This window comes from Nocardia tenerifensis NBRC 101015, from assembly GCF_000308715.1.
GTDB lineage: Bacteria > Actinomycetota > Actinomycetes > Mycobacteriales > Mycobacteriaceae > Nocardia > Nocardia tenerifensis.
This window is the reverse complement of record NZ_BAGH01000598.1, coordinates 1-42,710: the sequence shown is the minus strand read 5'-3', so window position 1 is coordinate 42,710 and position 42,710 is coordinate 1. Positions and strand designations below refer to the sequence as shown.

The following is a 42,710-nucleotide window of genomic DNA, read 5'->3' as shown; positions in this document are numbered from 1 at the left end:
CGTATCCGTATGCTGCGGGCCATCCGAAGTAGTCCGCGAAGTGCGGGCGAAGCGTACGGAGGTTGAAATGGCGCGCGTACTTGCCGTGATGAATCAGAAGGGTGGCGTCGGGAAGTCGACGATCACCGTGAACCTGGCGGCAGTGACCGCCGACGTGTCCGGCACAGACGATGCCGACGGTTCCTCGCCCGTGACGGCGGTGTCGATCGACCCGCAGGGCTCGGCGCTGTGGTGGGCGGAGCGCCTGCACCAGCTGCCGTTCCACATCGCCCAGGCGCACGACGACCTCGACGGATTGCGCAAACTCCCCCACCTGCCAGGCATGAAGCACGTCTACGTCGATACCCCGGGCTGGATCGACCTGTCCGAGGACGACGAGGACGGTGATCCGCTGGGCACCGGTGCAGCCGCGGCCGCATTGCGGGCGATACTCGACGTCGTCGATTTCGTGGTGGTTCCGATCACGACCGAACCGCTGACGTTCGACCCGACCGCGCAGACAATCCGGAAAGTGCTGGAGCCACGCGACATCCCTTACGTGGTGGTGGTCAACAACTGGGACCCGCGCGACGGTGTCGCCGATCTGGAGCAGACGAAGGGTTTCGTCAAGGCGGGCGGGTGGCCCTTGGCCAAGACCGTGATCCGCCGGTACAAGATCCACGCCCGCGCATCCGCGGATGGCCTCACCGTCATCGACTATCCGGCTAACCGCGTCGCCATGCAGGCGCGCGAAGACTTCTACCGGCTCGCGCTGGAGCTGCAGGTCGGGGGGAAGTGACGATGCCAGCAGGATCACGGACGAATCTGTCGGACTTGGCAGGTGGCGTAGGCGCGAATTCCCCGGTCGCCCAGCGTGGCCGGCCGAGCGGGCCGCCGACGTCGGCGCCGCTGGAGAAGTTGGCCGGGAATCCGCGCAATCCGCGCGAGGATCTCGGCGACCTGAGCGACCTGGCCTCCATTGCCGAGCGCCAGCTTCAGCCTGTTCTAGTGGTCACCCGCAAGGCGTACCTGGAACTCTTCCCTGAAGACGCCGAGCTGATCGGTGACGCCAAGTGGGTCGTGGTCACCGGAAACCGTCGCCTCGCCGCGGCCCGTAAGTACGGGTGCACCGTCCTCGAGTTCGTCATCAAGGACGACGTCGCCAAGGACAAAGTTACCTTCCTGACTGCGGCCATCGACGAGAACATCGGGCGCCGGGACTTCGACGTGCTGGAAGAGGCCCGCGCCGTCGACCAGCTGGCCACCGAGTGCGGCAGTGCCGACGGAGCCGCAGCACAGCTGAAGCGGTCCAAGGGGTGGGTCTCGCAGCGACGAGCCGTTCTCCAGCTGCACCCCGAGCTGCAGGCCGCCCTGCGGGCCGGCGAACTCGCGTTCCGCGCGGCACGCAGTCTGGCCCGCGTCCCACTCGAAGAACAAGTCGCCGCATGGCAAGCGCAGCAAGAAAGAGCTGCGAACAAGACCAATGACGAGAGCCCCAAACCGGCGCCCGGGCCCAAGCCCGCGAGCGCACCCCGTATCGCGAAGGCGCTCCGGAGGTTCGAGCCAGAGCCTGCGGTGCTCGCGCAGGCACTTCGCGACTACCTTCCGGCGCCGATGCTCGCCGCCCTGGTCGAGGAGCTCCACGGCTCCCGCTGATCCTTGCGTCGAAGTCTTGGCGCCCGCGGCAGGGCGTATGTATTTCACCATCGTCGCGCTCGACGGCATCGACGTCCATGACCCTGCCGACGACAAGACGGGTGAGGGCCGGGCGCGGAGGTCGTGAAGATCTGTGTCGGAATGCGGGTCGAATTATGAGGCCCAACTTGGAGTGGCTCCACTGGTCCTGGATCAGCCCGTACCCGAGGAACCCCGCCCCCACCTGTTCGAAGGACTTAGACCACGTCGTGGTTCTACGAGCACAACCGATACGCGATGGCTGCAGCTGGTCGCGGACCGGCCGGTGGCCTCCCTTGTCATGACCAGCGACAACATTCCAGATGCGATGGCGTTGCATTGCGACAGTACAGCTGTGACACAGATCACAATCTGTTGCAAACTCGCTGGTAGGCGACAGGTGTCTCCCGCCAAAGACCTGTGGCAGCCATAGCAATCGCGCATGCACGTGTAGCCCGAGATTCGCTCGCGCGTGTTGAGGCGACCTTGTGTGATAGCTTCCTCGAAATTGGGTCTTAGTCCGGTGCTGATGCATCTGGACTTTTTTTATGCCCATTTCCGGAACCACCCCGCCGGCGCCTGGTCGACGGCGGCGCAGCCACCGAGGCGACCCCGCCGTTCCGCGTGCTGCCGGGCACGGCAGCACGCCCCCCGCAGCTGCCGCACGCGCGTCCCGGAACGGCCAGCGGGTACCCCAGCAACGCGCTGAGCCGCGTCCACCCGATCCGCCCACGCCGAATCCGCCGGCACCGCTAGATCCGCTCCAGCTCGCGGTCGACGGATCGCCGCTCACGCCGCGGATCACGCGGACACCCGAGAGCGTGGCCGATATCATCGACCGCCAGCTGACCCGCGCGACGAGCCCAGAGCACCACGGGCTCTATATGGCGGTGTTCAGGTTCTGGCGAACCACGCTGGTGCTGATGGTGCTGGCGTTCGTGGTGGCCGGTGGAATCGTGACCGCGGGCATCGTGGCGGCAGTACGCTTCACCGGCATGCCACCAGCGGCGGCGATAGGACTGGGCGCACTGAGCGGCGTCTCGAGCGTTGTCCTCGGGGCGGTATGGCTGCGCAAGCTTCTGAAGTCGGCGCTCGCGCGCCTCAGGTCTATCAGCGGCAGCTCGACGACGAATCCTCCAGCTCCCGACGCCGATCGTGCGCCATGAGTGCGCCACTGCGATGGAACCACGCGCCCACCACGACGGTCACCGCGACCGTCGCCACCACGGTGACCCTGGAGGCCGGGGTGCCCTGCCCGAAAAAGTACGCTCCGCTCACCGCACCGATCAGCATTCCCACGCCCGACATCGCCACACCAACAGCAAAACGTCCGGCAACAGAATGCAGCCACAGGTACGCGTCCGAATCCCGCATCCTCCAGACCCTACGCGGACCCTGTGTCCAGTTGGGACCACGATCCAGCCGACCGGGTATGCCTCGCCCCGGCCCGCAGCACCGTCCGGCCGCTGATCGAGCGAGTCATTAGTAGTGGTGAGACCTCCGCTCGCGCCACTACCAATGACTCGCTCGCACCGCGCCCTGTTGCGTAAACGGCAGGCCTTCCCCCGGGTCTACCAGCCCACCACGCCATACCCCGCCCGAAATCGGCCGCTACTACCGGTGACCCCACCATGTCTGCTCACCCGGTTCAGGAGCCGAGCCACGCCGTACAAACCCAAGGGGACGCCTGCAAGCACGGCACCAGGGCGGACCTGGTTTACCGCGGTAAACCAGGGATGGGCTCCGCCTCGGGCAGAGTCATACGAGCAGCACCGCGCCGAGCTGGTCGTGCAGTAGTTCGAGCGCCAGAGCGTCGGGGTCGTCAGGATCGGGCGGACTGTCGTCGAGGCCGGGATAGCGCGGCTCGGGTGGGCCTGTCGCGAGCTGGGAGGCCCAGATGAGTTCGTTCAGGGTGTGGTCGCTGTCCCAGGGCGCGGCCGGGATATCGGAGAGTTCGGTATCGGCGGTGGGGTCTTCGACCATGCCGAAGCGGATCTCGAGCCAGGTCCGCCACTCGGCCCGCTGTTGTTTAACTTCGCCGAGGCGTATGGCGCGCTCGGCGTGCAGGTTGTGGCGGTCGGCGATGTCATCGAGCGAGTGCGGGCCCGGGGCGACGGTGCCGCGGCCGCGCGTGATCAGCCCATCGCGAGCGAGGGCGGCGAGTACGTCGTGGCCGGTGCTGGAAGCGACGTGGGTGGCCGCGATGACGTCGGCGGCCGCGGTGAGCCCGGTGCGGGTGATGAGTTCGTAGATGGCGCGTTTGTGCAGGCCCAGGACCAGCCAGGCGTCATGGACCGGCCCGACGCTGATCCGGTCCAGCGGGACCGGGTCGGTGAGTTCGTCGAGGTTCTCGGCGCGGCGCGCGGTGACGAGGCTGTACTCGTCGGCGAGGGTGCCCGCGGCACGACGCGTGCGGAACACGGGGGAACCCGGGATCTCGCGGACCTCGGCCAGGACCGAGGCGACGGTCTCGTGCGCCATCAGGCCGGCGTGCAGGCCGAGCGAGCGCACCCCGACCTCGACACAGGGGGTACCGTCCGGCGCCATCCTCCCGGCGACGTAGGCGGCGTAGGCGAGGGCTTGGAGTACCGCGACGACTTGCCAGCGGCGGTTCTGGCCGGGCCAGGTGGCGTGCGTCCAGGCGGTTGCTCGGGCAAGCCAGTCAGCGTGTGGAGTCGCCGACAACGTCGGCGGCGATGCCGCCGATTTTTCGTGCCCTCCCGTTAAGGGGGGTGTGTGCTGTTCACGTTCACTGTGTGTAGCGCACCGGAAAAAGTCTCCGAGGTGTGATTGGACCCAGTCGCAGGCATGACTCCAGTCCCGGTTCAGGGCGCGGTCGATCTCGTAGTCGGCCTTGTAGCGGGCGTAGGTCTCGGCCATGCCGAGCCAGTCCGAGCCCATGCGGGTGCGGACCTCGGCAAGGGTCATACCGCGTAGCGCGGCTGCGATCAGCACGTTCTGGCGCCACTCCGAGGCTGAGTCGTAGCGGCCTGGGACCATCGCGCCCGTCGTCGCGAACGCCTCGGACGCGATAGGGAAGGCGCTTTTGCCGCGCCAGGACGGCCGTAGCCGCTGCTGCTCGCCCTCGCCCTCCCAGACGTCGATGGGGCGTTCTCCGCGCTCGTAGCGCTGTTCTGAGCCGGTTTCCGGCGTGCGGGAACGCGAGCGGCCAGCGGCGGATGCGTTCGAGTTGGTGAGGGAGTCGCCGAGTAGCAGGCGCAAGCGGGCGACGAGGCCGAATTCGACGCGGCGTTCGGTCAGGACCGCGACCGCGTCGGCAAGTGTGCCATCCAGAATGCGGTGTCCGCCTTGGCGAGTGCGGGAGCCGGGCGGGACGATCGATCCGATCGCGTCGTTGTCCATCGGGGCGCGGTCCAAGGTGGGCAGACGGGCCGCGAGCAGCAGCATCACCGATTCCAGGCCGGCCTTGTGCAGGGTCTCGCCCGGGGACAGTGGCACGATCAGGTGACGGCCGCCGGTGCCGGGATTGTGGTCGCTGACTATCTCGGCGCCGGCCTCGACGAGAAGCGCGTGCAGCCACACGAAATCACGCAATACCGCAGTCGGCCCCAGATCCTTCGCGTCAAGATCGAACACCAGCTTGTCGGTGGTGCGGGTCTGGCGAACCCAGAACGTCACGGCCGCAGGCAGATCCGGCAGTTTCTTCGACAAGGGCCGGGCGCGGCCCACCCGCTCGTTCGTAGCCGGATCGATCAACCACATCGACCCCGTCGCAGCGATCAGCGGGGCCAGACGCGCGAAAACCAGCTCGGGGGCATCAGTGGCCTGAGCTGGTAATTCCTTCGTTTCGGGTAGCTGGGCGGCTGTGTGCTCAAAATCGTGACCGGCTACACCGGCCCCAATGCTTTGTCGCGCACGTTCAGCCTTGCTACCCTGATTCACGCGTACCAAGCGTGTCCTATCAGGGACTTGAAGAAGAAGCCTTCCGGCGGCAACCGGGGGGCCTTCTTCGTTTATGGGGGGCATCCACCCTTACGGGTGGTTTTCCGGCCTAGGCCGGACGTTTCAGTCCTTCTCGGTCGTGGTGGGGGAGGTCGGGGTAAGCGGGTAGGTCCAGTTCGCGCCGGAGCGCGATCTCGAACAGCTGGCGTTTGTTGAGCCCACGCGTCTTGGCCGCCTCATCGAGTGCTGCGACAACTTCGCGTGACAGGGCTATGCCAACGGGTTTCGTCGGGGGCAACTTTGCGGGTCGGGCCATAGGTAACTTCTAGATCGAATCGGTAGCCGAGTGGGGGAGGCGCGCCGGGGCGAGTTTCACAAGGATTTTGTGTACGCGGTGCACGCATCCGCACCAGCCGTGTGGAATGACCTACGGCACTTCGTATTCCCTCGTGTGCCGCGCGTGGAGATAGTGACATCGCCAGGAAGGGTAAAGCATGAGTTTCACCCCTCCTGGCAAGAAGTGCGGCAGGAAGTTCTGTTGGGCGACAGGCACTCTCGAGGCAACCGGCGGCTACTCCGGCAGCACTCGGTCGGTGAACCCAGCGTCGACGAGTTGGTCGTATGCCGCACGGACCTCGTCCGGGACGTCTTGCTCGATGGCCCAGTCGTTCGCCGAGTAGACCCAAATCCGTTGTGTGTCACCGACAAGCATGGTGATTACACGTTCGATGTCCCCGATTTCGTGGATGTAGTAGTCCAGTGGCATGTCTTGCGAGGAACAGGTGACGTCGACCTCTGGCCAGGCTTTGCGGCATATGGCGTAGCTGCGTCGCTGTTGGTACGGACGAGAGATCAGCATTACCGATCGAATGCCGTCCAGCAGGCCGTGTTCGGCGAGAAGTTCTCGCGTGAAGTCGATGTTTTCCTTGGTGTTGGTGGCGCGGGGCTCCACCAGGATCGCTTCGGGAGGAACGCCGAGGTTGACGGCGTGCTCGCTGTAGTGCACGGCCTCACCGCGAGGAAACCGCTCGATCGTGGTCGGTGCGTTGGCGCCGGTGAAGACGATCCGCGGAAACATCTTCCGGCCATACAGCCGGGCAGCATGATTCGCGACGCCGAGATCGTGGCTTCCGAGCCCGATCGCGATGTCGACGGGGCGTATCTCGTGGCCCATTTGGTTGTAGTCCCAAAGGGTTTCGATGGCGGGCCGCAGGTCTTCGGGGATCTTGGTCAACGGCATGCTGCTGCGTCCTTTCAGTCGGGCAGTTTGAATTCGTACGTCCACGAGAACCTCGAGGCGGCGTGCACGCCGCGGGCGAACTCGACGATCTGGTCGTCGGCGGTGTAGGTCTGGCGTGTGAGCACCATGACCGGCTCGCCGCCGGGAAGGTTCAGTTGCTCGATTTCGTCGGGGGTGGGCATCCGAGCCGAGATCGTCTCAGTCATGTGGTCGGGCTCGTATCCCTGAAGGGTCAGGACCGCGAATCCTCCGCCTCGGCCGGCGGGCCCAGGCGTGGGGTCGACCAGTGGTGTTCCCTCGACATGTGCGGGCAGGTAGTAGCTCGTTAGCGAGTGGGTCGGCAGGCCGCCATCGCGGACCAGGCGTGCTCGCTCGTACACCGGGGATCCAGGCTCCAGCCCAAGGGCTGCCGCCACCTCGGCATCCGCTTCGACCAGACGAACGGTTTGTGTCTGGTCGCTCGGCGTCCAGGCTCGTCCGGATGCCTCGCGGTCTGCGGCGAAGGCCACGATGTCCCCGAATTTCCACTTCTTCTTGGAGTACCGGTCGGCACCCAGACGTCGCATCGGTGGTCGTTCGCGAACCACGGTGCCGCGCCGCCTGATCGGCGTCACCAGGCCTTCAGCCTCAAGCAGGCCGACAGCCTGGCGGACGGTCTTGACGTTGACGCCGTAGCGCTCGGCTAGCTCGGCCTGTTTGGGCAGCGTGGCGCCCGGAAGGTACTCGCCCTGCTCAATGGCGGTGCGAAGGCTGGCCGCTAGTTCGCGGTAGCCGCTGATGGTCATCAGCTGCCTCTCTCTCGTAGGTCTGGCCGGTCGCCACCCAGCGCATTAAGACTAGCCATACCCCATCAAGGTCGATGAAATCTCGATTAGAGCCGGTTCTATTGACGTACCACTCCTTTATTGGTGCAATAGAACCACCTCTATTAGAGATGGAAGGAACCGCGCGATGGCTGTTCACAGAGAAGGGGAGTGGCTGGTCGCGACGCGGTCCAGCCACGTCGCATACGAGGCTCGCCCGGGTTGGCACCGGTTGTCGTTCTGGCCGGAACGGCTGGTGTCGTCGAGTGCGGCGGTCGCTGGCCTCGTGCTGGCGGAGATCGCCAACGACTGGAACGAGCTGCTGTGGGCTGAGAGCCCGAACGTCGAGATGGTCTGGAAGTTGCTGGGGGGCCAGGCAAAAACGCTGGGCATGGACGCTTTCGAGGCGGTCGCCCGGTGTGAGCAGTACGAGGCCCCAGCTCGTGGCATCGACCGGGGGGTGCGGTCGTGACTATCGAGGTTCATGTCAGGGATTCGATGCTGGCGCGCCCGGTCGCCACGGTGCATGTGGGCCGGGCGTTCATGACGAGCGAGTCGACCTCGCATCACGCGCGCTATGTCGGGCAGGGCCAGTGGACGGTCGACTACCTGCCGGGTCGTCAGCTGACTGGTGATGAGGCGGTCGCCGCGATGAAGATCGCCGCCGCGCCGCAGCGTCCGGAGGTTATGTCCTGGGCCGCCAGGCTCGGGTTGACCAGTGCTGAAGCGGTTGGTTTGGCGGCAATGAAGACCGCCGCCACCGCCGAGCGGGCGATCGGAACCGAGCGGTGAGCGCGCCCAAGGGTGACGAGCCCGAGGTGGTCGGCGACGCACCAGCGCTCGTGGTCGTGTCCGCCGGCCTCGGCGGCGTCGGGTGCATGGCCTCCGTATTCCTGGCGGCGGTGGTAGCGGCGCTGGTCGTTCTGGTGTGGGTGGTCGTGGCGTTCCCGTCCCAGGTCGGTGACGGGTCGGCGGTGCCGACATCGCGGCCGTTGGGCCCGTGTGAGCCGTTCTGCAGCCTGCGCACCACCACTCCGATGGTGTCGGGAGGTGCGCGGTGACCGCTACCGAGTTGGTCGATCCCGTGGTGTTCGCCGATCGGATCTGCCGGGGCATCCCGCAGGCCATCTTCTTCCCGAGGGGGCGGCAGAGGCGGGCGATCGAGAAGGCGAAGGCGTACTGCCGGGTGTGCCCGCGGTTGACCCACTGCGCGGAATGGGCGCAGTCCCGGGCCCGTTCGGGTGCGCTGGCGAACTGCGTGATCGCGGCGGTTCATCTGCCGGGCACGCATAAGGGCCAGGCAGATCGTGACGCCGCTGCCGCGGAGCTGGCCGAGATCGCCGGCCGTGGCGTCCTGCTCGTCTCCGATGTCGAGGGGGCCGCGTGATGGAGCACTACGTCACCGACACGGGCACGGTCCGCGTCGGTCAGCTCTACCGCGAGGTGCGCGAGGGTGCGCGCACGCTGCGCGTCGAGTCGTTCACGACACCGCGGACCGATTGGAAGGGCCACAAGCACTGCCTGGTGATTTGCGTGGTGGCCGATGAGGAGCAGGGTCCGCAGGGCTCGCTGGCGGGACGCTCGCTCGTCGACGCCGACCGGCTGACCGGCCCGGATTTCGTGCGGATCGACGCCGAGGGCGGTGCGTGATGCCGATTCGTCCGGAGAACCGCGGCCGCTACCCGGCCGATTGGGCCGAGATCAGCAGGGCGATTCGGTTCGAGCGTGCTGGTGGCCGGTGTGAGTGCGCGGGGGAGTGCGGACGCCCGGTGTTCCCGATCTTTCACCTCGGCGAGGACGGCCGGTGCCGCAACCGCCACGGTGGGCGCGCGATCGGGACGGGGTCACAGGTGGTGCTGACCACCGCGCATCTCAACCACATTCCCGAGGACTGCCGCCCGGAGAACCTCAAGGCCATGTGCCAGGGCTGCCACCTCTTCTACGACGCCGCTCACCACGCCCAAACCCGTGCCGCGACAAGGCAAACCGAGCTTGCCGCGCTGATGGACCCGCTGTTCGACATCAAGGAGGTGGCGGCATGGATCGCCGAGTGAAGGATCCGGCCCAGCACGCCGATATCGACGCGTGGAAGCCGGTGATCGCGGTCGGCGCGATCGGCGGCGCTTCCTTCACCGTGTCGGCGTCGCTGCGGTTGGCGGAATTGTTCGGTGGCCCGGCCCAGGACGTGCCGTGGAACCCGGTCGCGCTGGCCACCCACCTGGGCGTCACCCAGGATCTCGTGTGGTCCGGGCATGCCTGGGCGGCAGCGGGAGCGCTGGCGTTTGGTTCGCTTGCAACGCTGCGCCTTTCGGCGTGGGGCTGGCAGTACGCCTGCGCCAAGCCATGGCAGCACACGGGCAAAGGCAAAGGCAAAGGCCGGCGCTCGAAGTTCGAGCGGCACCCGATCGATGAGCGGGCCCAGTACATGGGTCGCGGCAAGGCGCTCAAGCCGCTTCTGGCGTCCACGGTCGCCGAGTCCGCGCACCGGCTGGACGTGAAGTTCCCCAACGCGAAGATCGCCGCGAAACAGCATGTGCCCCAACGCAACGGCGTCTCGATCGGCATGCCGGTGCTCGGCGGGGATATGCTTTACGGCTCCTACGAGGACCTGCACGTCGACATCTGGGGCCCGCGCCAGGGCAAGTCGACCTCGCGCGTGATTCCGGCGGTGCTGGAAGCGGCCGGGTCGGTGCTGACCACCTCGAACAAGAGTGACGTGGTCGCGGCGACGTCGGTGATGCGCGCCGAAGTCGGGCCGTGTTTCGTGTTCGACCCCCAGCGCATTGCCGGGCAGAGCGAGCCGTGGAGCTGGGATCCGCTGTCGTATGTGATCGCCCCTGAACAGCGTCCGAAGCTGCCCCAACCGCAGACGCAGCTGCACGCGGTCGCCGACGAGATCACCGACGGGGTGTTCGTCGACGAGCCCGCCGGCATCGGTGATCGCGATGTCGAGGTGACGCTGGTGTGGGGTGCCGGTGACCGCGCCGCGAAGCTGGCTGCGCACTTCGCCGACAGCGACGACGGTCAGGACGCGAAGAAGGACGCGTTCTTCGACCCGGCCGGCGAGGAACTGCTGGCGATGCTGATGCTGGCGGCCGCGCTGGCGGATCGTCCGATCTCGCAGGTGTGGGAGTGGCTGACCAACGAGTCGAATACCGAACCGGCGCGGATTCTGGATCTGGCCGGGCACCACCTGGCCGCCAAAGGCCTGTTCGGCGAGTACAACTGCGATCCCAAGCAGCGCTCGGGCGTGTTCGGCACCGCCCGCAAGATGGGCCGCATCCTCAAGTCCCCGGAGCTGCGCCCGTGGATCGAGCACGGCGGCAACCGGCGCCGTTTCGACCATCGGGCCTTCGCCGCGAGTGACTCCTCGACGCTGTATCTGCTGTCCATGGAGGGCGCCGGGTCGGCCGGTCCAATCCTCAACGCGCTCACCGCCGCGGTGCTGGAGTCCTCGATTCAGCGCGCCGCCGCGCATGGCGGGCGGTTGCCGACGCCGTTGACGGCGGTGCTCGACGAGGCCGCCAACGTGGTGCGCTGGCGCGATCTTCCCGCGAAATACAGCCACTTCGGCTCACGCGGCATCGTCGTGATGACCGTGCTGCAGTCCTGGGCTCAGGGTGCACGCTGCTGGGGCGAGGCGGGCATGAAAGCGCTCTGGGGTGCGGCCAGTGTCCGTGTGCTCGGCTCGGGCCTGGACGATGTCGGGTTCCTGCGTGAGCGCGCCGAAGCGGTCGGCCAGCACAACGAGCTGACCGGATCGGTGTCGCACAGCGCCTCGGGGCGGTCGGTGTCGCGGTCGCTCGTCGAGCGCCAGACCTTGATGGTCTCGGAGATCCAGGCACTGCCACGCGGCCGAATGATCGTCTACGGCAGCGGTTTTCCCGCCGTGCTGTGTGCCTCGGTCCCGTACTGGGATCGCCCCTACGGCGCCCGCGTAAAGGAAGACATCGAGGCCGCCGCCAAGAAGGCGGCCGCGCTGGCGGCCGCGCAGTTCCCCGGCATCGACCCGTCACAGCACAGCGGTGATGAGCGAGCGGAGGGCGCGGCATGACCCAGTTTCCCGACGACGACCTGGACGACGACCTGTTCACCGAGCAGGTCCTCGCCGGTATCGACGCACTCGAAGCCGCAGAGGACGGCGCGGCCGGCGGTGCCGCCAGGGCCAAGCAGGGTGGCGAGGAGCCGCCCCCGCCGCACTATCCGAACCACATCGAGTGGGTCGTGCAGTGGTTTTCCAAGATGTACGCCCGCGAGGTCGGCGAGGGAACCACCGATATCGCCTGGTGCCCGTGGTGGCTGAACCACCCCGAGGCCTGCTCGACGTTCGAGTCGATGTGGCGGGCGTGGGAGCACCTGCGCCTGGACGGCAAGACCGGCATGAGCGTGTGGTGGCGCGATCACTGCAACCCGCACATGACCCGGCTGCTCGACCCCACCGGCACGTTCCGCTACTGCACCGTCAAAGGCCATTTCGCCAACGGCGTGCTGTCTCCGCTGCCGCTGGCCTCGCCCGGCGCGGTTCTGTCTTCCCCGGCCGTCGCAGGTGCCGGGGCTGTCTCCACAACCACCAATGGGAGGAAAAACCATGTCGGACGTCTCTTCGCCCGCATCACCGGAAACCACTGACGCGCTGCCGTTCACTCGCCGCGAATTGATCGAGGCCATCTACGAACTCAGCCGCCACACCACCGTGACGCACCCGCGCGATCCCCGCCCGATCACCATGGTCGACAGCTCCGCGCGCGAGCTGGGAGCCCAGATCCTGGGCAACATCCGCGCGCGCCAGGTGCTCGGCGGCGAGGAAGCCGCCCGCGCCGAGGTCGTGGTCACCGAGCTGCTCGACGGCGGGGAATCGCGCTACGCGTGGGAACGCGTCGCCGACCCGGAAATGTATGAGGCGTGGGTGAACACCCAGGCCGAGCACCCCGAGGCGGGCAACGACCTGTGGCTGAGTGCCGCGGGCATCGCCGATACCGGCCAGGAGTTCCCCGACGCGCTGTTCCTGTCACCCGTGCACGCCGATCCCCGCCGTGCCGTGCAGATGAGCCGTGACGAGCTGCGCACCACCGTGGAGGAGCTGGTCGAGCATGTGGGCACCGATCCGAAGGAGTACGAGACCGGCGCCCAGTACTGGGAGATCTGCTTGCGCGAACTCGCCGAAGCGGCCGTCTCCACCATCCGCGAAGGCGAGGTGGTCTCGGCCGGTGAGGCCGCCCGCCTCGAACGCCTGATCGCGTCGGCAACGAGTTTCGAGCAGGTCCGCGGCACCGCGGGCCAGGGCATGTGGGAGCTGGCCACCGACCCCGACGCCTACCAGACCTGGCTGCAGGTGCGGGCGGTGTCGATCCAGCACGCGATCAGCGCGGACCCCCTGGACTGGACCAACAGCGCCGGAGAGTTCGTCGACGCCATCCGGTTGCGCCCGTTCCGCGCCGACAGCCTGGCCCGCGCCGATCACCAGATCCTCGACCGTGCCGGTGTCGAGCGGGCCTTCGCCGAAATCGCCGCCGTCGCCGACCCGTTCATGGACACGACCCGCCTGAGCTCGGGCAGCCAGAACCTCGACGGCGTCGAGCAGCGCTTCGCCGTGCTGGCCGAGAACATCCTGGCCACCGCCCGCCACAGCGACACCCTCACCGCCTCGGAGGCCGGCCGCGCCGAACGCGTCATCGCCTCACTCGCCGCGGGGGAGTACAGCCCCGAGATCGCCACCGAGGGCCGCGTGTGGGAGCTGGTCACCAACACCGACGCCTACACGACGTGGATGACGGAACGAAACATGCGCCTGCACAACCTCTACGGCGCACACCGTGCGCCCGGCGTCGACCGCGACGGGCAGTTCCGCAACGCCCCCGGACTCAAGCGCATCGAGATCGACCCGCACGAGCTCGCCGAGCTGCAAGCGAAGAACACATTCCTCAGCCGCGAGGAGTTGCTCGACCGGATCGCCGCGCTGGAGGTGACCGCCGAGGAGATCGACGATCTGGCCGCTCACTTCGAGTCCACCTACAGCGAACCCGACCAGCTCGCCCTGCTGGAGGAACAGAGCGGCCACATCGCCGCCGAGATCCTCTACACCGTGCGGGAGGGCGCGGTCCTGAACCAGGACGAGCAGGATCGCGCCGAGCGGGTGGTCGCCGCCCTCTTCCACGGTGAACGGATCGATATTCCGCGCGAGCTGGGCGGTGCGGAAAGGCCGAACACGTGGGATCTGGTCGGGTCGCCGGCGTTGTTTCAGGCGTGGCTGGATCAACGCATCGAGCGCGACGGTGTCGAGCGCGACCAGATGGCCGAGCAGGTGGCCGAGGCACAGTGGGCGGCGCAGCAGCAGCGCGAACTCGCGGAGGACGTCGAGTTCTGGGAGGCGAATCCGGATCTGGATCCGTCGGTGCGGGCTGACGAGCAGCGGTTGCGGGACGCGGATTCTCTTGAGCCGGATTGGGATTCGGAGTCCGCGCAGCGGCGCGAGGCGACCCTGACCGCGAACCAGATCATCCACGACCCGTCGCTGGCGGCGCAGCTGCTCGCGGGGGAGAACCGCGACGCCGTCGTCGCCGCTCTCGCCGAGGTCGCGCACGAGCACTTCCAGGAGTGGCAGAGCCTGCAGACGGACTACCGCCACGCTCGCGGGGAGATGAAGACCCTGCAAGCGACGATCGACAAAGCCGCGGCACAGGCCATCTCCGACGAACGGGAGCTGCGCGAGTTGCGGGCGGATCGGGACCGGTTGCAGAGCGCGGCAATGGATTTCGCCGCCGATCTCGGTATGACACCCGCGCGGGCGACAGTACCGCAGGCGGTGGCACCGTCGACTTATTCGGTCGCGCCGTCCCCGGAGTTCCCGGTCCCGGTGAACACGCAGTCGGTGGAGCCGTCGGCGCCGTGGTGGCGGCCGCTCTCGCACGGTCTCGGTCTGGGCGGCAGAGCTGAGCGTGGAGCCAGCAGGTGAGTGGGCAGAACCCATCGAGAACGGCGGCCGCCATCGCACGGCCGTCGTTCGACCGCATCACCGCCGCCCTGGACGCTCACGCCGTGGCGCACAACCGCAAGCCGGGGCCGGCCTCACAGGCGGGGGAGTGGACCAAGTACCGCTGTCCTGGCCACGACGATCACGATCCGTCGCTGGGCCTGATCTATGACCCCGACAAGCACAAGACCGTCCTGCGGTGTTTCACCACCTGCACCGATGAAGAGGTGCTGCACGCGATCGGTTTGGACGTGCGGGATCTGTTCGACGTTCCGCGCCGCGGAACCGGGCCACGCGCCGGGCGATCCCGCACCGGCGGTCAGGTCCGTGACGGTGGCCGGGCGCCTACACCGGTGCAGGGGCAGGCTGTCCCGGTCGAGTCCAAACGCGACCGGCTCGGGAAGGTGACCGGGGCCCGCTACCAGGCGGGGATCTACCTCTACACCGACGAACGCGGCCACCCGCTCGGCGAGGTCGTGCGCTCGCACATCCCGCACGAGCACGGCACCGAAAAGGTGTTCCGGCAACGCAAATGCGACGCGGGCGGACGCTGGAGCGGGGGCGGATTCGCCCCGGTCCTCTACCACCTGCCCGCCGTGCGCGAAGCCGTCGCCGACCGCGAAACCATCTGGGTCGTCGAGGGCGAAAAGGACGCCGACCGCGCGAGGACGGCCGGGTTGGTCGCGACCTGCAATGCCATGGGAGCGGGCAGTTTCCGGCCCGAGCATGCCCACCAACTGCGCGGTGCCGCCCGGGTGGTGATCGTCGCGGACAAGGACGAGCCGGGATACCGCCATGCCGCCCGTGTCGCCCAGCTCCTCCAGGGCCGGGTCGGGGAGCTGCTGGTGGTCGAGGCCGCGACGGGCAAGGACCTGTCTGATCACCTCGATTGCGGGCACGGCCTCGAGCTCGACGAGTTCGTCCGCGTCGAGGACTCGGCGCTGGCGGCCGCACTCGCCGGGCCTGCCGGCCATTCTCCGTCCCCGCAGCAGCCCGCCCACGGCAACGACCACGGTCAGCCTGCTGACCTCGAACAGCACCCTGAACCGGAATCGGTTGAGGACCACACGATTACGGAGGTTCCACCAGTGACCGAGCACGCAGCCGATATCGACCACGCTGCCCGCGAAATGGCCATGTTCACCCGGATGATGTTCGGCCTGCTGACCGAGTGGGCGCGCACGGCCGCAGCGCGCCGCGCGGAATCGGCGAAACTCGCCGCCCAGATCTCGGCCGCCGAAGCCGAGGCCGCCGAGAAGCGGTTCGAGGCCGAGAAGAAGATGGCCACCGTCCGCCTGACCGATGTCGGGTCGGAGAAGTGGTGGAAGACAGCGTCTTCCGACGATGTCCTGGATGCCTGGTACGACGCGACCGCGTGGCGCCACGACGCACCCGAAGCCGAGCGGGCACGCCAGCAGCTCGCGGCCGGACTGCGTGACCTGCACGGAATCGACGTCGAGGAGATCGAGGCCGGCCTCGAACAGGGCGCGCTGGATCGGGTGGTGTCCAACGCCTGGTCCAACGGTGCCGCGCTGGAGCGGGCCGCGATGGCGCAGCGCTTCGCGGTCAACGCCGTCGCCGAAGTCGCGGTTCTCGACGACGACCAGCGCCAGCACACCTACCAGGCGATCGAGGAGTACGCGAAGGCCTCCGCGCGGATCATGTCCGACCGGCGCACCTCCGGACCCGCCTCACGTGAGGACGAGGCGAGGAAGGAGTCCGCGCGTGCCCGCGTCGAGCTGCTGCTGGCCTCGGCACGCCCTGCTGATCGCGACAAGGTGCTGTTCGCGATGGACTACCTGACCGGTGACCCGCGCGCCAACATCGGCGAGGCCAACTGGGGTGCGAGCTCGGACGCGCGCGCCAAGGTCGACACCGCGCTGATCGAGTATCAGCGGCGTCTGGCGTTGGGGCAGGACACCACCGAGGTGACCCGCCAGCTCACCGAGCTGATGACGGATCTGTCGAAAGAGGACGCCGACAAGGCCCGCCAGCGCGGCAAGGACATCAAGATGGCCCCGGCCACCTCGACAGCGCCCTTGTGGCCCGGCGCGGTCCACAAGGATCTGCTCGGCGAGCAGATCGCCGAGTACGCCAAGCTCGCCCGTTCAGCGAGCGAGGAGGACCAGGCCAAAGCCGCGGCGATCAAGGCCGAGGTCGAAAAGACCGTGGCGCACAAGGACTCCGGGCTCACGGCGATCGAACGCCATCAGGTCAGGCTGACCATGTCCGATGGTGAGCAGCCCGGATTCGGTGTCGCACCGCAGACGATGTGGGCTGATCAGGAGTCGCGGTATCGCCAGCAGCGCAGCCACGACCACAAGGCCGCCGCCGCGCGCTCGAAGGAAGCCGCGCAGGAGATCACCGACCTATTCGCCGCGGCCGGGATGGATCCGGACGACTCGAAACTCGAACCGGTCCGCCACGCCCTGGCCGGGCTACGCAAGGAGTGCGAATCCGCGGCGCTGGATGGTGACAAGGCCGAAGACCGGCTCAACGCGATGGCCGCACACCGAAAGGCGTTGCGCGACGGGCTGACCACGGCCGGGGTCAACAACATGATCGCCGAGGACGTCATGGCCGTGGCCGGGCAACTGGAAACCTCGTCGCTGAAGGCGGCGACGACCTCCCAGCGCACCAAGGTCAAGCGCGAGGCCGCGCGCGGCAACCCACCGGCCTGGGACAACCAGATCCGCCGTACCCAGCTCGTGGAGGAGCTGACCGCGCTCGGTGTGGACCGCGAGCAGATCACCGCACTGCTGCTGACCGACATCTCCCAGGCCCGCCCGGCCGGGGCGGCCACCGAACCCAACGACGCCCCAAAAGCACGCTCCACGACGTCGGGAGCGGGCATGAACCTCGGAAAGAAACGGGGGCGCAACCTGTGATCGCCCAACGACCGGCCGCCGAGGACGGCCAGGTGCTGCTTCCCGATTGGGAGGAGCTGCTGCACAGCGGGATACAAGCGGCGCGCCAGCTCGGTGAGCACACCGCCAGCGCGCTCGAACCGGCGATGCTCACCGCCGGCACCGGCGCCGAACATCAGCGGCCCCTGGTGTTCAGTCGGGCGTTCATGAGCAAGTGGCTCGACACCGACGAGGCGGCGGCCTGCTACTCGCTGCGCACCGCGGGCGGGTTCGCCCGGTTCCCGGACACCCGCGCCGAGGCCGCGAGGTTCCTCGGCGTCAGCGGGTGCCGATCGCACGGCCGCCAGCACTGGATCAAGTACCCGCTGGCCGCACACGAGGAGGATCTCGGCATCTGGGAGGTCACCTGCTGCTGCGACTGCGGGCATCCGTTCCTGCGCTACTTCGCCGCCGACGCATCCAAGACGGTGCAGTGGTCGCTCTACGCCGACCTGCCCTGACACGCACCATCGAACGGTTCGAGGGCCCTGCCGCGATAGCGGTGGGGCCCTCGGCTTTTCGGTGATCAGGCCAGGTGGTGTGTGCGCGGACGCGGCCAGTGGGCCGGGCAGTAGTGCCGGTTTCCCAGATACCAGCCGCGGGCGGCGGCGATCGTGCGGACCGCGTGCTCGGTCGCCAGGTCGCCGACCTCCTCGATCATCGCGCGGCAGTCGGGTTGATCGCACGCCAGCCACTTCGAGTCCCCGATCATGGCCTGAGTATCAGCGACCAGGCCGCCGCACGCCAGCAACGTGAGACTGCGCCGGAAACGATTGCTCGGTCCGGGGCCGGGCCGCTCCGTCGATGGCCGGCCTCATTCCGGTGTTGAAAACCGGAAGCGGTGTCGTGACAGCCGGTTACGCGAGCAGCAGATACAGCGCAGCCACGATCACGATCATCATCAACGCGAAGATCAGCAGAGGGCGTACCTGCCCCTGCGGCTCGGCGCGCTGCCCACGCGGCAGTGGTGGACGAATCGTGACGCGGGGATACCAAGGACCGGAATTGAATGCTCCGGACCGCTGTAGCTGCACGATCCGCCGTACCGCGGCCGGGTCGATCACGACGGGTTCGTTCGGGCATGTCGGGGTGTAGTGCCGAACATGAAAACAGTTCGGATTAGGACACCGGTACATGGTCACGGCCACTCACCTCCCTACGTCCTGAAATTTCCCCCAACGAGAGCACACCAGGTGGGGCCGCCGCCACCTCTTCGCTATTTCGCCGATGCCGTCGTCCGCATCGAAGACCTCGGCCAGTAACCACGCTCCACCGCTGTCGGTTGTGGTGTGCAGGTAAGTCAGTGTGTGGGGCCGCTGTCGGGCGGTCGAGCTTTTGAGCTGAATGCCCTGGAAAAGGCGGATGCGACTCTCGTGTCGATAGTGACCGCGACCCGGTCGAGTAGGTGGTCGAGGGGGCGGTCGAGTTCGACGGGAGACAGGAAGAGGTTGCGATGCCGGAATTTTCGGGTAGCGAGCTGCCGTTTGGGCGCGTTCGGTCGACGCCGTGGCGGCGGGCCCGCGCGGAGCGGATGGCCAATCAGGGACCGGCAGCGGGGACCGCGAAGCGGCATGGATGGCGGCGAAGTCCCGCCGATGAGCAGCTGCTCGATTTCGCGGCCCGCTTCGGTGCACTCACTGTTCGTCACGCGGCGAAGTACTGCTATCGCGGGGTGTTCGAGACCGCGCGGCGCCGAGTCGCGTTCATGGCCGGTGCCGGCCTGCTCGAGCGTTCCGACAACCTGGCCTGGGCGGGCACGGTGGTGTATCCGACGATGGCGGGATTGACCGCGATACGAACACCTGGACACCCGGAGTTGCGGTTCCGCGTTCCCGGTGAGGAGCGGATGCTGCACCGGCTGCTGGTCGCCGAGACCGCCTTGGCGATGCTCGCGCGTGGCGCCGCTCGCGGGTTCGAGGTGGTCTCCGAGCGGCAGTTCCGCGCGCTGGAACGCGCCCGCGACGACGGTGAGAGCGCGCACCGCTACGCCGAGCTGGTCGGCGTGCGGACAACGGCGCGCACGCCGGGCGAGCAGGTCGTGCACCCGTCGTTCGATGACACCGGCCGGCCGCGCTGGTGGGCGATTCCTTTGGACAATGGCCAGGCCCTGCACTGGCCGGACTTCGTCGTGGTGGGCGGCGGGCTGCTGCGGGCCGTGGAGGTCGAGATCACGCCGAAGGAGCGCTGGCGGCTGCACGCCGTGCTGCGCGGCTACCGGACCGCGATTCGGTGCGGTCACATCGACCAAGTGCTGTGGTGCGTCACCCCGGACGTGCAGATGCAGCTCGAGGGTGCCCGCGGCCCCGATGGGTGGATCGACGGACTGCTGCAGGAGATGGGTCTCCTTCCGCCAGGACCGCCGGATTGGACGGTGAAGGGCCGCCCGATGGTCGTCCGTCCGATCGCCGCAGTAGACGAGGGGCTGGTCTACGCGCTGTCGCAGCGGGTGCTCGTGGCTTCGATGCGGTCGTCATATCGGCAGTGGCGCCAGTGGCGGCGGGTGTGGGAAAACTCCGGGACAGCGTTGGATTTCGACGCGTGGCTCGCGGTGCCGGGGACCGTCACGCACCTGAAATCGCTTCGCTGACCGCTGCGCTCCAACCCGGTTTGTGTAGGCGGGTACAGCGTGCCGCTGTATTGTTGTGCGCATGACCGTGCGCATGAATATCACGATGGACGACGACCTCGCGGCACGGCTACGCGTCGCCTCCGACGACAAACTCTCCGATTACATCGCCCGCGCGGTGCGCCGGCAGATGCTCGAGGACGAACTCAAGACACTGCCCGACGCCGATCAGGGATGGGCAGACGACGCCGAACAGGCCGCCGAACACGTACTGTTCGACCGTGCCTGAACCGAGCCAGCAAGGTCAGATCTGGGAAGCGACGAGCCGACTGTCCGGCCGCAAAACCACTGTCGTGCTGCTGGATTCGGATGTGGTGATCCGCTCGCGTCCGATGCTCACCGTCGCCCCGATTCGTGAGGCCCGTGAGGTCCCCTCACGGCACCAGCTGCTCACCGTCGCGATGGCCGCAGGCACCGAAGTGGTCGCGCTCTACGACATCGCGATCCTCGCGAAAGAAACTCTTACCGAGCAACTCGGCGTTCTGCCACCAGATGTTCTGGAGAAGGTGAAGATCGGTCTGCGGGCGCGCTTCGACCTCTGAGCCGAACAGCGCCAGCACATCCCGAACAGGGAGGACCCTGCCATGACCGCTACTCCCGCCACGCTGGCCACCGCGATGCGCGCAGCGCAGGACGCCGTCGACACCGCCCAATGGCAGGCTGCCGCCGATCACCTTGCCCACGCTGCCATCCTGGCCGGCGCGCTCGCCGCCGACGCGCAGCCTGCCGATCCGGTCCCGGCTTCGCTTCCGCACCGCGGGCCGCGCGTCCGGCTGCCCCGGCGCCGGATGCGGTCGCGGTTGCTGCGCACCTGCGGACTCTGGCGACCGTCGCGGACGGGGCCGCCTACCTCGACGGGCTCGGCCTGGACAAACCCCAGCTGCTCGCCGTCGCCACAGCCCTGCAACTCACCCGCGTGGACCGGCTCAGCCGGACCGCCCTGCGCGAGCGGGTGCTCAAGCAGGCCATCGACGCCCGAAATAAGTTCGCCGGCCTGCGGAACTGGTAACCCGCCGGTCCGAGCCTGCCTACCTGGAGGTGGACGCCGACGCCCAGCGCGCCGAGCAACCAGCGCAGCGCCCGGGCGCGCGCCGCGTCGTCCAGCGCGACGAGGGCCAGGTAGGCCGCGCGGATCGCAATCAGCGCTCACCGAATAGTGGAAGCTGTTGCGAGGCAAGGGTTTGCCCGCCGATCCGACGCAGGCATCGCGCGCAGGTGACCGCGGCCCGGGTCGGTTCCAGCGCGGCGGGTGACCATCCGGCGACCCCGGTGCGGCACAACAGTTCCGGCACTTCCTCTTCACCAACCCACTGCCCGAGGGCGACCGCGTGCACGGTGCGGCCGGCCCGCACGACCGCGTGCACGCCCGGATCGCCGAAGGCGGCCCGCGATGACGCGGCCAGCGGAGCGATGTCGGTCATACGTCCAACCATAGGATCGCCCACCGACATCAAGATGAGAGCTTGGTCTGCCCCCCCGATATCGTCACGGCGGTGAGGCCTGTCTCGACTCGTCCCGCATGGGACCAGACCGTGCTCAGACCACTCAGTCGGTGAACTTCACTGATTCGATACCGCGGAGGGTTTCGGGGTTGTAAAGCTCCGACAAGCCGTTCATGTTATCGCCGGGTGGCAGATCAGCGACATGGTTGCCGGCGCAGTCACTGCCGTAGTAGAGGTATGCGGTCTTATCTGTGCCATTGTCGACGTTGTCCGGCTCGGACAGGGGGAAACAGACGTTGTCCGGGGGGTTTGCCCACTGGCCTTCCCCCCCGCCTTCGTGGGTGTACCGGAACGTCCCCGTGGCCGCCTGGGCGTTGGTGGCCAGGCCGATGACCAGCGCTGCGGCGGCGCCGACGGTGAGCCCGATTCTGCCGATGGAGGCGATTGCATGACGAAAGCGCATGTAGCGGTCCTTTTCTCGTAGACGGAGTCCAGCCTCGAGACAATCACGGCCAGTGGTCTGGCTCGGTCATTCGTCGCATTCAGAAGGTTACGTGTGCAGGCGCTTCGGACAAATCGGGACACGCGTCCACGGTCAGCCCTGCCCCGGGTGCGCGCCGAATCATCGGGTGTTCGGGAAACGACCGTCTGCGAACGGGCTCGCGAACTCCCGCTAAGCCAGCGTTTCGCCTGAACCCCGTGTTCGGGAACTCGTTCGTTCAGGGGTGCCGCCGAGGGCTTGCTCGGTGGTGGGTGCGAATCCTGGGTGTGCTGGCGGGGTTTCGGCGAGAATCGGGCCGGTGACGGGGAGGATGCGCCGGATCGGCGCGCGAGCCAGCGGGTTTTCCAAATCGGTGTCGCGGTGGTCGGGCCGGATGCGGTTATCGATGGCGGTCGCGCTGGCGGTGCTGACCGGGGTGGTAATCGCGGCGGTGGCGGAATGGGTGTTGTTCGTCGCGTTCCATCCGCAGCGGGGCGGCACATCGGTGGATGTCACGAAGCTGGCGCTGACCGTGGTTGGCGGGGTGGGTGGTGTGGTCGCGCTGGTGATCGCCTACCGCCGCCAGCGCGACCTGGAGCAGGGCCGGTTCGTCGAACGGTTCAGCGCGGCGGCCGCGCAGCTGGGCGCGACCGATGTCGCGGTGCGGATCGCGGGGGTCTACGCGATGGCCGGCGTCGCCGACGAGTCCGACGGTTTGCGCCGCCAGCAGTGCATCGACGTGTTGTGCGGGTATCTCCGCCTGCCTTACGACCCGGAGCAGGGCAGCAGCGGGCGTACCAAGCGTGTCGTCACGACCTCCACCGCCCGCCCGGCAGAGGATCTCGATCCGGGCAAGGTCGAGGAACACCAGGAATATCGCCAAAACGATCGCGAGGTCCGGGCCACCATCCTCCGCGTCATCGCCGGCCACCTCCGCCCGCCAGCCGAATATAGCTGGTCGACAAGCGACTTCGACTTCCGCACGGCCCACCTGGAGGATGCCGACCTCAGCAAAGTGAGATTCTCCGGTATCGCCGATTTCGGCGGCGCAATCTTCTCCGGCGAGACCTCGTTCTCCGGCGCAATCTTCTCCGGCGAGACCAGATTCACCCGCGCGACCTTCTTCAGCGAGATCTGGTTCGACGGCGCGACCTTCTCCAACGCGGCCTGGTTCGGCGGCGCGATCTTCTCCAGCGAGGCCAGATTCAACCGCGCGACCTTCTCCGGCGAGACCACATTCAACCACGCAATCTTCTCCGGCGAGACCTGGTTCGACAGCGCGACCTTCTCCGGCGAGACCAGATTCACCCACGTGACCTTCTCCGGCGCGACCTGGTTCAACTACGCGACCTTCTCCGGCGAGATTAGGTTCAACCGCGCGACCTTCTCCAGCGGGACCAGGTTCACCTATGCGAGGTTCTCCGGCGTGACCACGTTCAGCGACGCGGCCTTCATCGGCTCGACCTGGTTCAGGGGCACGGCCTTCTCCGGTGATGTCCTGTTCCGGGAGGTGGATTTTGGTAGTGATGCCATCTCCTTTGAGCTTCCCCGGCAGTGGGGTCCGCCAGCGCCAGAGTTCGACTGGGACGAGGATCTGTCCCGGAAGCCCAACAACGTCGAACCGCGCGATTGGCCGCCGACCGTAGCAACACCTCCAGGTCCGCCGGATAGACGTTGAGAATCGTTCGATTTTTGAACACCGACCTGGCCGAACGGAATCGCCAGGACGACCACGCCGGAGCGGTGTTCAACAAACGTGTCGAAAACGATTGGTGTTCAACAACTCCTGTCAGACCTTTCTCGTACAGTCCCGGACATGGCCGACCCGACCCACGCCCTCGACATCGCCGAACCGCTCACCCTCGGCGGTGACGCGCTCGATCCGATCGGCGGCGCCGACGTCGGTGTGCTCGTCGGCTACGGCCGCGTCTCGACCAAAGGCCAGCTGCTCGACCGCCAGGTCGCCGCGCTCACCGCAGCCGGATGCCACCGGATCTTCACCGACAAGAAGTCCGGGAAGAACGCCGAGCGCGAGGAACTGTGGGCGTGCCTGGATTACCTGCGCCCCGGCGACACCCTCGTGGTGCCGGCGCTGGATCGACTCGGCCGCTCGCTACAGGACCTGATCTCGATCGTGGCCGGACTTCGTAAGCGTGGCATCGGATTCCGGTCCCTGCACGAAGCACTCGATACCACCACCCCCGGCGGCCGGCTCGTGTTCCACGTCTTCGCCGCGCTCGCCGAGTTCATCCGCGAGCTCATCGTCGACGGCACCAACGAAGGCCTGGCCGCCGCCCGCGCCCGCGGGCAACGCCTCGGCCGGCCACCGGCGATGAACGCCGAGCAGATCCGCCAGGCCCGCGCGATGCTCACCCGCCCTGACGAATCCGTCGCCTCGATCGCTCGGCTACTCGGCGTCTCGCGCGGCACCCTGTACAAACATCTTCCCGAACTCAGCGGCAGCCGCTCAACCATCGACGGCTGACCTACCAGCAGGTTTCAACCAGAAGGTGGCGCGCACCGGGAAGTCGGCGGTCGCCGGTGACAGGGAGTTCAAATCTTTTTCCGGGTGGGAGGGGAGATTCCAGCATCGGGGGGCGTTCTAGTAGATGAGGCCGTTCACTCCCGGCGGCCTTGCGGCCCGTGGCGCCGCACCCAGTGGCGGGTGCGGGTTGACCCGGAACGCGTTGAAGTTGGAGGTAAGGCATCGATGATGGTTGTTGACCACCGCCGATGTACCAGCAGTAGTAGGGCGACCCGTGTACGGATGGGTTGCCCCTGATGAACCGTCGTGCTGAGTTCAATCAATTCGTCACCAAAGAGAACCTTCACAAGTTCTGGTGGCGTGAATTTCAGCTATGCGGTGATCGTCACCTGGCCTGGGACCTTGTTCAGGAAGCATGCGTCAAGCTGTGGCTGAGCGATGGTCCAATGGCTATGCCCTACATGTACTGCATCCTGCGCACGGTCTTTCTGGACCATGTCAGGAAGAGGAAACGTCGACCGGAGAAACTCGTCGCAGAAATAGCCGATGACGATCGGTTCTATGGCGGTGCTGACATCGAGATCGACGACGAGGTACGTGATGCTTTCAGGAAACTACCCGAGCGGTCCCAGATCGCTCTCAACCTGAAGTATCACGAGGGCTGGAAGACGGCGCAAATAGCGGAAGCCCTGGAATTGCGCCCGAATCAGGTGAGCAGGTTAATGTACAGCGCCCTTGAGAAAATCCGGAAAGAGCTGGCCAGCAAGCCCGCCCAGCTTCGGAAGAGTGAAGAATAACAGTGTACTAATCAGGTGGGAAAGGGAACCGTGGACGTTGAAAAGCGCCTTATCGCGGATGCCCGAGTTCTCGACGAACAGGCTTCGAGAGTCAATTACGATCGCCTGCTGAAAGAAATCATGGCAACCGTCGACGCCCTCGACGACTCCAACGACTCCAACGACCCATCCTCCGATGGACCGGGTACGGCCAGCTTCCACAGTGGCCGTGCCCGTCCTGGGCCTGCGACTACAGGCCGGAGTGTGAATCGAAATTGGGGTAAAAGAAGCCGCAAGGCCGAGGAAAAAGAAAGGTAGTAGACCCGCTGCGGGCGAGTGACCGTGCGCTCTCGAACAGCAGCCCGATTGGAGACCAGCCCCAGCTCAGCCGTACCGGTCAGGGAGACCGTAGGGAACACGACAAGCAATCCGTGTTCAGCAGACCGACACGTGTGAACGTGTTCGGCACCCCTGTGGACAGCGCTCCTCCGGGCAACTAGCCAGCCCGGATTCGCGTTGTCCGATGACAACAACATCAACAACAACGAAAGGAGTCGAATATGATGCGAACTCGCGCAAGCAAGATACGAGTCGGCCGAGCCGCGGGCGTGTATGCCCTGAACGCTGATCGGCCCGACAGTCAGATCTATCACATCGTGCCCTACCACCTCCTGGTGGTAACGGTAGAGTGAGGATCGAAGGCAGCAGACGCTGCGACCAACCGGAGTGAGTGACTGGTAGCATCCAGATTCTCTACTCCAGTTGAGTGAGAGGCGGGCACCGAGGACATGCGTCCTTAGTGCCCGCCTTTTCTCATGCTCAGATGGCCCCCACTTCCTGAAGCTTGATCACTACGTTGAAGATGACCAGCGTCAACCCGCCCGCTCCGGTACCAGTGGCCCAAATCAGTCGCAGAACTTTATAGGCATCGGCGCGCTGCTGAACATCCGGGCACGAAATAGCTACGTGAGCTGAGTACGCTATAAGCACCGCGATAAAGGCCACATAGCCGACGATGAACCAAAATACCATTCCAGACCTTTCGAAAATCGGACCGTCGCCATTAATACGTCAGCCGATAACGAAATCTCCCTGGAACCCGAACCCGGGTGAGCGCTACCACCCACCTGAGCGTTTCGGCGCCCGGCCGTTCCCCGAATCGCCGCTACACCGGTGCGCTGGGTGGCATGCTGCATCCACCACAACAGAGGGGAAAGGCGATGCCGGACAACACATCCAGGACTGATGGGCTGCTGCGCTACCGGATCTTCCTCATCGTCGAGACGTCTGACGGTGAGGACACGCTCTCGTTCAATGCTTACGGTCACGTGCTGCCGCGGATCGGCGAAGAACTCGAACTCGAGGGCGGCGACGGCGAGCTTTCGGTGACCGTCACCAATGTCGACCACTGGTTCCACGCCGGCGAGGACCTGGACCATCCCGGCGTGACAGTGACCGGCGGACTCGTGGGCAACCCCAATCAGGAGCTGGTGAACCGGCTGATCAACGAGCCCGGCGCGCTGAAGGCGTGGCACGCCCCGTTCCCCCGGCTCGAAGCGGTCGATTTCACGCCCAAGCTGTGAACGAGGGAAAGCTGTCTTCGAGATGACCAGGAAGTCCAGCCGTAGGCGAATCCCGCCCGTGAAATGACGAAGGGACGCCGTTCCACGGGCGTCCCTTCGTTCGCGTGGCGCCCTACCCTGCGCGGATTTTCCAGCCTGGCTGACCGGGTTCCGCAAGTAGGTGGTGCTGACCAGTGCCATAGCGCCACGCTCGAGATCGGCCGGCGGCCCGCTGCGCGATGTGTGGAATGGCTGGATTGCCACCCCCACGCTTGCTGCGTAGTCGCCCGGTTCGATCTCTTGCCCTAAGCCTAGCACGGCACGGTGGCCGCCGTCACGGGACGCAACTTCACTACATGCGACTTTACACCCTACAGAGGGTAAAGTGGAGAACACACACACGCTTGCGTGAAGTTAACTCCAACGCTGGCTGATACATAACCACTACCTTTGTAGATGACTTAGACCACGCTAGGACAGAGAAGTAGTGAGGACTCTAGGATGGCTGACCAGGCCAGGCGAGGAATCAAGATTGTCGGCGGGCCGGTGGACTTCGACAGCCTGCTGATGGCCGCACTGGCGTGCCCGCTGCCTGATGTGCCGGAGTCATCGCTCGAGATCGCGAAGAACATCGAGCGCACCTCCGGTGGGCGCACCTCGATCCCCTTGCGGTGGTCGTTCACTCACGCCGCCGACCACGGAGAAGCCCAACCGGCGGTGAAGGCGCCGATGGCGCGACTGATCGGAACCGGCGGCCGCGGTGGTGGCGTGCCGGTGAAGCTGTACCTCGCGTTGATCTGGCGGGCGGCCGGCGCACCGCACACCACCGACTACTCGGCCCGGCTATGGGCGGAGTTGCTCGCGCTGCCCGAACCCGAGACCAAGGGGGCGCGGCGAATAAGTGACGCGCTGCGGGCACTGGAAGCGGCACGCCTGGTGTGGATCACCCGCGATCCTGGAGAGCCGTCGGTGGTGGGACTGCTCGACGAGAGCGGCCGCGGAGCGCCCTACCAACTCCCCTCGACCGCGTACTACCACGCGCAAACGCTGGAAGCGAAAGCCAAATCCCCCGAGAGGAAGAAGAAGTTCCGGGAGGAGATGGACGCCAACCGCTACAGCAAGCTGCCGCTGACGCTCTGGACCAACGGGCATATCCAGGCGATGTCCTCCGCCGCACTCGCGATGCTGCTGATCTTGATGTCCAACAGCCGCGCGAGCGAAGGCAAAGAGATCTGGTGGTCCACCCAGAAATTCCCCGAGCGGTACGGAATCTCCCCCGCCACCCGAGCCCGAGGAACCACCGAACTCGAATCCCGCGGGCTACTGCTCGTGACCAAACGCCTCGTACCCAACAGCCCGAACAACACCCGGGCACTCACCCGCAAAAAGGTCCGCAACGTCTACACCCTGATCAACGACGCGAAGCTGCCCGACGAGGATTCCTGAGCACCCAGTCGATCGACGGACGTTGTTTGAACGCGCGAAGTCCTTGCGCGGGAAGAGCCAGCGTTCAACGAGGTGATGCCGACGATTGCCCTGGTCTTCGACTCCCTCCTCTTACGCGGCGCGGGGAGCTTCGGATCCGGGATCTTCGTGCTCGCCGGGCGGTTGGGGAGCCGGGGCAAGAACTTGACCACGCCGACGACGTAACCATCCGAGAGCGGCGCTACCGGCAAGGCCGGCACCGACCACTCCGACACCGCCACCGGCCACCGCGCCGAACATCAGCCCGCCGATGGCCGCCAGGGCGATCAGCGGAATCGTCAGAGCGGCAAGGACTCCTGTGACAGACCAGCCCGCGCGTCTGGTCCAGTGATCGCTGCAGATCAACAGACCGAGCCGGTCGACCAGATCCAGCCAGTTCGCCGGCGGTGTGGCCGCGCGCATACTCGGCAGGCAGGTGGGCCCGCATTTCGAGCAGTCGTGAGGGACCGAGGACTGGTGTCCGCGTCCTCCGGCTCCCGGGAACATTTCAACCATGGGCAGTCGCTTCCGTCCAGAATTCCGATTGGCGCGGAACCGTAGGCGACAGGGGTGCAGACTGATTTTGGCTTCTATTCGACCTGGTCAGCGCCCTATCAGCCCGTTGGGGGGAAGGCGGTTGGACCATTGAGTTCTGGAATGGTCCAGAATTGTCGGTCGAGGTGGCTAACCTCATCGTGCCTGGTGTCCTAACTCTTGGCCGAGCGCGGATATCTAGGTTGTCCGCGGCCCCCTGCCTGCTGCGAACAGGCGGGGGCCGCACTTCATCCCGGGGACCGATCACTCGGCCCGGTCCAGCCGCTGCGACGGCTGTGGCGAAAAGCCTAACGAGTGGCACCGACGCGACTAACTGAACGCGACGCCGCCTGCGGCGAGATTCGACGCGGAGCGGATTACCGCGCCAGGTCGCAAACCCGCCGGTCATGCGCGGCTATACGTAGCACACGCAGCCGACACCAAACTTTGTCGGGACGGAAACCACCCCATACTGCCCGGACAGGACGAAGTCCTCGATGATGCCGCCGAACGGCAGGTTCACGTTCATGACTTCGGTGGGGATTTCCTCGGTGAGCGGGAAATCCCACAACAGAACTGCGTGGTCGACGCCGTGTTCGTGTGGACGTACAGGTTCCGCCCGTACGCAGCGTTCAGCCGGGCGATCCGACGCGGCGCACCCAAACGAAAACCCACGGGTCGGCGCAACAACCTTCTTCTTGACGGGCTTTTCCCCGGAAGCCGGGTTCGTGTCCTTCACCTTCATGGTGTCTTTGTCTATCCGCCGCAGCTCGATAAGTTTGTCCCGCAGGGACAAACGCCCGAAAATCTATGGGGCCGACGCCGGCCTCGCCGCCTTCTCCGCTGCGAGCTTCGCCGCCGCGACGGTGCTGCGCCGCCCCCATCGCAACGTCCTGGTGTCGTCGTCGACGACGAACTGGAACAGCCGTCCGTCCTCCCACACGGAGAGTTGACGCCGGTACATCGACCGGGTCAGCATGGCGCCCTGACTCGGGTCCACCCGCAGCGTCCACCCTCCGGTGGCGTCCTCCTCGGACAGCATCGGGCAGCCCTTCGTCGCAGGAGCACAAATGGACCAACCAGTATGCAATGAATCGGTGCCGCGCACCGAGGACCTGGAACGGCCGTGTCCGCCGGCACCCCGGAATCCGACTCGATCCCTACGCCGCGTGGGCGCGGTAGTTGCAGCCGTGGCAGTACCACGCGGGTTCACCCGCCAAGGCAGCGGCGTGCAGCAGCTCCCCGCACTCCGGGCACAGGGGCGGGCGGTCGTTCGCCCACCGGTCGACGGTCTCCACGAGCGCGCTTCCGGCGCCTTCGACAGCGAGCAGTTCGACGGAGCGGTCGTAGAGCCAGATCTTGGTGTGGTCGGTGGCGCGCAGCGCCCAGATCCGGGCGGTCTCGACGAGTTCCTCGACGTCATCGGAACCCAGCCGGGTGACCAGCACGCCGCGACCGGGATACACGGTGTGGGCTTCCAGACCGAACCGCGCCATCAGCTACTCCCCGGAACCCGTATCGACCGGAACCAGAGCGGCCACCCGCGCCGGGAACGAATAACCACCCGGTGCGTCGGCCTGGATCGGCGCGACGAGCGCGTGGTCCCCCTCGACCTCTACGACCTGGAATACCGAGATGCCACCGGCGACTAGCAACACCTGATCACCCATGTTCACCACGTCCGCAGCCTCTCCCGAGCAACCATCCAGTATGTGCAAATATAGCAAGTATGTTCGAATACTGGAGCGATGAGTTCTCCTCGTCGCTCCGCCGTGTCGTCGATCCACCAGCGCCAGTTCTGGTCGACCTGAGCATCGCGATCACCCTGCAGGGCCCGTTCCGCAGGGATGCGGTGTCGATGCGCATCAAACGCGCCGGCCTCGACTGCGCGAGCACCGTTCCGGGTCTGCTCTACGCCTGGGCACAGTGCATCGATGGCTCCTGGATCGGATTGGTCGGGTTCACCATCCCGACCGCGAACGGTCAGGGCCGCATCGAAACCCGGCAGTGGACAGTGGCGCGCGCGCTATCCCCAGCGAGTCCGAACCTGGCCGGTGGGGACACCGGCCGGACAACCGAGCCGCCGTAGGAACCGCGGCCCCAGAATCGCCGTCGAATGATGCATGGACGACGAGCAGCCGACCGGGGCAGGCGACTATCCGAGCAGCAGTCCGTCGGCACGATGGGCGTCAGCGCGGACACGGATCACCCTGGCCATCGCCTACGGGCACCCGAGCGTGCGCCGCCGCGCTCGACGACAGCTGCGTGTTGACGCGGCGAAGTCATGAGCACATCGGCGCGGAGTGCCCCGACGGGTCATTCGAGTGGGTTTCGTTGGGCGCCAGCGCAACCCGGGAAGAACCCGATAGCCTGCCCGCATGGCATTCACCGTGTACCTCAATGACCCTGAGGTCCCCCAAGGGCTCGCATTCACCGGAGACGCCCGGTACACCTTCGACGAGGCCGGCATCTTGACGGTGCAGCAGGCCGGACACGCCCGGTTCTACGCGCCGGGTTACTGGCAGCAGGTGCACGACTACGACGAGAGTCAGTTCCCGACCGTGCGGCATCCGGATTCCACAACGAGCTAGCCACGCCGCTGGCGGATAGCCCCAAAATTTGCATTCAGCCATCCGCCCACCTCATCGCAAATTACCCGTACGCTCGCCTGCCGCAGCACCACCGCATTCACTACTGCTACTACGCCGCATCCTTTCTACCTGCGCATATATTCTGAAATCGTCACACCTCATGCTCCCCGGATAACGAACACGTAACGCATTTCTGGTGCGGGCGTACCGTTGAAGGGGTGATGTCGCTGGCTAAAATCGCGAGTGGCGACGGGTACGAGTACTACTTGCGTTCCGTCGCGACCAACGATGCCAACGACCGCGGAACGCAGGATTTGTCCGGTTACTACAGCGAGCGTGGCGAATCTCCCGGCCGCTGGTGGGGTGCCGGTTTGACGGCGGTCGGTATCGAGGCGGGCGAGCAGGTCACCGAGGCGCAGATGCGGGCCTTGATCGGGCACGGCTTGCACCCGAACGCGTTCGCGATGATCCGCGCGGCCAAGGCTGAGCAGCTGCGTCTGGGCGCGAAACCCAAAGACGCCAGGCGTTTCGCCGAGCAGCAGGCGCGCCTGGGTCGCCCGTACGGGAACTACATCCCGTCCGAGGTCAGTTACCGCCAGCAGTGCGCCGACGCCTACGCCGACTACAACAGCGGCCGCGGCCTGCTCGACTACGCGCCGATCCCCGAGGACGAGCGGACCCGGATCCGCACCGAGGTCGCCGGTGCGATGTTCGCCGACGAGCACGGCCGTGCGCCGCGTGATGACCGCGAGCTGTCCGGTTGGGTCGCGCGAGCCTCGCGTCCGTCGATGAAGGCCGTCGCCGGGTACGACCTGACGTTCAGCCCGGTCAAGAGCGTGAGCGCGTTGTGGGCGTTGGCGCCGCGCGAGATCAGCGCCGCGATCGAGGCCGCCCACCATGCCGCGATCGGCGACGCCCTCGAGTACCTGCAAGCCCACGCCGTCTACACCCGCGTCGGGCGCCACAGCGTGCGCCAGGTCGACGTCGAGGGCCTGCTCGCGACCGTGTTCGACCATCGCGACAGCCGCGCCGGCGACCCGGATCTGCACACCCATGTGGTCATCGCGAACAAGGTCCGACGCCTCGACGGCCAGTGGGGCTCGCTGGACGGGCGCATGATCTACCGCCACAACGTCGCCGCCTCCGAGCTCTACAACACCCGGCTGGAGCACTACCTCGAACAATCCCTCGGCCTGGTGTTCGCCGAGATCACGCCCACGGGCAAGCGTCCGATCCGCGAAATCGTCGGCGCGCGAACCGATCTGCTGCGGGTGTGGTCCAAGCGCGCGGCCGCGATCGAGGACAAGCTGACCGATCTGGCGAGTCAGTTCCAGGCCGACCACGGCCGCGAACCGACCCCGAACGAACTCCTCGACCTGAGTCAGGAAGCGACGCTGCGCACCCGCACCGGTAAGCCCGCCGCCCGCACCCACGCCGAACAGCGCCGGGACTGGCGATCTGACGCGGTCGAGGTACTCGGCGGTGAGGATGCGGTGCACGTCATGGTCACCGACATGCTCAACCAGCAACTGCCCCGCCGCGACACGGTCACCGACGCGTGGATCGCCGCGACCGCGGCCCGCGTCGTCGACACGGTCGCCGAGACCCGCGCGACCTGGCAGGAACACCACATCCGCGCCGAAACCCACCGCCAGCTACGCGGCCATGTCGACCCCGACCACTGGCACACCCTCGCCGCGCGCGTCATCAGCACCGCGCTCACACCGCCGCACTCGATCCCGCGCGGCACCCCCGAACGGGTGCCCGACGCCGCGGCGCTGACCCGCGGTGACGGCACCAGCGTCTACACCACCGCCGGATCGCTGCTGCACACCTCGCCCGAGATCGTGGCCGCCGAGACGCGCCTGGTCGAGGCGAGCCTGCGCACCGGCGGGCGCACCATCACCGCGGCCGCCGTCGACGCGGCGCTGATCGAGTACGCCGCCAACCACCAGGGACGGACCCTCAACCCCGCCCAGCAAGCCCTCGTGCGCGACTTCGCCGGATCCAGTGCCCGCCTGCAGCTGGTCATCGCGCCCGCCGGCACCGGCAAGACAACCGCGATGCAAACCCTCACGCGCGCATGGACATCCGAAGGTGGCACCGTGCTCGCGATGTCACCGCTGGGATCGGCGGCCGCGCACCTGGGCCGCGAAATCGGCACACCGGGCGTCACCGTCGACGTACTCGTCACCCTCGCCGACGCACTCGCCACCGGCGCCCTGGAGCCCTCCCGCGCACCGCAGTGGTTGCAGGGGATCGGCCCCGAGACGCTGGTCATCATCGACGAAATCGCCAAAACCCCGACCCTGAAACTGGATTCGGCAGTGTCCTGGCTGCTCGAGCGCGGCGCGAGCGTGCGCGCGGTCGGTGATGACCACCAGCTCGCCTCGGTCGCCGCCGGTGGCGTCGTGCGCGACATCATCACCGCCGCCGGAGCCTCGACCCTGACCACGGTGATGCGCATGGCCGACCCTGGCGAGCGCGCCGCCTCCCTCGCCCTGCGCGAGGGTGACCCGGCCGCCATCGCCTACTACACCGACCATTCCCGTGTTCAGGTCGGCACCCTCGGCACCGTTGCCGAGCAGGCGTTCGCGGCGTGGGACGCCGACCGCGCCGCCGGGCTCGACACCGCACTGCTCGCCCCGACCCGCGAGCTGGTGGCCGGCCTCAACCGCCGCGCCCGCACCGCCCGCCTCGCCCGCGAAGGCCTGCACGGCCCGCAAGTCGAACTCGCCGATGGCCTTTCGGCCTCGGCCGGGGACATCATCGTCACCCGCCGCAACAACTACCGCCTGCGCATCTCGGCCACCGATCACATCCGCAACGGCTACCGCTGGCACGTCGAGGATGTGCACGCCGATGGGCGGATCACCGCCACCCACCTCGACTCCGGGCGCCGGGTCACCATGCCCGCCGACTACGTGCACGCCCACGTACAGCTCGGCTACGCCAACACCATCGACTCCTCGCAAGGGCTGACCGTCGATACCTGCCACGGCGTACTCACCGGCCGCGAATCCCGCGCCCAGCTCTATGTCCTGGCCACCCGTGCCCGCGCAGGCAACTACCTCTACCTCGCCACCGCAGGCACCGGCGAAGAATCCGCCGCCTACACCTACACCGCGGTGCACGCCCCGACCGCGGTCGACATGCTGACCGAGATCCTCGGCCGCGACGGCACCCAAACCTCCGCCACCACCCAAGCACGCCACGACGCCGACCCGCACCAGCGCCTCGCCCACGCCGTCGACGCCTACCTCGACGCGCTCGGCGTAGCCGTCGACCACCGCATCAGCGAGCAGGACCAGGCCGCCCTCGCCGCGGCCGCCGAGCAGCTGGTGCCCGGCCTCACCACCGAAGACGCCTGGCCCGTGCTGCGCCAGCACCTCGGCCTGCTCGCGCTGACCGGCCGCGAACCGATCCAGGCACTCACCGACGCCGTCAACGTCCGCGAACTCGACACCGCCGCCGACCGCGCCGCCGTACTCGACTGGCGCATCGACCCCACCGGCACACACTCCACGACTGTCGGGCCGCTGCGCTGGCTGCCCGACATCCCACCCGTGCTGCGCGCCGACGCCGAGTTCGGTGAACACCTGCACGCCCGCAACCGCGAGATCACCGACCTGGTCGACGCCGTCACCACAACCACGCGACAGTGGCCCACCGGCACCGCGCCACTGTGGGCGCAACGTCTCGCCGACACCGACCCGGTACTGACCGCTGAGCTGGCAGTGTGGCGGGCCGCCCACGCGATCCCCGACCACGACCGCCGCCTCACCGGGCCCGCCCAGTTCCCGGCCGCCGAACGCCGCGAACAGCACCTGCTCGACGAGCGAGTCGCCGCCCGTCTCGGCGACCTCGACGGCGACACACGCCGGTGGAAGCACTTGGGCACCGACCTCGAACCCCGCCTGCTCACCGACCCGTATTGGCCGGTACTCGCCACCGAATGGACCCGCGCGGCCGCGGCCGGCCTCGACATCCCCGCCGCCGCCCGCGACGCCGTCGCAGCCCGAGCACTGCCCGACGAACAGCCCGCGGCCGCGCTGCGCTGGCGCATGAGCACCGACCTCGACGAGCACCAGGCCGATGAACAGTTCGCCGCAACCGTCGCCGAACTGCGTGCCGCACAACGCTTGCGCAAGCTCTCCGACAACCTGCTCGACATCGAGCTGTCGCTGCGCCGCAGCGAATCACGCGAGAACCACGGCCTCCCGTCCTGGCTCGACCACATCGGCCGCAGCGCCACCAGCGAGCTCGACGAACTGCACCAGCAACACCAGAGCCTCGACGAGCAGGCCGCCGCGATCCGCCTCGCTCAGGCCGCCGCCGCGCACGCCAAACTCATCGAGGAGCAAACCTGGCAAGCCAGGCGTGACCTGCTCGCCCGCCAACAAGAGCTCAACAACACCAGCAAGTGGCGTCCCCGTGTCCGCGCCGCGGCCCAGGCCGAGGTCAACGAAGCCCGCGACGAGCTGGAACCGCTCGAAAAGCGGCTCACCACCGCACAGTTCGTCGCCGAGTCCGCCGCCAAGGCCACCGGCCTCACCACCTACATGTGGGATCACACGCTCACCACCGCCGCCGACGCGCACACTCGCCAATCCGACCTCGCCAACGCCCAATATCGCGTCGACAGCGAAGCCCGCAGACAGGCACAAGCCCAGGCTCGCGCCGACCGCCAGGCGGCCCGCGTCCAAGAAGTCCTCGACGAGCAGCAGCGGCGCAGTGCGCTCACCACCGAGCAGCGTGGGCTCGAGGACCGCGCCCGCGACGAGATCTATCACCAGGACAACCCCGCCCACGAACCGATCACCGCAGCGGTGAAAACCACGAAACGGCAGACACAAACACGCGACCGCACGTGGCATTACCCCCCGCTTCCGGATCTCGGACCCAGCCACGACCACGGCTACGGGCTGTAACCACCCCCGGTGAGCCGGGGACCGAGCACGGCATTCGCCGCGCTCGACCGATTCAGCGCGGTCGCCTTCGCGGCATCCACGATCAGCGTCCGCGCCCACGCTCCGGTCCATGCTGCGGGCCCTCCGGCGGACGGTAAGCCGGCCGATCCGGTTCACGGTAGGTCGGCCGCGCTGCGGGTTTCGGTTGTGTCGGTGCGAGTTCAGGCGCCACAAGCAGCCGGGCCGAACTGACCCACGCCCACGGTTCGCGTCCATCGCGTTGACGTGCCAAATGCTCGCGATGTTCCGCGCTGCCGACCGCCGGACCTCGATAGGTACCGGAGGCGACCGCGTAACCGTGGTGCACATCGACGAGCTGCTGGCGCAGCACCATCGTCAGCCGCTTGGCCCGCTCGGCCTCCCCCCGCGCCGCGTGCGCCTCGGCGATCGCCTCGATCGCGCGCATCAGCTGCTGCAGCAACAGCAGATTCCCCGCCGCCGGGTCACCGCCGATGCGGGCCATCTGCACGAGGAACGTGGTCACACCACGCAGCCCGGTCTGCGTACGGTCCGCGCGCGGCCGCGGACCGCGCACCGGGCGAACCGGTTGCGCCGAACGCGCCAGCTCGGCGGCCGCCGCCGCGAACGGGCCCGGCCGATCGCCCTCGACGCGACGCGACCACGCCCCGAATACCGCTGAGGCCCGACCGGCAGCTTGCGCCCACTCGATGTGGTTCTCCGGCGGAATCGACTTCAGGATCTTGTTCCAGTCACCGACCTCGGTCGAGATCCGCTTCCACAGCGCGGGGTCTTCGATGCGCCGCGCCTCACGGTCGGTATCGGTCAGCCCCCGCGCCCGCGTCCACTCCGCGAGCGCCTCCGTCCGCGCCTCAGGGGTGTCGTCCCACTGCTTGCGCAGCTCGACGATCGACAGATCCGAGGCAAGCTTGCTGCCACCCAGCCGCGGACCCCGGTACCCGTCGCCGTCGCGGATCTGCGCAGAGTAACCGCGCACGACGGTCATGTCCCCGGCGTCGTAGAACGGCAGCAGCGACACCGCCCCGTCGCGTAACGCGCGGCGCACGAACTCCGCTTCGGTCTTCGACGCCGCCGCGTAAGTGCGAACCAACCTGCGCATCGTCTCGCGTTCGGTCTCCGGCCGGCCCTCGCGTTGAGCGCGCTGGATCTCCGCGCGCGAGTTCCCGCTCATCCCGCCGCCGGACTCCCGGGACTCGAGCACTACCAGCCCGTGGCGGTGTTCGAGGGTGTTGCATGCCTCCTGCGCACGGTTCCAGTCCCCGCGGGCGTGACCTTGCCCGTAGTCGAAGGTGTCGACTTTCTGGCCGTCCTCGCGGACCAAACTCGCGGCGATATGCACATGATCGTTGCCGTCGCCGTGTTCACCGGAACGCCCGTGGCGCACAGCCACCCACCGCGCGCCGGCGCGTTCATCGGTCTCGGTGAACCCCATCTCGCCCATGAAATCCTCGACGACCTGGCGCCACTTGTCGTCGCTCAGCTCCTCGCCCGGCGTCAGCGCGAGAACGCAGTGCCACACCGGTGCGTCCCGCAGGACACCCTTCTCCCCCGCCGCCGGACGCTCGACGACATCGACTCCACCACCGCGCGCAGCCGCCTGCGGACGTGCGCGCATCCGCACCTGTGTCCCGTAGAGCTTGCGCGGCAGATCCATTTCTTTCGCCAGCGCGAGCGCAGTGTCGCGCGACGCCTTCTTGTCCTTGTCCCCGTCGAAGGTCGCCAGCCAGCCATCGCGCATCAGCGTCGGCGACCCGGCGATGACGTGACGCTGTGAGTGCTCGTTGTGCTCACCGGCGCCCAGCAGATACACCAGCAGCCCGCCGAGCTTCTGCCCGCGCAGGACTTTCGGAATCACCGCGCCCCCGCGGCGGCCCGGCTCGGGCTCATCGGCGAACCACGTCCTCGGCCAAGGCCTCGATTCGTTGTGCCCTCTCCGACAGCTCGGTCATCACGCCCCGCAGCTGCGCCAGGCCCTCGTCCAGCTCAGCGGAATCGAGCACACCAGTGACGTGCGCCGAATGGATCAACCCATCCAACCCAGCACCGATGTGCGCCAAATACCGCAGCCGAATCGTGTCCATCGCACTGGTCGCCGACAACAAAATCCCCTGCAACACCTGACGCTTCGGCCACGGCAACCACGGCTTCGCGCCGGCCTTCCCGCCCTCCTCCGAACGAACACCCACCGGGTTCAGCGAGCACTGCAACAGATATTTCGGCACCGTCATCCCCGCCTCAGCCGCGGCCGGCGCAAGCACCCGCTCGTAATCCGCGAGCGCCATCGTCACCTCGACCCGCTTCTTCTCCCCCACGATGGCCTGCTGCCGCTTCCGTTTCCGAGCCCGAGCGATGTTCTGCGAACGACGTGCCGACACCTTCGGCACGAGCGCCCCCACGCCGCCGTCTGCCACCTCCGTGACCATCCCGACCACCTCCCATCCGGCCCCAAAAACCAGCCAAGTGCAACGACCACCCGCCACCGGGTGGAGCCTCGCCCCAGCGAGGACTCCTCACTTATCACAGATAAGTGTTAACTTGCTCCGCAGGGGCTGACTCACAAGGGTACCGGAACAAGATCGACGCAACCAGACTCGAACGCGACTAGACCCGAGGGATTTCAGCGGCGGGACTTCCGATGCCCGGGTGCCGGCGGTGCGTGTCGCGCGGGCCGGTTTACCGCGGTAAACCGGGCTCGGTTCGCCACGTCTCTGTGCTGCGGCACTGTCCCCCCGGGCTGAGCCTGGACTTTGAGCGCGTGCGTCGCCCGGCGTCCAAGCCAGGCCCGCGGATCTGCCCCCTGACCGACAACGCCTCGGCAGAACCGGGGGCGGGGGTAGTCTCACCGCACAGACGAGGGCCCCGGCGGATACCAGCCGCCGGGGCCCTCGTCGTGTTCGGGTGTTCGCTCAGTTGTCCGCTGTTCGGTCAGTGGTGTTCGTTCGCTGAGGCGGAGGTGTTCGCTCCAGTCGCGAACACCTGCCCCGTGTTCGGTGTTCGGTGTTCGCTCCGCGTGTTCACTGTTCGGTCGCGGTGTTCGCTCGACGATCCGGTGTCCGGTGTTCGCGTTCGCCGCGGACCATGTGGGCCAGTGCGGCGCCCATGCCGACCACGATCACGGGCAGGCAGGCGACACCGGTGGTGATCCACCACGGTGCGGTCGCGTGGATCACCGGCGCTGTTTGTCCGGCCGCCTGGGCGAGGGTGTTCGCTGTGTCCTGTGCCCGGGTGATTTCCTCGGACTGAGATTGGGTCAGCAGGTGGTAGGCGATCTGCCCTGCCGCGCCCAGGGCGAGGCTGCCGAAGGCCGACCACTTGGCGAACTGGTGTGTGCTCTCGGTCCGGGCCCGGCCTGACAGCCAGACGTAGAGGGCGTAGCTGGCGTAGGCCTCGACCCCGATAGGCAGCGTGATCGCGGTGTTCAACTTGAAGTCGGAGATCCCGGGGAACGGCTGCACGACACCGAACCCGGTCATCTCGCCGAGCCCAACCCAGCCTGACCAGATCGACACGAACGCACTCAGGGCCATGAGCAGTACGGGCCACACCACCAGTGGGCGATCCGATTTCTTCGGTTCGCCGGCCTCGCCGCCGCCGGTCTCGATCGGCGTGGGTCCGGGGTGTTCGTTCGGTGTCCGGTCGACTGTCCGCTGTTCGTGTTCGGTGTCCGGTCGGGTGTTCGTCTGGACGGGAGCGAACACCTCAGCGTGATGTCCGCTGGGGTGTTCGAACCCCTCGGGGTGTTCGGTGCCGGGGTGCCCGGTCAGGGTGTCCGTGGCGCACACGTCGGCTCCGTCCAGGTGTTCGTTCGGTGCGGCGAGGGTGGTGTCCGGCTCGATGTCGAGGGACTGTTCGGTGTCCGGTCGCGGTGTTCGGTCGGTGAGACGGCGGTGTTCGCTGCTGTCGCGGACACCCGCCCGTGTCGCCCGTGTCGCCCGTGTCCGGTTTTCGCTCGCCTCGGCGGTGTCCGGTGTTCGGTGTTCGCTGTTCGCTGTCGCGCGGGCGGCGTCGAGTTCGGCGATCATCTCGGCGGTCAGCGCTTGCAGGTCGCCGGTGCTGACGATGCCGTGTTCGCGGCGCCACTCGGCGACGACCGTCGCGGCGTTGGGTCGGCTGACATCGACCCCGAAGTGTTCGAGCCACGTGCGCACGGTGCCGCCGCTCGGGGAGGGCAGCTGTTCGCAGGCGTAGCGGATCTGGTCCTTCTTCGTGTCCAGCGCGGCAAGCGCCGCCAGGTGTGCCTGCTGCGCGACACGGTGCGTGTCCGCTTCGGTGTCGTTCTCGGTGGTCGTCATCGGGCACTCCAATCGGTAGTCCCACCGAGGCCGCGGGCAGCGTCCTCGAGGAGTTCGCGCCACTCCCGGCCGGGCCGGGAGGTGGACATCACGGGAAGGTAGTCCCAACGCGGCATCTTCCGCAGGAACAGCGCGGTAAGCCTGCGCAAGACCGGGTCGTCACCGTGCGTGACGCGAATGTTGGTAGCGATCGCCTCGGCGTTCTCCGCGGCCGCGACCAGCGCGGCGGAGGCGGCCAGCAGTTGCGCGAGCGCAGCCACCCGGCGCTCGGTCAGCTGAACCGCCGGCCAGATCGCCACGACGGTGCCCCGCACGCTGAGCCTGGCATGGTCGCCGGGGTGATCGGGACGTAAGCCACACGCGGTGTCGGAGCACAGCTCGATCAGCGCAGCGTCCGAGGACCGCAGTGCGGCGGGTACGGGCTCGAACAGTCGCAGCTCATCGGTCATTTCGTTCTCCCTCCCCCGGGCTCAGGCGTGCGATGGTCTTCTCCGCCGCCTCCAGGGCTTTGGTCAGAACCGCGGCACGTTTGTCGGCGGCATCGCTGACGCGGGCGATCTCAGCGGCGTGATCGGTGCGCAGTTGCGCGAGATCGGTACGGGCTTGCTCGCGGACACTGGTCAATTCGGCGCGCAACGCCTTGATCTCCTCGCGGCCGGTGCGGGCTTGCTCACGGGCGTCGTCACGGACAGCGTCGAGCTGTTCGCGCAGTTGCGCGAGATCGGTGCGGGCTTGCTCGCGAACATCGGTCAGTTCGGTGCGCAGCCGGTCGGCTTCGGCACGCGCGTCGGCGGCGGCCTGGTCGGCGGCGGCCCGGTCGGCCTCAGCGCGGTGCTGCGCCGTGATGGCAGCGTCGCGGGCGTCGTTCGCGGCGGTGATCTGCAGGGCGGCGTCGTGTTCGACCTGTTCGACTTCGGCGTCGGCGACGCGTTTGGCCTCAGCGATGCGCTCCCGCGCTGCCTTCTCGGCAGCTTCGGCCTGCTCAGTGGCTTGACGCTGCGCGGCCGCGACCTGGCGGGCTGCTTCATCGCGTACGCGTTCGAGTTCAGCGGTGGCCTGTTCGGCGGCAGTTCGAGCCTCGGTGGTCTCGGTGGTCGCGTCGGCGACCCGGGCGTCACGGTCCGCGATCGCGTCGAACGCGGCCCCCTCGGCCAATTCCTTGTCCTCAAGCGCCCGGGCCAGCTCGCGCCGCGCCGCCAGGGCGTCGGTCTCGGCTTCCTCCGCCGCTGCGCGAGCGGCATCGGCGCGTGCTTCCAGATCACGGCGCGCGGCCTTGACCTCGGCGACAGCGGCGTCGGGGTCACCGGCGTTCGCGACGATCTCGGCGGCCGTCGCGATCATCGCCGCGAGCTGGTCGCGGTGAGCGGTGGTCACCATCTCCCATTGCGTCAGCAGCTCCGCCAGTGACGACCGCGCCGAGGTGACCGGCCGGGGGGCTGGCTGTTCGGTGCGGGGAGCCTTCCCTGCCGCCTCGAGCTGGAGTTCGCGCCGCCGGGTGAGCGCGCCGGCCCGGTCGTGACGGCGCCGGGTGCCGTCCGGGTCGACGCGCATCTGCCCGCAGTAGTCCGCTGGTCGTCCCGGGCCGGTCGCGGGCGGCAGCACATGGCCGGCGACCGTGAACTCCCCGGCTTCCGCGTCATATCCGACCGGGAATTGGCAAACGCGCTGGTCAACGTCACCGTCCGCGCCGCGCGCAGTCTCAGGGCTCTCACTCATGAACGCCAGTCTACCTGAATTTCGTTCCATATATTACGTTATTGACGATTAATTTCGTTTCGTTTTTACGTAATTAACAGAACGTAATTGAGGGAACTTCCGTCACGTGACGAAGAGGTCGCGCCGGGGTGGGTGTGACGCATCGGGGTGGTTTCGCCGGTCGCGGCGCGGATCCGGACGTGATCGGCCTGGTCGGCGAGGATTTCCTCGGCTCCCGGACCGGTTTACCGCGGTAAACCCGGTCCGCTTCGAGACGCGAGGGCGATGCAGGGCACATCTTCGGCGCGTCGGCGCGTTATGTCTGGGCCCGCGCCGTT

Annotated in this window: 45 protein-coding genes; 25 read left to right on the top strand and 20 right to left on the bottom strand. The window is 67.3% G+C overall.

The annotated features are described in order from the left end of the window. The first annotated feature begins 67 nt into the window (after nt 1–67). From ON39_RS40885 to ON39_RS40875, 3 genes are all read left to right on the top strand, one after another. On the top strand, nt 68–778 hold the full coding sequence (locus ON39_RS40885) for a nucleotide-binding protein (protein WP_051187753.1): 711 nt from the start codon (nt 68–70) through the stop codon (nt 776–778). Nucleotides 779–813: 35 nt separating this feature from the next. Then, nucleotides 814–1,635, top strand: a complete 822-nt coding sequence (locus tag ON39_RS40880) for a ParB/RepB/Spo0J family partition protein (protein WP_306307565.1) — start codon at nt 814–816, stop codon at nt 1,633–1,635. Between the two features lie 839 nt (nt 1,636–2,474). Beyond that, nucleotides 2,475–2,819, top strand: coding sequence for a hypothetical protein (locus ON39_RS40875; protein ID WP_040742276.1), 345 nt, complete (start codon nt 2,475–2,477; stop codon nt 2,817–2,819). Here ON39_RS40875 and ON39_RS49795 read toward each other — a convergent pair. From ON39_RS49795 to ON39_RS40860, 5 genes are all read right to left on the bottom strand, one after another. Next, nucleotides 2,764–3,027: a hypothetical protein gene (locus ON39_RS49795; RefSeq protein WP_146251447.1), complete on the bottom strand. Its 264-nt coding sequence runs from the start codon at nt 3,025–3,027 to the stop codon at nt 2,764–2,766. The genes ON39_RS40875 and ON39_RS49795 overlap by 56 nt on opposite strands. Before the next feature lie 384 nt (nt 3,028–3,411). Beyond that, entirely contained in the window at nt 3,412–5,640 is a 2,229-nt protein-coding gene (locus tag ON39_RS40870) for a hypothetical protein (protein ID WP_174412619.1), read from the bottom strand. A gap of 25 nt (nt 5,641–5,665) precedes the next feature. Next, nucleotides 5,666–5,872, bottom strand: a complete 207-nt coding sequence (locus ON39_RS51610; RefSeq protein WP_083894999.1) for a ribbon-helix-helix domain-containing protein — start codon at nt 5,870–5,872, stop codon at nt 5,666–5,668. Nucleotides 5,873–6,127: 255 nt separating this feature from the next. Beyond that, complete coding sequence (locus tag ON39_RS40865; protein WP_255219338.1) at nt 6,128–6,841, bottom strand: YdcF family protein; 714 nt, start codon at nt 6,839–6,841, stop codon at nt 6,128–6,130. Continuing rightward, entirely contained in the window at nt 6,811–7,581 is a 771-nt protein-coding gene (locus ON39_RS40860) for a GntR family transcriptional regulator (protein ID WP_040742272.1), read from the bottom strand. The genes ON39_RS40865 and ON39_RS40860 overlap by 31 nt, the downstream gene beginning before the upstream one ends. A gap of 166 nt (nt 7,582–7,747) precedes the next feature. Here ON39_RS40860 and ON39_RS40855 point away from each other — a divergent pair, with 166 nt between their 5' ends. The 11 genes from ON39_RS40855 to ON39_RS40805 are packed head-to-tail and all read left to right on the top strand — an operon-like array spanning nt 7,748 to nt 17,936. Continuing rightward, on the top strand, nt 7,748–8,071 hold the full coding sequence (locus ON39_RS40855) for a hypothetical protein (protein ID WP_040742271.1): 324 nt from the start codon (nt 7,748–7,750) through the stop codon (nt 8,069–8,071). Further along, nucleotides 8,068–8,391, top strand: coding sequence for a hypothetical protein (locus ON39_RS46520; protein ID WP_051187752.1), 324 nt, complete (start codon nt 8,068–8,070; stop codon nt 8,389–8,391). The genes ON39_RS40855 and ON39_RS46520 overlap by 4 nt, the downstream gene beginning before the upstream one ends. Further along, nucleotides 8,388–8,660 (top strand): hypothetical protein, encoded by a 273-nt coding sequence (locus ON39_RS40845; protein WP_040742269.1) that lies wholly within the window; start codon nt 8,388–8,390, stop codon nt 8,658–8,660. Before ON39_RS46520 ends, ON39_RS40845 begins: the two co-directional genes overlap by 4 nt. After that, nucleotides 8,657–8,986: a WhiB family transcriptional regulator gene (locus ON39_RS40840; protein WP_040742267.1), complete on the top strand. Its 330-nt coding sequence runs from the start codon at nt 8,657–8,659 to the stop codon at nt 8,984–8,986. The genes ON39_RS40845 and ON39_RS40840 overlap by 4 nt, the downstream gene beginning before the upstream one ends. Beyond that, complete coding sequence (locus ON39_RS40835; RefSeq protein ID WP_146251448.1) at nt 8,983–9,249, top strand: hypothetical protein; 267 nt, start codon at nt 8,983–8,985, stop codon at nt 9,247–9,249. The genes ON39_RS40840 and ON39_RS40835 overlap by 4 nt, the downstream gene beginning before the upstream one ends. After that, a complete protein-coding gene (locus tag ON39_RS40830; RefSeq protein WP_040742263.1) occupies nt 9,249–9,653 on the top strand; it encodes a hypothetical protein in 405 nt (134 codons plus the stop codon). Before ON39_RS40835 ends, ON39_RS40830 begins: the two co-directional genes overlap by 1 nt. Further along, on the top strand, nt 9,638–11,653 hold the full coding sequence (locus ON39_RS40825; protein ID WP_051187751.1) for a type IV secretory system conjugative DNA transfer family protein: 2,016 nt from the start codon (nt 9,638–9,640) through the stop codon (nt 11,651–11,653). Before ON39_RS40830 ends, ON39_RS40825 begins: the two co-directional genes overlap by 16 nt. Further along, nucleotides 11,650–12,228 carry a DUF4913 domain-containing protein gene (locus ON39_RS46845; protein WP_063713466.1) on the top strand — a complete coding sequence of 193 codons (579 nt, stop codon included), beginning with the start codon at nt 11,650–11,652 and terminating at the stop codon, nt 12,226–12,228. The genes ON39_RS40825 and ON39_RS46845 overlap by 4 nt, the downstream gene beginning before the upstream one ends. Beyond that, the gene (locus tag ON39_RS40815) at nt 12,188–14,551 is read left to right on the top strand and encodes a hypothetical protein (RefSeq protein ID WP_157195624.1); all 2,364 of its coding nucleotides are present in this window, start codon (nt 12,188–12,190) and stop codon (nt 14,549–14,551) included. Before ON39_RS46845 ends, ON39_RS40815 begins: the two co-directional genes overlap by 41 nt. After that, entirely contained in the window at nt 14,548–17,457 is a 2,910-nt protein-coding gene (locus tag ON39_RS46515; RefSeq protein ID WP_051187750.1) for a toprim domain-containing protein, read from the top strand. The genes ON39_RS40815 and ON39_RS46515 overlap by 4 nt, the downstream gene beginning before the upstream one ends. After that, nucleotides 17,454–17,936, top strand: a complete 483-nt coding sequence (locus ON39_RS40805) for a hypothetical protein (RefSeq protein WP_040742261.1) — start codon at nt 17,454–17,456, stop codon at nt 17,934–17,936. Before ON39_RS46515 ends, ON39_RS40805 begins: the two co-directional genes overlap by 4 nt. A 65-nt stretch (nt 17,937–18,001) precedes the next feature. On the opposite strand, the gene ON39_RS40800 is transcribed toward ON39_RS40805, so the two are convergent. Together ON39_RS40800 and ON39_RS40795 are read right to left on the bottom strand one after the other, a co-directional pair. Further along, entirely contained in the window at nt 18,002–18,187 is a 186-nt protein-coding gene (locus ON39_RS40800) for a hypothetical protein (protein WP_040742260.1), read from the bottom strand. A 145-nt stretch (nt 18,188–18,332) separates the two neighbouring features. Further along, the gene (locus tag ON39_RS40795) at nt 18,333–18,539 is read right to left on the bottom strand and encodes a hypothetical protein (RefSeq protein WP_040742258.1); all 207 of its coding nucleotides are present in this window, start codon (nt 18,537–18,539) and stop codon (nt 18,333–18,335) included. A gap of 467 nt (nt 18,540–19,006) precedes the next feature. Here ON39_RS40795 and ON39_RS40790 point away from each other — a divergent pair, with 467 nt between their 5' ends. The 3 genes from ON39_RS40790 to ON39_RS40780 all read left to right on the top strand — a co-directional run bounded on the left by ON39_RS40790 (nt 19,007) and on the right by ON39_RS40780 (nt 20,643). Then, nucleotides 19,007–20,062, top strand: coding sequence for a hypothetical protein (locus tag ON39_RS40790; RefSeq protein WP_040742256.1), 1,056 nt, complete (start codon nt 19,007–19,009; stop codon nt 20,060–20,062). 61 nt (nt 20,063–20,123) lie between these two features. Beyond that, entirely contained in the window at nt 20,124–20,330 is a 207-nt protein-coding gene (locus ON39_RS40785; RefSeq protein WP_040742254.1) for a hypothetical protein, read from the top strand. Then, nucleotides 20,323–20,643, top strand: a complete 321-nt coding sequence (locus ON39_RS40780; protein ID WP_040742252.1) for a type II toxin-antitoxin system PemK/MazF family toxin — start codon at nt 20,323–20,325, stop codon at nt 20,641–20,643. The genes ON39_RS40785 and ON39_RS40780 overlap by 8 nt, the downstream gene beginning before the upstream one ends. Nucleotides 20,644–21,240: 597 nt before the next feature. Here the strand turns inward: ON39_RS40780 and ON39_RS40770 are convergent. Both ON39_RS40770 and ON39_RS40765 read right to left on the bottom strand, forming a co-directional pair. Next, complete coding sequence (locus ON39_RS40770; protein WP_040742251.1) at nt 21,241–21,522, bottom strand: hypothetical protein; 282 nt, start codon at nt 21,520–21,522, stop codon at nt 21,241–21,243. 124 nt (nt 21,523–21,646) lie between these two features. Then, complete coding sequence (locus ON39_RS40765; RefSeq protein WP_040742249.1) at nt 21,647–22,006, bottom strand: hypothetical protein; 360 nt, start codon at nt 22,004–22,006, stop codon at nt 21,647–21,649. 412 nt (nt 22,007–22,418) lie between these two features. Here ON39_RS40765 and ON39_RS40760 point away from each other — a divergent pair, with 412 nt between their 5' ends. The 3 genes from ON39_RS40760 to ON39_RS40750 all read left to right on the top strand — a co-directional run bounded on the left by ON39_RS40760 (nt 22,419) and on the right by ON39_RS40750 (nt 25,306). Next, complete coding sequence (locus ON39_RS40760; protein ID WP_157195623.1) at nt 22,419–23,702, top strand: pentapeptide repeat-containing protein; 1,284 nt, start codon at nt 22,419–22,421, stop codon at nt 23,700–23,702. Nucleotides 23,703–23,840: 138 nt separating this feature from the next. Further along, complete coding sequence (locus ON39_RS40755) at nt 23,841–24,509, top strand: recombinase family protein (RefSeq protein ID WP_083894998.1); 669 nt, start codon at nt 23,841–23,843, stop codon at nt 24,507–24,509. Between the two features lie 296 nt (nt 24,510–24,805). Further along, the gene (locus ON39_RS40750; RefSeq protein WP_040742246.1) at nt 24,806–25,306 is read left to right on the top strand and encodes an RNA polymerase sigma factor; all 501 of its coding nucleotides are present in this window, start codon (nt 24,806–24,808) and stop codon (nt 25,304–25,306) included. A 798-nt stretch (nt 25,307–26,104) separates the two neighbouring features. On the opposite strand, the gene ON39_RS40745 is transcribed toward ON39_RS40750, so the two are convergent. Beyond that, nucleotides 26,105–26,317, bottom strand: coding sequence for a hypothetical protein (locus ON39_RS40745; protein ID WP_040742245.1), 213 nt, complete (start codon nt 26,315–26,317; stop codon nt 26,105–26,107). 188 nt (nt 26,318–26,505) lie between these two features. On the opposite strand from ON39_RS40745, the gene ON39_RS40740 reads away from it, so the two are divergent. Both ON39_RS40740 and ON39_RS40735 read left to right on the top strand, forming a co-directional pair. Further along, on the top strand, nt 26,506–26,868 hold the full coding sequence (locus ON39_RS40740) for a hypothetical protein (RefSeq protein ID WP_146251440.1): 363 nt from the start codon (nt 26,506–26,508) through the stop codon (nt 26,866–26,868). Nucleotides 26,869–27,348: 480 nt separating this feature from the next. Next, nucleotides 27,349–28,293: a hypothetical protein gene (locus ON39_RS40735; protein ID WP_146251441.1), complete on the top strand. Its 945-nt coding sequence runs from the start codon at nt 27,349–27,351 to the stop codon at nt 28,291–28,293. 111 nt (nt 28,294–28,404) lie between these two features. Here the strand turns inward: ON39_RS40735 and ON39_RS49395 are convergent, their stop codons facing one another. From ON39_RS49395 to ON39_RS40715, 5 genes are all read right to left on the bottom strand, one after another. Further along, nucleotides 28,405–28,734, bottom strand: coding sequence for a hypothetical protein (locus ON39_RS49395; protein WP_146251442.1), 330 nt, complete (start codon nt 28,732–28,734; stop codon nt 28,405–28,407). 526 nt (nt 28,735–29,260) lie between these two features. Further along, nucleotides 29,261–29,590: a hypothetical protein gene (locus tag ON39_RS40730; RefSeq protein WP_146251443.1), complete on the bottom strand. Its 330-nt coding sequence runs from the start codon at nt 29,588–29,590 to the stop codon at nt 29,261–29,263. Between the two features lie 63 nt (nt 29,591–29,653). Next, nucleotides 29,654–29,887: a hypothetical protein gene (locus tag ON39_RS40725; protein ID WP_040742240.1), complete on the bottom strand. Its 234-nt coding sequence runs from the start codon at nt 29,885–29,887 to the stop codon at nt 29,654–29,656. A 118-nt stretch (nt 29,888–30,005) separates the two neighbouring features. Beyond that, nucleotides 30,006–30,341, bottom strand: a complete 336-nt coding sequence (locus tag ON39_RS40720; protein ID WP_040742238.1) for a hypothetical protein — start codon at nt 30,339–30,341, stop codon at nt 30,006–30,008. A 3-nt stretch (nt 30,342–30,344) separates the two neighbouring features. Beyond that, complete coding sequence (locus tag ON39_RS40715) at nt 30,345–30,524, bottom strand: hypothetical protein (RefSeq protein ID WP_146251444.1); 180 nt, start codon at nt 30,522–30,524, stop codon at nt 30,345–30,347. A gap of 50 nt (nt 30,525–30,574) precedes the next feature. On the opposite strand from ON39_RS40715, the gene ON39_RS40710 reads away from it, so the two are divergent. The 3 genes from ON39_RS40710 (at nt 30,575) to mobF (ending at nt 36,367) form a co-directional block, all read left to right on the top strand. Beyond that, nucleotides 30,575–30,934 (top strand): hypothetical protein, encoded by a 360-nt coding sequence (locus tag ON39_RS40710; protein ID WP_051187748.1) that lies wholly within the window; start codon nt 30,575–30,577, stop codon nt 30,932–30,934. A gap of 289 nt (nt 30,935–31,223) precedes the next feature. Then, nucleotides 31,224–31,436: a hypothetical protein gene (locus tag ON39_RS40705; RefSeq protein ID WP_040742235.1), complete on the top strand. Its 213-nt coding sequence runs from the start codon at nt 31,224–31,226 to the stop codon at nt 31,434–31,436. Between the two features lie 221 nt (nt 31,437–31,657). Beyond that, complete coding sequence (gene mobF, locus ON39_RS40700; RefSeq protein WP_051187747.1) at nt 31,658–36,367, top strand: MobF family relaxase; 4,710 nt, start codon at nt 31,658–31,660, stop codon at nt 36,365–36,367. 82 nt (nt 36,368–36,449) lie between these two features. On the opposite strand, the gene ON39_RS40695 is transcribed toward mobF, so the two are convergent. The 5 genes from ON39_RS40695 to ON39_RS46505 all read right to left on the bottom strand — a co-directional run bounded on the left by ON39_RS40695 (nt 36,450) and on the right by ON39_RS46505 (nt 42,393). Beyond that, nucleotides 36,450–38,240, bottom strand: a complete 1,791-nt coding sequence (locus ON39_RS40695; protein WP_051187746.1) for a relaxase/mobilization nuclease domain-containing protein — start codon at nt 38,238–38,240, stop codon at nt 36,450–36,452. Nucleotides 38,241–38,268: 28 nt separating this feature from the next. Next, nucleotides 38,269–38,808 (bottom strand): hypothetical protein, encoded by a 540-nt coding sequence (locus ON39_RS40690; protein WP_146251446.1) that lies wholly within the window; start codon nt 38,806–38,808, stop codon nt 38,269–38,271. A gap of 591 nt (nt 38,809–39,399) precedes the next feature. Then, the gene (locus ON39_RS50295; protein ID WP_051187745.1) at nt 39,400–40,677 is read right to left on the bottom strand and encodes a hypothetical protein; all 1,278 of its coding nucleotides are present in this window, start codon (nt 40,675–40,677) and stop codon (nt 39,400–39,402) included. Further along, nucleotides 40,674–41,126: a hypothetical protein gene (locus ON39_RS40680; RefSeq protein ID WP_040742231.1), complete on the bottom strand. Its 453-nt coding sequence runs from the start codon at nt 41,124–41,126 to the stop codon at nt 40,674–40,676. Before ON39_RS40680 ends, ON39_RS50295 begins: the two co-directional genes overlap by 4 nt. After that, nucleotides 41,116–42,393, bottom strand: a complete 1,278-nt coding sequence (locus ON39_RS46505) for a coiled-coil domain-containing protein (protein WP_051187744.1) — start codon at nt 42,391–42,393, stop codon at nt 41,116–41,118. Before ON39_RS46505 ends, ON39_RS40680 begins: the two co-directional genes overlap by 11 nt. Between the last annotated feature and the right edge of the window lie 317 nt (nt 42,394–42,710).

Coding starts and splice junctions, on each gene's coding strand:
- ON39_RS40750 (WP_040742246.1), top strand. CDS start 24,806: ATGAACCGTCGTGCTGAGTTCAATCAATTCGTCACCAAAGAGAACCTT.
- ON39_RS40680 (WP_040742231.1), bottom strand. CDS start 41,126: ATGACCGATGAGCTGCGACTGTTCGAGCCCGTACCCGCCGCACTGCGG.
- ON39_RS40725 (WP_040742240.1), bottom strand. CDS start 29,887: ATGCTGTCCGAGGAGGACGCCACCGGAGGGTGGACGCTGCGGGTGGAC.
- ON39_RS40765 (WP_040742249.1), bottom strand. CDS start 22,006: ATGCGCTTTCGTCATGCAATCGCCTCCATCGGCAGAATCGGGCTCACC.
- ON39_RS40770 (WP_040742251.1), bottom strand. CDS start 21,522: ATGACCGACATCGCTCCGCTGGCCGCGTCATCGCGGGCCGCCTTCGGC.
- ON39_RS40800 (WP_040742260.1), bottom strand. CDS start 18,187: ATGATCGGGGACTCGAAGTGGCTGGCGTGCGATCAACCCGACTGCCGC.
- ON39_RS46505 (WP_051187744.1), bottom strand. CDS start 42,393: ATGAGTGAGAGCCCTGAGACTGCGCGCGGCGCGGACGGTGACGTTGAC.
- ON39_RS40710 (WP_051187748.1), top strand. CDS start 30,575: ATGTTCGAATACTGGAGCGATGAGTTCTCCTCGTCGCTCCGCCGTGTC.
- ON39_RS40885 (WP_051187753.1), top strand. CDS start 68: ATGGCGCGCGTACTTGCCGTGATGAATCAGAAGGGTGGCGTCGGGAAG.
- ON39_RS40735 (WP_146251441.1), top strand. CDS start 27,349: ATGGCTGACCAGGCCAGGCGAGGAATCAAGATTGTCGGCGGGCCGGTG.
- ON39_RS40825 (WP_051187751.1), top strand. CDS start 9,638: ATGGATCGCCGAGTGAAGGATCCGGCCCAGCACGCCGATATCGACGCG.
- ON39_RS40785 (WP_040742254.1), top strand. CDS start 20,124: ATGACCGTGCGCATGAATATCACGATGGACGACGACCTCGCGGCACGG.
- ON39_RS49795 (WP_146251447.1), bottom strand. CDS start 3,027: ATGCGGGATTCGGACGCGTACCTGTGGCTGCATTCTGTTGCCGGACGT.
- ON39_RS49395 (WP_146251442.1), bottom strand. CDS start 28,734: ATGCGCGCGGCCACACCGCCGGCGAACTGGCTGGATCTGGTCGACCGG.
- ON39_RS40740 (WP_146251440.1), top strand. CDS start 26,506: ATGCCGGACAACACATCCAGGACTGATGGGCTGCTGCGCTACCGGATC.
- ON39_RS50295 (WP_051187745.1), bottom strand. CDS start 40,677: ATGACGACCACCGAGAACGACACCGAAGCGGACACGCACCGTGTCGCG.
- ON39_RS40720 (WP_040742238.1), bottom strand. CDS start 30,341: ATGGCGCGGTTCGGTCTGGAAGCCCACACCGTGTATCCCGGTCGCGGC.
- ON39_RS40705 (WP_040742235.1), top strand. CDS start 31,224: ATGGCATTCACCGTGTACCTCAATGACCCTGAGGTCCCCCAAGGGCTC.
- ON39_RS40755 (WP_083894998.1), top strand. CDS start 23,841: ATGGCCGACCCGACCCACGCCCTCGACATCGCCGAACCGCTCACCCTC.
- ON39_RS51610 (WP_083894999.1), bottom strand. CDS start 5,872: ATGGCCCGACCCGCAAAGTTGCCCCCGACGAAACCCGTTGGCATAGCC.
- mobF (WP_051187747.1), top strand. CDS start 31,658: ATGTCGCTGGCTAAAATCGCGAGTGGCGACGGGTACGAGTACTACTTG.
- ON39_RS40745 (WP_040742245.1), bottom strand. CDS start 26,317: ATGGTATTTTGGTTCATCGTCGGCTATGTGGCCTTTATCGCGGTGCTT.
- ON39_RS40855 (WP_040742271.1), top strand. CDS start 7,748: ATGGCTGTTCACAGAGAAGGGGAGTGGCTGGTCGCGACGCGGTCCAGC.
- ON39_RS40790 (WP_040742256.1), top strand. CDS start 19,007: ATGGCCAATCAGGGACCGGCAGCGGGGACCGCGAAGCGGCATGGATGG.
- ON39_RS40860 (WP_040742272.1), bottom strand. CDS start 7,581: ATGACCATCAGCGGCTACCGCGAACTAGCGGCCAGCCTTCGCACCGCC.
- ON39_RS40730 (WP_146251443.1), bottom strand. CDS start 29,590: ATGAAGGTGAAGGACACGAACCCGGCTTCCGGGGAAAAGCCCGTCAAG.
- ON39_RS40815 (WP_157195624.1), top strand. CDS start 12,188: ATGTCGGACGTCTCTTCGCCCGCATCACCGGAAACCACTGACGCGCTG.
- ON39_RS40760 (WP_157195623.1), top strand. CDS start 22,419: ATGCGGTTATCGATGGCGGTCGCGCTGGCGGTGCTGACCGGGGTGGTA.
- ON39_RS46845 (WP_063713466.1), top strand. CDS start 11,650: ATGACCCAGTTTCCCGACGACGACCTGGACGACGACCTGTTCACCGAG.
- ON39_RS40830 (WP_040742263.1), top strand. CDS start 9,249: ATGCCGATTCGTCCGGAGAACCGCGGCCGCTACCCGGCCGATTGGGCC.
- ON39_RS40690 (WP_146251446.1), bottom strand. CDS start 38,808: ATGGTCACGGAGGTGGCAGACGGCGGCGTGGGGGCGCTCGTGCCGAAG.
- ON39_RS40870 (WP_174412619.1), bottom strand. CDS start 5,640: ATGCCCCCCATAAACGAAGAAGGCCCCCCGGTTGCCGCCGGAAGGCTT.